Annotated in this window: 45 protein-coding genes (1 of these 45 cut by a window edge); 17 read left to right on the forward strand and 28 right to left on the reverse strand. The window is 61.9% G+C overall.

The annotated features are described in order from the left end of the window. Nucleotides 1–42 precede the first annotated feature (42 nt). The 6 genes from HX821_RS17895 to HX821_RS17920 are packed head-to-tail and all read right to left on the reverse strand — an operon-like array spanning nucleotide 43 to nucleotide 7,303. On the reverse strand, nucleotides 43–1,440 hold the full coding sequence (locus HX821_RS17895) for a sigma-54 dependent transcriptional regulator (RefSeq protein ID WP_177036171.1): 1,398 nt from the start codon (nucleotides 1,438–1,440) through the stop codon (nucleotides 43–45). Then, nucleotides 1,430–3,208, reverse strand: a complete 1,779-nt coding sequence (locus HX821_RS17900; protein WP_177036172.1) for a HAMP domain-containing sensor histidine kinase — start codon at nucleotides 3,206–3,208, stop codon at nucleotides 1,430–1,432. The genes HX821_RS17895 and HX821_RS17900 overlap by 11 nt, the downstream gene beginning before the upstream one ends. Further along, on the reverse strand, nucleotides 3,208–4,332 hold the full coding sequence (locus tag HX821_RS17905) for a GNAT family N-acetyltransferase (RefSeq protein WP_003216477.1): 1,125 nt from the start codon (nucleotides 4,330–4,332) through the stop codon (nucleotides 3,208–3,210). The genes HX821_RS17900 and HX821_RS17905 overlap by 1 nt, the downstream gene beginning before the upstream one ends. 16 nt (nucleotides 4,333–4,348) lie before the next feature. Further along, nucleotides 4,349–5,215, reverse strand: coding sequence for an alpha/beta fold hydrolase (locus tag HX821_RS17910; RefSeq protein ID WP_177036173.1), 867 nt, complete (start codon nucleotides 5,213–5,215; stop codon nucleotides 4,349–4,351). After that, complete coding sequence (locus tag HX821_RS17915) at nucleotides 5,212–6,606, reverse strand: aspartate aminotransferase family protein (protein ID WP_003216473.1); 1,395 nt, start codon at nucleotides 6,604–6,606, stop codon at nucleotides 5,212–5,214. Before HX821_RS17915 ends, HX821_RS17910 begins: the two co-directional genes overlap by 4 nt. Beyond that, complete coding sequence (locus tag HX821_RS17920; RefSeq protein ID WP_008435530.1) at nucleotides 6,599–7,303, reverse strand: MtnX-like HAD-IB family phosphatase; 705 nt, start codon at nucleotides 7,301–7,303, stop codon at nucleotides 6,599–6,601. Before HX821_RS17920 ends, HX821_RS17915 begins: the two co-directional genes overlap by 8 nt. A 229-nt stretch (nucleotides 7,304–7,532) precedes the next feature. Between HX821_RS17920 and HX821_RS17925 the strand changes: the two genes are divergently transcribed. After that, a complete protein-coding gene (locus HX821_RS17925) occupies nucleotides 7,533–8,303 on the forward strand; it encodes a MipA/OmpV family protein (RefSeq protein ID WP_102369842.1) in 771 nt (256 codons plus the stop codon). A gap of 203 nt (nucleotides 8,304–8,506) precedes the next feature. Here HX821_RS17925 and HX821_RS17930 read toward each other — a convergent pair whose 3' ends face one another. After that, nucleotides 8,507–9,160, reverse strand: coding sequence for a DsbA family oxidoreductase (locus HX821_RS17930; RefSeq protein ID WP_177036174.1), 654 nt, complete (start codon nucleotides 9,158–9,160; stop codon nucleotides 8,507–8,509). 62 nt (nucleotides 9,161–9,222) lie between these two features. Further along, nucleotides 9,223–10,242 (reverse strand): alpha/beta fold hydrolase, encoded by a 1,020-nt coding sequence (locus HX821_RS17935; RefSeq protein WP_177020510.1) that lies wholly within the window; start codon nucleotides 10,240–10,242, stop codon nucleotides 9,223–9,225. Nucleotides 10,243–10,445: 203 nt separating this feature from the next. Here HX821_RS17935 and HX821_RS17940 point away from each other — a divergent pair, with 203 nt between their 5' ends. Both HX821_RS17940 and metR read left to right on the forward strand, forming a co-directional pair. Then, nucleotides 10,446–16,022: a dermonecrotic toxin domain-containing protein gene (locus HX821_RS17940; protein WP_177036175.1), complete on the forward strand. Its 5,577-nt coding sequence runs from the start codon at nucleotides 10,446–10,448 to the stop codon at nucleotides 16,020–16,022. Nucleotides 16,023–16,118: 96 nt separating this feature from the next. Continuing rightward, nucleotides 16,119–17,036, forward strand: a complete 918-nt coding sequence (gene metR / locus HX821_RS17945) for a transcriptional regulator MetR (protein WP_003216460.1) — start codon at nucleotides 16,119–16,121, stop codon at nucleotides 17,034–17,036. Nucleotides 17,037–17,149: 113 nt separating this feature from the next. Here metR and HX821_RS17950 read toward each other — a convergent pair whose 3' ends face one another. From HX821_RS17950 to HX821_RS17970, 5 genes are all read right to left on the reverse strand, one after another. After that, entirely contained in the window at nucleotides 17,150–17,560 is a 411-nt protein-coding gene (locus HX821_RS17950) for an NUDIX domain-containing protein (RefSeq protein ID WP_177036176.1), read from the reverse strand. 48 nt (nucleotides 17,561–17,608) lie between these two features. After that, a complete protein-coding gene (locus HX821_RS17955) occupies nucleotides 17,609–18,955 on the reverse strand; it encodes an HD domain-containing phosphohydrolase (RefSeq protein ID WP_023659212.1) in 1,347 nt (448 codons plus the stop codon). A gap of 182 nt (nucleotides 18,956–19,137) precedes the next feature. Further along, a complete protein-coding gene (locus HX821_RS17960; RefSeq protein WP_003216453.1) occupies nucleotides 19,138–19,410 on the reverse strand; it encodes a type B 50S ribosomal protein L31 in 273 nt (90 codons plus the stop codon). A 100-nt stretch (nucleotides 19,411–19,510) separates the two neighbouring features. Beyond that, the gene (locus tag HX821_RS17965; RefSeq protein ID WP_003216451.1) at nucleotides 19,511–20,836 is read right to left on the reverse strand and encodes an APC family permease; all 1,326 of its coding nucleotides are present in this window, start codon (nucleotides 20,834–20,836) and stop codon (nucleotides 19,511–19,513) included. Nucleotides 20,837–21,064: 228 nt separating this feature from the next. Then, the gene (locus HX821_RS17970) at nucleotides 21,065–21,886 is read right to left on the reverse strand and encodes a carbon-nitrogen hydrolase family protein (RefSeq protein WP_177036177.1); all 822 of its coding nucleotides are present in this window, start codon (nucleotides 21,884–21,886) and stop codon (nucleotides 21,065–21,067) included. Between the two features lie 93 nt (nucleotides 21,887–21,979). On the opposite strand from HX821_RS17970, the gene HX821_RS17975 reads away from it, so the two are divergent. The 4 genes from HX821_RS17975 (at nucleotide 21,980) to HX821_RS17990 (ending at nucleotide 26,139) form a co-directional block, all read left to right on the forward strand. Further along, complete coding sequence (locus tag HX821_RS17975) at nucleotides 21,980–22,744, forward strand: LuxR C-terminal-related transcriptional regulator (RefSeq protein ID WP_003216446.1); 765 nt, start codon at nucleotides 21,980–21,982, stop codon at nucleotides 22,742–22,744. A 144-nt stretch (nucleotides 22,745–22,888) separates the two neighbouring features. Beyond that, a complete protein-coding gene (locus tag HX821_RS17980) occupies nucleotides 22,889–24,508 on the forward strand; it encodes an FMN-binding glutamate synthase family protein (RefSeq protein ID WP_003216444.1) in 1,620 nt (539 codons plus the stop codon). A gap of 66 nt (nucleotides 24,509–24,574) precedes the next feature. Next, a complete protein-coding gene (locus HX821_RS17985; RefSeq protein WP_003216439.1) occupies nucleotides 24,575–24,871 on the forward strand; it encodes a cupin domain-containing protein in 297 nt (98 codons plus the stop codon). A 143-nt stretch (nucleotides 24,872–25,014) separates the two neighbouring features. Then, a complete protein-coding gene (locus HX821_RS17990) occupies nucleotides 25,015–26,139 on the forward strand; it encodes an OpgC family protein (protein WP_177008780.1) in 1,125 nt (374 codons plus the stop codon). Between the two features lie 45 nt (nucleotides 26,140–26,184). On the opposite strand, the gene HX821_RS17995 is transcribed toward HX821_RS17990, so the two are convergent. Then, nucleotides 26,185–27,597: an amino acid permease gene (locus tag HX821_RS17995; RefSeq protein WP_003216436.1), complete on the reverse strand. Its 1,413-nt coding sequence runs from the start codon at nucleotides 27,595–27,597 to the stop codon at nucleotides 26,185–26,187. Nucleotides 27,598–28,213: 616 nt separating this feature from the next. Here HX821_RS17995 and HX821_RS18000 point away from each other — a divergent pair. From HX821_RS18000 to HX821_RS18010, 3 genes are all read left to right on the forward strand, one after another. After that, nucleotides 28,214–28,672, forward strand: a complete 459-nt coding sequence (locus HX821_RS18000) for a transposase (protein ID WP_177036178.1) — start codon at nucleotides 28,214–28,216, stop codon at nucleotides 28,670–28,672. Between the two features lie 317 nt (nucleotides 28,673–28,989). Further along, complete coding sequence (locus HX821_RS18005; RefSeq protein ID WP_177036179.1) at nucleotides 28,990–32,082, forward strand: biosynthetic peptidoglycan transglycosylase; 3,093 nt, start codon at nucleotides 28,990–28,992, stop codon at nucleotides 32,080–32,082. Between the two features lie 135 nt (nucleotides 32,083–32,217). Further along, the gene (locus tag HX821_RS18010) at nucleotides 32,218–37,323 is read left to right on the forward strand and encodes an NEL-type E3 ubiquitin ligase domain-containing protein (RefSeq protein ID WP_177036180.1); all 5,106 of its coding nucleotides are present in this window, start codon (nucleotides 32,218–32,220) and stop codon (nucleotides 37,321–37,323) included. 13 nt (nucleotides 37,324–37,336) lie between these two features. Here HX821_RS18010 and HX821_RS18015 read toward each other — a convergent pair whose 3' ends face one another. From HX821_RS18015 to HX821_RS18055, 9 genes are read right to left on the reverse strand one after another with little or no spacing between them, the layout of a single operon-like run. Further along, complete coding sequence (locus HX821_RS18015; protein ID WP_177036181.1) at nucleotides 37,337–38,308, reverse strand: fimbrial protein; 972 nt, start codon at nucleotides 38,306–38,308, stop codon at nucleotides 37,337–37,339. Between the two features lie 36 nt (nucleotides 38,309–38,344). Beyond that, the gene (locus tag HX821_RS18020; RefSeq protein ID WP_087692798.1) at nucleotides 38,345–38,878 is read right to left on the reverse strand and encodes a fimbrial protein; all 534 of its coding nucleotides are present in this window, start codon (nucleotides 38,876–38,878) and stop codon (nucleotides 38,345–38,347) included. 11 nt (nucleotides 38,879–38,889) lie between these two features. Beyond that, entirely contained in the window at nucleotides 38,890–39,369 is a 480-nt protein-coding gene (locus HX821_RS18025; RefSeq protein ID WP_134327276.1) for a fimbrial protein, read from the reverse strand. Nucleotides 39,370–39,383: 14 nt separating this feature from the next. Then, complete coding sequence (locus HX821_RS18030) at nucleotides 39,384–39,881, reverse strand: fimbrial protein (protein WP_177036182.1); 498 nt, start codon at nucleotides 39,879–39,881, stop codon at nucleotides 39,384–39,386. A gap of 10 nt (nucleotides 39,882–39,891) precedes the next feature. Beyond that, a complete protein-coding gene (locus HX821_RS18035) occupies nucleotides 39,892–40,473 on the reverse strand; it encodes a fimbrial protein (RefSeq protein WP_003216422.1) in 582 nt (193 codons plus the stop codon). Nucleotides 40,474–40,494: 21 nt separating this feature from the next. Then, nucleotides 40,495–41,247 carry a fimbria/pilus periplasmic chaperone gene (locus HX821_RS18040; RefSeq protein WP_177036183.1) on the reverse strand — a complete coding sequence of 251 codons (753 nt, stop codon included), beginning with the start codon at nucleotides 41,245–41,247 and terminating at the stop codon, nucleotides 40,495–40,497. Then, entirely contained in the window at nucleotides 41,244–43,856 is a 2,613-nt protein-coding gene (locus HX821_RS18045) for an outer membrane usher protein (RefSeq protein WP_177036184.1), read from the reverse strand. The genes HX821_RS18040 and HX821_RS18045 overlap by 4 nt, the downstream gene beginning before the upstream one ends. A 16-nt stretch (nucleotides 43,857–43,872) precedes the next feature. Then, nucleotides 43,873–44,433, reverse strand: a complete 561-nt coding sequence (locus HX821_RS18050) for a fimbrial protein (RefSeq protein ID WP_023659209.1) — start codon at nucleotides 44,431–44,433, stop codon at nucleotides 43,873–43,875. A gap of 51 nt (nucleotides 44,434–44,484) precedes the next feature. Further along, nucleotides 44,485–45,006 carry a fimbrial protein gene (locus tag HX821_RS18055; protein ID WP_023659208.1) on the reverse strand — a complete coding sequence of 174 codons (522 nt, stop codon included), beginning with the start codon at nucleotides 45,004–45,006 and terminating at the stop codon, nucleotides 44,485–44,487. Between the two features lie 540 nt (nucleotides 45,007–45,546). Between HX821_RS18055 and HX821_RS18060 the strand changes: the two genes are divergently transcribed. Beyond that, on the forward strand, nucleotides 45,547–46,095 hold the full coding sequence (locus HX821_RS18060; protein WP_003216412.1) for a PadR family transcriptional regulator: 549 nt from the start codon (nucleotides 45,547–45,549) through the stop codon (nucleotides 46,093–46,095). Continuing rightward, nucleotides 46,092–46,841: a siderophore-interacting protein gene (locus HX821_RS18065; RefSeq protein ID WP_008435572.1), complete on the forward strand. Its 750-nt coding sequence runs from the start codon at nucleotides 46,092–46,094 to the stop codon at nucleotides 46,839–46,841. The genes HX821_RS18060 and HX821_RS18065 overlap by 4 nt, the downstream gene beginning before the upstream one ends. A 71-nt stretch (nucleotides 46,842–46,912) precedes the next feature. On the opposite strand, the gene HX821_RS18070 is transcribed toward HX821_RS18065, so the two are convergent. Both HX821_RS18070 and HX821_RS18075 read right to left on the reverse strand, forming a co-directional pair. Continuing rightward, complete coding sequence (locus tag HX821_RS18070) at nucleotides 46,913–47,554, reverse strand: Pr6Pr family membrane protein (protein ID WP_177036185.1); 642 nt, start codon at nucleotides 47,552–47,554, stop codon at nucleotides 46,913–46,915. Nucleotide 47,555: 1 nt separating this feature from the next. Next, nucleotides 47,556–47,792 carry a VF530 family DNA-binding protein gene (locus HX821_RS18075; protein WP_003216406.1) on the reverse strand — a complete coding sequence of 79 codons (237 nt, stop codon included), beginning with the start codon at nucleotides 47,790–47,792 and terminating at the stop codon, nucleotides 47,556–47,558. Nucleotides 47,793–48,170: 378 nt separating this feature from the next. On the opposite strand from HX821_RS18075, the gene HX821_RS18080 reads away from it, so the two are divergent. Continuing rightward, entirely contained in the window at nucleotides 48,171–50,189 is a 2,019-nt protein-coding gene (locus HX821_RS18080) for a TonB-dependent receptor (protein ID WP_003216404.1), read from the forward strand. 142 nt (nucleotides 50,190–50,331) lie between these two features. Here the strand turns inward: HX821_RS18080 and HX821_RS18085 are convergent, their stop codons facing one another. Then, nucleotides 50,332–52,356, reverse strand: coding sequence for a c-type cytochrome (locus HX821_RS18085; RefSeq protein ID WP_177036186.1), 2,025 nt, complete (start codon nucleotides 52,354–52,356; stop codon nucleotides 50,332–50,334). 223 nt (nucleotides 52,357–52,579) lie between these two features. Here HX821_RS18085 and HX821_RS18090 point away from each other — a divergent pair, with 223 nt between their 5' ends. From HX821_RS18090 to HX821_RS18105, 4 genes are all read left to right on the forward strand, one after another. Continuing rightward, nucleotides 52,580–53,782, forward strand: coding sequence for a pyridoxal phosphate-dependent aminotransferase (locus HX821_RS18090; RefSeq protein WP_134327281.1), 1,203 nt, complete (start codon nucleotides 52,580–52,582; stop codon nucleotides 53,780–53,782). 147 nt (nucleotides 53,783–53,929) lie between these two features. Beyond that, nucleotides 53,930–54,184, forward strand: a complete 255-nt coding sequence (locus HX821_RS18095) for a type II toxin-antitoxin system prevent-host-death family antitoxin (RefSeq protein WP_177036187.1) — start codon at nucleotides 53,930–53,932, stop codon at nucleotides 54,182–54,184. Next, the gene (locus tag HX821_RS18100) at nucleotides 54,181–54,435 is read left to right on the forward strand and encodes a Txe/YoeB family addiction module toxin (RefSeq protein WP_087692806.1); all 255 of its coding nucleotides are present in this window, start codon (nucleotides 54,181–54,183) and stop codon (nucleotides 54,433–54,435) included. Before HX821_RS18095 ends, HX821_RS18100 begins: the two co-directional genes overlap by 4 nt. Nucleotides 54,436–54,537: 102 nt before the next feature. Continuing rightward, a complete protein-coding gene (locus HX821_RS18105; RefSeq protein WP_003216395.1) occupies nucleotides 54,538–55,242 on the forward strand; it encodes a hypothetical protein in 705 nt (234 codons plus the stop codon). 122 nt (nucleotides 55,243–55,364) lie between these two features. Here HX821_RS18105 and HX821_RS18110 read toward each other — a convergent pair whose 3' ends face one another. Together HX821_RS18110 and HX821_RS18115 are read right to left on the reverse strand one after the other, a co-directional pair. Beyond that, a complete protein-coding gene (locus HX821_RS18110) occupies nucleotides 55,365–56,450 on the reverse strand; it encodes a pyridoxal phosphate-dependent aminotransferase (RefSeq protein WP_177036188.1) in 1,086 nt (361 codons plus the stop codon). 149 nt (nucleotides 56,451–56,599) lie between these two features. Beyond that, on the reverse strand, nucleotides 56,600–57,671 hold the 3' portion of the coding sequence (locus tag HX821_RS18115; RefSeq protein ID WP_177036189.1) for a cytochrome c. The gene runs 371 nt beyond the window's last position; 1,072 of the gene's 1,443 nt are visible here — the last part of the coding sequence; the start codon falls outside the window, past its right edge; it ends in the stop codon at nucleotides 56,600–56,602.

Below are 57,671 nucleotides of genomic sequence, written 5' to 3' on the forward strand. Positions count from 1 at the left end.
ATAACGGATATGTACTCCCCCCCCAAAAACGCTCAGCGCCCCCTAGCGAACAATCTTGTCCACCTGAATCCCCAGCTTCTTCAACCGATACCAAAAACTGCGCTCGGAAATCCCGATCCTCTGCGCCGCCGCAGCCTGCACCCCGTTGCTCTCCTGCAACGCAGCCATGATGTAAGCCTTCTCCACCTCAGCCAGCGCCGCATCCAGATCCTGCGGCACACCCGGCCCGTTGCTGAGTATCGCGCCCATCCCATCCTCAGCAGGCGTCGAAGCAAACAAATACGCCGGCAAATCAATATCCTCGATCACCGGCGTCGCCGCGACAATGGTCGCCCGCTCCACACAGTTCTGCAGCTCACGAATATTGCCCGGCCAGGAATACGCCGCCATGGCCTGCAACGCCTCGGGGCTGAAACCGGTGATGCGTTTGCCCGCCGTGGCACTCAAGGTCTGGGCAAAGTGCCGGGCCAGCGGCGCGATATCTTCCACCCGCTCACGCAAGGCCGGCAGCGGAATCGGAAATACGTTCAAGCGGTAGTAAAGGTCTTCACGAAACTCTTTGTTCGCCACCGCATCCAGCAAGTTCTTGTTGGTGGCAGCGATCACTCGCACATCCACCTTGCGCTCGCGCGGGTCACCCACCGGCTCGATCACCCGCTCCTGCAAGGCCCGCAGGATTTTCGCCTGCAACGCCAACGGCATGTCACCCACCTCATCGAGAAACAACGTGCCCTTGTCGGCCTGCATGAAGCGCCCGACCCGATCCGCCACGGCGCCAGTGAAGGCGCCCTTGCGGTGGCCGAACATCTCGCTTTCCAGCAAGCCTTCGGGGATTGCCGCGCAGTTGACCGCCACAAACGGCTTATCGGCGCGGTTGCCGTGCTTGTGAATGGCGCGGGCGACCATCTCCTTGCCGGTGCCGCTTTCGCCCGTCAGCAGCACCGTAGCGTTGCTGTCGCGCACCGAGTCCACGGCGTGCAGCACGCGGCGGAACGCCGGGCTGTCGCCCACCAGGCTGTCGAACTGCGCATGTTCATCCAACTCGGCACGCATGCGCGCGTTGTCGCGCATGATGTCGCGAAACTGCAGGGCCTTCGCCACCGTGATGTCCAGCTCGTCGATATCGAAGGGCTTGGCGATGTAGTCGTAGGCGCCGTTGCGCATCGACTGCACCGCGTTCTTCACGGTGCTGTAGGCGGTCATCACGATCACCGGCAGTTGCGGGTAGCGCACCTTGATTTCCGCCAGCAGCGCCGGCCCGTCCATGCCGGGCATGCGCCAGTCGCTGATCACCAGGTCGATGTCTTCCTGCTCCAGCACCTTGAGCGCGTGCAGGCCGTTGCCGGCGGTAAACACCTGGATCCCGCTCTGGCTCAAGGCCGACGAAAGCAAGTCACAGAGCTTGGGTTCGTCGTCAACTACCAATACGTTATGCGTCATCACCATCCTCATCATCGCCGTCGTCTGCACCCTGGGCCGGAATGTACAGGCTGAAGGTGGCGCCGGCATCTGTCTCGCTGACACATTCGATGCTGCCGTCATGACTTTCCATGATCGAGAACACTTTGGCCAGCCCCAAGCCCGTACCCGAGGCCTTGGTGGTGACGAATGGTGTGAAGATCCGCTCGATCATGTCCGGCGCAATGCCCTCGCCGGTATCGCCGATGCTGATCACCGTGTTGCCGCCCACGCTGTGGATGCCCAGGGTCAGGCGCCCGCCTCCGGGCATGGCGTCGATGGCGTTGAGAATCAGGTTCAGGCACGCCTGCTTGAGCTGCTTGGCATCGGCATAAATCGTCGCGCCGGGAGCCGCATCATCAATTTGCGCGTCGATGTTATGGGTCGCAAGCTCAGGCCCGCAGAAGCCGAGGATCTCCTCCACCACCGGGCGTGCCGCCTGCACAGTGCGCAGCGGTGCACTGGGTTTGGCGAAGTCGAGGAATTCGGTGATCAGGTCGTTGATCCGGCTGACTTCGCTGATCACGTATTCGAGGTGACGCTTGTCGGTTTCCGGCAAATCGGCGCGGCGATGCAGCAACTGGGTGGCCGTCTTGATAATGCCCAGCGGGTTGCGAATTTCGTGGGCCAGGCCCATGGCCACTTCGCCCAGTGCATGCAGGCGGTCGCGGCGGCGCAGTTGCGCTTCCAGGTGATGCAACTCACCGAGGCGCTCGGTCATGTGGTTGAAGGTGCTGCTCAGTTGCGCCAACTCGTCGCCGCCGCTGACCGCCACACGGTGCTGATAGTTACCCGAGATCACCGCGCTGACGCCTTCGGACAGATCCCGCAATGGCCGGGTCAGGCGCTGGGACACCAGCATGCCCGCACCAAGGGACAATGCCGAACTGAGCAGGAAGATCAACACGAACAGATTGCTCTGGTTCACCAGGCCCACCAGGCTGGTATGGCGCAGCAAGCCACTGAAGATCACCCCTTGCAGCTCGCCGGCATCGTTGAAGATCGGCCAGTACAAACCGCTGTAGTTGTTGGTGAACTGTTCGCTGGGTTGCTTGGTGCTGCGCAGCGCAGATTCGATACTCGAAGGAATCCGCGTGGGGTGATCGACGAAGCGCTGGGTGGAGAAAATCTCCGAAAATCCGCTGGGATTGGCCAGGTACAAGCGCAGGTCGAGGGAATGCACATCGGCCACGCTGGTCAGGAAACTGCTGTCCAGATAAGTGGCCACCAGCAGTTGATAATCGACGCCGTCCTCGCTGGTCTCGAAGGTGGACACCACCACCCCGGTGGTCACGCCACCCACTTCGACCGTCTGCAACACCGCATTACTGGCCAGGTTGATTTGCTTGACGATGTCGTCGGCGGCGGTGGTAAACACGATTTTGTGGTCACTGCTGCGGATCAGCGCGACCACGTCGATGTCGGTGGCGGCGGCAATATCAGCGGTCAGTTTGTCGTGTTTCTCGGCCTGGCGCGACGACGGCGGCTTGGTATAGCGCAGGAACAGTTGGGCGACCCGGGCGTTGTCGTGGAGGATGTCGCCGATCTCGTCCTTGACGATCTTGGTCGACTCCTGCAGCCAGATGCGCACGTTGCTGTCGAAGATCTGCGACAACGTCGTCGCGGCCAGCTCCGCGGCGATCATCGTCGGGATCACCGTCACCAGCCAGAACGCCAACACCAGCTTGCGCTGGACGCTCCAACGCGAAATGGCAAAGGGGCGGGCTTTTTGGCGGGTCTTGTAGATCATCAGGTTTCGCTTATCGCAGCAGCCATGGCAGGGTCGGATCGATCCGGTCGGAGAAACACTTTTGCAACGAACAGCGCACGGTTGACCAGCCAGTTACGGTGGCGGAAAAACATGCTGTTGCCCTGGAACTCGCAGCCCAGCAGCAACTTGCTGGCATAGCCGGCCTGACCACATTCATATAACGCAATATCGTTGCGAATACAGTAGTCGATGTTGGTTAACCAACTGCGCACCGCCAGGCTGTATTCGCGACTGTAGTCACTGTCTTCGCCGAAAAACTTGTCAATCAGGCGATCCCGGTTCAGCAGGATCAGGTTGAACGCCACCAGTTGCTCGTCCACCCAATAAAGCACACAGACCGCACGTTCCTGCAGCTGTTCAAGGATACCGGTGAAATAGCCTGCCGGCAGTCGCTCGAACTGCAGGTCGGAGCGTTCCAGGGTGGCCTCATACAGCGCCATGATGCGCGGCAGTACGTCGTCGATGTTGCGTCGCCACTCGACACGCGGCCCCGGCGCACGCAGTTTGCGACGCAGGTCCTTGCGGGTGGCTTTGTCCAGGGAACCGAGGTAGGCGTCCACTGAACCAAAAGGGATCGGCAACAAGGCCGTTGGCAGGCTGGGCATGCTCTGGAAACCCGCGCCAAGGCAGCTGTTTGACCAGCCTTCGTCCCTGGTCGGTGCATCCTTGACCGCCACCAGCCCGACGCCGAACGTATCGGCATCCTGGCGCGCGGCAGCGAGCAATTGCGCAAGCAGAGCCTCGCGCCCTGATTCGGCAACGTGGCTGGCGATGCCCGCATTGCACTGCTCCGCCACCGGCGAGCCGATGGCATACAGGCCCAACTTCAAAACACCCGGCCACAGTCGCTCCAGGCGCTCGGTAAAGCGCTTGCCTACGCCTGACACGGTGGTGTCCAGGCGATACCGCGTGATGAACGCCGGCGCGACCGCCACCAGCCTTGCATCGTCAAACACCGCGAGGTAGCGCCACTGAAAGTCATCAATAGCGGCGTTTTCCACGGCCACGTAATAGTCCCAATCCTCCAGGGCATCGGGAAAACAGTCGTTCCAGGCACTGCGTTCGATGGCCCGAATGGTCGAAAAGGCTTGGGCGGTGATCACGTCAAATCCTTAGGGTTCAAGCCAGCTGTCGATAATCTTCAGGTGCCTCTGTGGCGTGTGCGTGCTGCCCGACAAACTCGGCACTCAACTCGATCACCCGACGGTATTGCAGGTCGACGGTGATCATGTGGTAGCAGTTGTCCAGCAGGATCTTGGTCACGGGGCCGCCGAGATGGCGCTCCACGTAATCGGCGTTCCAACGGCTGGTGATGTCATCCTCGATGGAATGCAGCACCAGGGCCGGGGTCTTGATCGATGGCATGAGCTTCTTCACCACGGCATTCATCCAGTGCAACTCGCGCACCGTGACGCCCTCCATGGTCAAGAGACCCGCCTCGCTGCTCTCCCCTTCCTTCATCTGCCGCTCGACGATCGCCCGCAGGCGCTCGTTCTTGATGCCGTAGGGCGGCTTTTCAGTAAAGCGGAACAGGCGCACACCGAAGGGAATACGGATCAGCAAGGGCGTGATGAACGCCATCTTGTTGATGCTCCAGCCGTCGTACTTCAACGTCGTGGAGTACATCAGCAAGCCGGCAACCTGGCCGGGGAACTGCGACGCCACGTACATCGACATCACCGCGCCCATCGACAAGCCGCCGACGAATACCTGCTCGTGACGATGTTTCACCGCGACGAAGGTCTTGCGCACGCCTTCGTACCAGTCCTGCCAGCCGGTGGCTTGCAGGTCGCTGTTGTCCCCGCAGTGGCCGGCCAGGGTCGGCACGTACACCGTGCAGTTACCGACCTTGGCCAACCCCTGGGCCACCCGACGGAGTTCCGTCGGGGTGCCCGTCAGGCCGTGGATCAACAGGATCCCAATCGGACCGCTACCGAGAACGAAGCCGGCATCACCTTCACCGAGGTCGATCTCGTGGCTGCTCACCGTTTGGTCGCTCGCACAAGCAGTTGCTCGAGCAGCTTCAGGCCCAGGTCGATTTCCGGGTAGCTGATTTCCAGGGACGGTGCCAGGGTGATCACGTTCTTGTAGTAGCCGCCCACGTCGAGGATCAGGCCGAGTTTCTGACCGTCAACCACCATGTCGCCCTTCATGCCTTCCTCGACCATGTAGTCCAGGGTCGCCTTGTCCGGAGTGAAGCCGTCCGGGCCGCAGATTTCGCAGCGCAGGGCCAGGCCCAGGCCATCGACGTCGCCGATGATCGGGAAGCGCTTTTGCAGCTCTTGCAGGCCGGCCAGGAAGTATTTGCCCTTGGCCATGACCATTGCGCCGTAATCGACTTCGCTGGTCATCTTGAACATTTCCAGGCCTACCGCGGTGCCCAACGGGTTGGACGCGAAGGTGGAGTGAGTGGAGCCTGGCGGGAAGATCTTAGGGTTGATCAACTCTTCCTTGGCCCAGATGCCGCCCAGCGGGTTCAGGCCGTTGGTCAGCGCCTTGCCGAAGACGATCACGTCCGGCTTGACGTCGAAGTGTTCGATCGACCACAGCTTGCCGGTACGCCAGAAGCCCATCTGGATTTCGTCGACGACCATCAGGATGCCGTGCTGGTCGAGGACCTGCTTGAGCTCGCTGTAGAAGTTCATCGGCGGGATCACGTAGCCGCCGGTGCCCTGGATCGGCTCGACGTAGAAGGCGGCGTATTCGCTCTGGCCGACTTTCGGGTCCCACACACCGTTGTATTCGGTTTCGAACAGACGGGCGAACTGCTGCACGCAGTGGCTGCCGTATTCTTCCTTGGTCATGCCTTTAGGGCCGCGGAAGTGGTACGGGAACGGGATGAAGTTGGCGCGCTCGCCGAAGTGGCCGTAGCGGCGACGGTAGCGGTAGCTCGAAGTGATCGACGAAGCGCCGAGGGTACGGCCGTGGTAGCCGCCTTCGAAGGCGAACATCAGGCTCTTGCCGTTGGTGGCGTTACGCACCACCTTCAGGGAGTCTTCGATGGACTGCGAACCGCCCACGTTGAAGTGCACACGACCGTCGAGGCCGAATTTTTTCTTGGCGTCGACTGCGATCATTTCCGACAGCTCGATCTTGCCTTTGTGCAGGTACTGGCTGGCGATTTGCGGGAGGGTGTCGATCTGCTGCTTCAGCGCGTTGTTCAGGCGTGGGTTGGCGTAACCGAAGTTAACGGCCGAGTACCACATTTGCAGGTCGAGGTAAGCCTGGTCTTCGGTGTCCCACACGTAGGAGCCTTCGCAGCGGCTGAAAATGCGCGGCGGGTCGATGTAGTGAACGGTGTCGCCGTAGGAGCAGTACTTGGCTTCTTTATCCAGAAGAACCTGGTCTTCTGCGGTAGCGATGCGGATATCAGACATGGTGGAAGAGTTCCTGATTGTCGGAAGAGGTGCTGAAGGAGGTGGCGTTGGCGGCGATGCCCTGAGGCAGCTTGGCCAGCAATGCCGGCAGTTCGGCGAAGGTGTCGAACCGCGCGTAAGGGATGTTGTTGGTTTCGCAGTAGTCGGCCAGGCTGGCCTTGGCGAAGACGAAGTCGGCGGTGGAGGCCACGCACATGTCGGACTTGCCGTCGCCGATCACCAGCACGCGCTTGTTGCGCGGCGTGGACTTGCACTTGCAGTTGCCGGAGGCGGCACGGCAGGCGTCGCTGGCATACGGGAAGTCGATGCGCCAGCTGTTCTGGTCGACCTGGCGCAGGCGGTTGGCGAGGATCGGCAGCAAGGTCACGTAGTTGCGCGACAGAATCCGCGCGATGCCTTGTTCGATGCCATCGCTGACCACTTCAATGGAAGCGCCCAGGCCCATGACGTGGTCGACGAAGTCCGGGAAGTCCGGATCGATCTCGACGCTGTCGAAATACGCCAGCAACTCGGCCGGGGTCGCCTTGATCAGCGCCAGTTGACGGCTCAGGCATTCGCGCGAACCGATGTGCCCATCCAGCCATTCCTGCTCGATGGTTTCCCACTCGGGGCCGGCGAAGCGTTGGAGGACGTTGTCGATGACGTCGGTAGGAGTGATAGTCCCGTCGAAGTCACACACGATATGCCAGTGGATCATCTGCATTTACCTATGAAGTAGGAACGCGCTGTTGCGCTTGCAGGGGATAGAGCATGGAGTGTGCCAAGTGCCACCAACCCCTGTTTTCAAAGGGTTTGGCGGGTATCGGCGTGTGGTTGTGTCGGAACTTGCTACAATTTTTGTAGCTCGCTACAACCTAGATGAGTGCTTGCCTAAGGCAGGGCGTTTGCGCGTTCATGCGCGCATGTTCACAAAAGGAAATGGCTCCATGTTCAGGGTTACTTTTGCTGTATTCACCGGCTTGCTGGGGCTGTGGGGCGTTTGCGGCGCTGCGCTGGCGGACGGAATTACCGGTGAAGCCGGCGCAGGCGTCAGCTATCAGCCCCACGATCCGACGGGCAGCCGCTACGAAACGCGGCCGATCCCGTATTTCGACCTGGATTGGGGGAGTGTCAGCCTGGGTACCGACGATGGGCTGACCTGGAGTGCCCTGAATACCCATGGCTTTACTGCCGGGCCTTACATCAACTACTTGCCGGGGCGGACGGCCAATGGGTCGCTGCGGGGCTTGCGTGATGTTTCGGATATGGCCGAGATCGGCGGCTTCATCCAATACGCTCCGGCTGAGTTCTGGCGGGTGTATGCGCAGGTGGGTCAGGCCGTGGGCGGGGCGCGTGATCAAAGCGGCGTGGTGGGCAAGCTCGGCGGCGAGTTGGGTTATCCGTTGGGGAGCGGCATTATCGGCAGCACCGGCCTGATGGCGCACTTTGCCGATGCCCGCCAGGCGCAGACGTTTTTCGGGGTGGATGCCAATGAGGCTGCGGCCTCCGGGTTTCGGCCGTATAACGCCAGTGCCGGGTTTCAGAACCTGACGTTGACGCAGAGTTTTGAGTTTCCTTTGGATGCGAAGTGGTCGCTGTTGACCAGTGCCAGTTGGATACACCTGGTGGGGTCAGCGGCCAATAGCAGCATCGTCAAGGAGACCGGGGATGTGAATCAGGGGCAGGTGCAGACTGCCATCAGCTATAAGTTTGATTGAAGCAACAGCAAAATCAAAGGCGGGCACGCTCCAAATGTGGGAGCGGGCTTGCTCGCGAAGGTCGTTAACGATGACTTGGGCCTCCTGATTCAACGCGGCGCCCTCTGGTTCTTCGCGAGCAAGCCCGCTCCCACATAAAGCGGCTCTGCTTTTGCTTCTAACACTCAGGTCGGCTGCTTTTGATTTTTATCTGACAGCCCCATTCAGCCCTTGGCCTCACTGATAATCTGCCGAATCGCCCCGACAAACGCCTCAGCCGGCTGCCCACCACTCACCGCATACTTGTCGTTGAACACGATGGTAGGCACAGAAGTCACCCCGCGAGACACCCACAACTGCTCCTGCTCCCGCACCTCGGCGGCATATTCGTCCGAAGCCAGAATTTCCTCTGCCCGCGCACGGTCCAGCCCAACACCCTCGGCAATCCCCGCCAACGTCCCGTGATCAGACGGATCCTGCTGGTCAGTGAAATACGCCTTGAACAATGCTTCCTTGAGGTTGTACTGCAACCCCTCAAGCCCCGCCCAATGCAACAGACGATGGGCATCAAACGTGTTGTAGATACGACTCTGCCCGTCCGTACGAAACGCAAAACCCAACTCCGCACCCATATCACGAATCCGCGCCCGGTTAGCCTGGGACTGCTCAGCCGTGGAACCGTACTTTTCAGTGATGTGCTCGGTAATGTTCTGCCCTTCGGCAGCCATGTTGGGGTTCAGCTCAAACGGCTGGAAATGAATCTCGGCCTGCACCTCCGGACCCAGTTGGTCCAGGGCCTCGGTCAAGCCACGCAGGCCAATGATGCACCAGGGACACGACACGTCGCTGACGAAATCGATTTTCAGGGGAGTACTCATGACTAGGCAACCTCGCTGGCATTACACGCCGGAAAGGTCCCACGATACACCCCGTCAAGCCCCTACAAAACCTTCGCAGGCGCCACCGGGTCGATTTGCGCCCAATGCGCCGCATCCTGACGATGCGCTTGCAAATAGGGCAAGACCGCCGCCAGCAACGGCGCCTTGAACGCCTCCTGGAAACGATGGGCCAGCCCCGGAATCAGCCGCAACTGGCTGCCCTGGATATGCGCCGCCAGGTGCACCCCATGCATCACCGGCAACAACGGATCGGCCGTGCCATGCACCACCAGCGTTGGCACCCGCAGTTGATTGAGCAACGGCACCCGGCTCGGTTCGGCAAGGATCGCCATGATCTGGCGCTTCACACCGTCAGGGTTGAACGCCCGGTCGTACGACTGCGCCGCCTGCTGCAACAGCACCTTGCGATCATCCTTCACATAAGGACTGCCCAGCGCCGCCAGCAGGTCGGCCTGTTGTTCCAGGGCCACTTCACGATTGGGCGCGCTGCGGCGCGACAACAGTTGCACCAGCGCCGCACTCGGTGCCGGCAGGCCTTCGGCGCCGGAGCTGGTCATGATCAGCGTGAGGCTTTCCACCCGTTGCGGCGCCATGGCCGCCAGGTGCTGGGCGATCATGCCGCCCATGCTCGCGCCCAGCACGTGGAACTGCTGAATGTGCAAGCCGTCCATCAAGCCCAGTGCGTCATCCGCCATGTCGGTCAGGGTGTAGGGCGCCGCCACCGGCAGACCGAGCTTGTAGCGCAGCACTTCAAAGGTCAGGTTGGCGCTGGCCGGTGCCTGGCGCCAGGTGGACAGCCCGACATCACGGTTGTCATAACGAATCACCCGAAAGCCCTGCTCACACAGGGCCACCACCACTTCGTCCGGCCAGTGGATCAACTGCCCGCCCAGGCCCATCACCAGCAGCAAGGCCGGGTCGGAGGCACGACCAATGCTCTGGTAGGCCAGGCTCACCTGTTCCAGATCAACCCGTTCAGTCGGGACATTCACATCACATCGAGAAGCCGCAAAGGACGGCAGGCCGAATAACAGAGCGGCCATGAAAAACAACACGCGCATGAAAAACACCGAAACGCAGAACCCCAGTAGAGCGCGAGTCTGATGAACTTTGTACAAGCGCGCTGCCACAGTTCAGTGACAGTTTGATGAAGGGCGCCCAACGGTCATCCGCGTATCTATCTATCACCTCACGCCCTGGCCCCGCCTTTTTAATGGTGCATTCACCGGCAAGCCCGGTCTCACCAGAGCATGAACACACCATCATGAGTGACCTCACCCTACTTCCCCCGTCTGCCACCCTGAGCGACTTCGCCTCACCGTCGCTTCCAGGCCAGGCCCGCCTCCAGGACCAGAGCCTGTCCCTGCAAGCCTCAGCGCGCTGGCGCGAAAGCCAACAGGAACTGCATCAACTGATTGCCCAGGCACCCGGCGTGCGCGACTCCATCGAACAACTGCTCACAGAGCATTGGCAACTGGGCGCCGCACCGGTCGGCCTGGGTTTTCTCAAGACCGAAGATCACGACGAGCACTTCGTCAGCCTGGTGGATGCCTGGGGATTTATCTGCCAGTTTCCAGACATCTCCCCCACCCTGGATGCCCGCAGCACCGTGGTCGGCCTGGCGTCCCACCGCCTGTCAGCCCTCACGCCCGTGCAATTGCTCAAGCGGCTCCAGGCACTGGGCCTGGGGAAACTGCTCAGCGCCCGCTGGGAAAACTATTGGAGTACCCGGGCGCCGGGTACGCCGTTGTCCCGTCGCGAGCGGGCGGCACAACTGTACTGCCAGCATTTCGAGGCCTGCGGGCAATCGGCCTATGCCCAGGGAAGGCTGGGTGCCCAACAACTGATCTCGTTGCAGACAGTGCTCAACCCGGTCACCACCCCCAATGGCGTACGCCCCGTCGAGACCTGCCAGCTGGCGTTGCTGCTGCCCGACCAGAGCAAGGTCAAATTGGCTGGCGCCTGGGTCATCTCCGTGGGCCAGGAGCCGCTGTTGACACAAACCCTGTACCTGCCCTGCCGGCAACCCGGCGTGATGGTCTTCAGCCAACGCCGCGACATGGAGCAGTGGCTGGTCGCAGCGCATCAGCAACTGATCCCGCCGGACGTCGCGGCTGACGCTGTCACCGTCGAATACAGCTCGCGCACCGAACCCCTGGAGCACGGCATTCTGGACCTGCTGTCGCACCTGCACGCGGCTCAGCTGGAAAGCCTGCGCAACCGTCATCGCAATGGCAGTGACCTGGCCCGTTACGCCAGCCATGCCCTGGATGATGCCGACCGCCTGGACAGCCAGCGCCGGGAAATCCCGATGCTTATCGCACCGCATCAACCGGCAGATACGCCCGGCCCGGACGCTGACGACCTGCCTCCTGCCCTGCCCTTCGGCCACCTCAGCGCCGACATTGCCCTGGGCCAACGCTGGGCCGCGATCAGGCTGCAACGCAGCGCACTGGAGCGCTTCCTGGGCGATGGCCCTGAGCAAACCGCCCGGCTGGCGCAGTTGAAGGGTTTGATGCAGGCGCTGAAAGACGCAGAGCAGGCCGGCAATGATGCCGCCAGCGGCCTGCTGGCAAAAAAAGCCGCCTTCGATCAACTTGAGCTGCGGCAAAAACCCAATCCGGACTATGACGCGCTCTACCGGGCGCGGCTCGCCGCCCTGCGCGCCGAGGGCGCCATCCAGCATGCGCTCCAGCAGATCAGCGATGAAGAACACGGCCTGCTCCTGGCCGTCACGGAACACCCCGCGGCCCCGGAACGCCGCCCGGCTGTCGCGGTGACCCGCCTGATCCTCTCCAGCCGTGACCCAAGGGAAGGTTCCGAGGAGCTGACAGGCCTGTTGCTCATCACCCAGACCAGCGCGCTGACCTCTTCGGTGCCCCACAGCCTGTTGCTGTACTGGCCCGGCAATGCAGGGGGCCTGCAGCGTTTCGAATCCCGCCAAGCCCTGGAACACTCGCTGTTCAAGCTGTCGAGCGAAGCGCAGGACGTCACCCTGCAATTGTCGCTGCTGACCGGCGACCCGATTGAATACTCGTTGCAACAGCAGCTGTACGCCAGCGAACAACAGGCGTATGCGCTGATCTCCCTCTTCCCGGTGCCTCCGTTCGGCCAGGAGCGAACCGAAGGCCTGGACAGACTCAAAGAGCAAACCCTGTTTACCCTGCAAACCCCGGTGTGCCCGGCGCGGGAACTGGCGTATGGACAACTGCTCGAGCAACAACGCAGCAGCACCCTGGCCGGGGCACTGCCTGGGGAGTTGAGCCAGTTGCCGGCAGATGAACGCCTGGCGCTCAAGCACCTGATACACGCGCAGCTCAGCGCCCTGCATCGCTCGCAGCAACTGCTCGAGCGCGAGCTGGAACCCTTCGACGACTTCGGCCAGCGCCGCCTGGACCAACGCCTGCGCGAAGACTTCCAGCTTGAACACACCTGGTCGGTGCAACTGGACCTGCCCGACACGGTCAGCCAGGAGCGCGAATACCTGTCCGAATACGCGGGCCCGGGTACACCGTTCAAGTATGTGACGGTGCCCAGTACCCGCCGCAGCACCCTGTCATTGTTGCAACTGGCCCAGCAAAACATCGACCCGACGCTGGCCCAGCGCCTGACCTACATGAAGCTCGATGTCTCCGGCCCCAATGCCCCTGAAACCACCCGGCTGACCACCGGCCTGTCCCTGGAATACCTGAAGACCCTGGTCAAGGAGCTGGACCTCGCCGGGGCCTACGAAAGCTTGATCACCCGCACCTTCCTCGGTGATCCCGCGGCGGCGCCTTTCACCACGCAGCACCGTCGCGAATGCCTGACCGAGCCCCTGCGCCTGATGCTCATACTGCAAGGCAAACGCGCGCGGGCCCTGGGGCGATTCGACGACAACGATCTGCGGCTGCTGAACATCGCCATCGACGCCGACAACGCGGATGCCTGGCAGGTGGAAGACAAGAAAATCGTGCTGCTGCCGGCCACCCTGAGTGCGGGCGGTGAAGATACCGACTTCGGTCCGACCACCCTGTCAGGGGTCACCTTCATCCAGGAACAAATCTCCGGCACAACCCTGCTGTACCTGCCAAACAGCCCGGACAACCAGGACCTGCGGCGCTACGCGAGCCTGGAACTGGCCTGCAAGGCGCTCTACGACCTCAGCCTGGCCAGCGGCATGAGCGCCTACCTGGCCGGCCTGGCCATCAAGGGCGACACCGCCGCCCACCTCGCCCGGATCGCCCAGGCCCAGCAACGGAATTTTGATCCGGTCTTTGCCGTCGGAACCCCGTGGCCGGCCACCACCTCGCTGGCCGCCCATTTGCTGAACGCCCATATGGGCCGCGTCATAGAAGCGCACCGCGCGACCTCGCGCTCCAACGCGGCCTTGTTGCTGGAGCAGAATGCGCTGCGCGCCGGGCTGATCTTCAACTACCTGAAAATCGCCCTGGGGCTGGTGCCTTTCGTGGGTTCGGTCGTCGCGTTGTATGACGCCTGGTCCAGTGCCAACCTGGCCACTGCTGCGTTCCTGCGCGGGAACGTCGGCCATGGCCTGGCCGAGGTCGAGGCGGTGCTGTTGTCGCTGATCGACTGCGCCATGGACATTCTGCCGGGCAGCCTCGTCCTGCCGGTCAACGCCCGCGCCGCCACGCGCCAGCGTCAATTGCGCCATCTGGCCAGCAGCGCCGCCAGCCTGCACCTGCCCTCGGTCACCCAGGCTCGGCGGGCGGCACAGCGTTTCGCCGGTTATGAATATGAAGGAGTGATCTCGCTGGCCGGGCTGCAACCGCAGACCCACGGTTTTTATCGCAATGTGTACCGGCATACCGAAGGCGACTTCATCATGCGGCGCGGGCGCATCTATCAGGTTGAGCTGGCCGGCGATCCCCTGGACTGGCGCCTGAGCCCGACCCGCAGCAAAACCTACAAGCAGCCGATTGCCCTGGATGAAAACGGCGAATGGGACACTCACTACGGCGTCTACGGCAGCGCATTCAAGGGCGGCCTGGCGGGTGGCGGCAGCGTGCTCGGGCATATGGCCGAAGTGCTTGATCCGATCTGGCCCCAGTCGATCCGTGATTACTTGCCACGCTGGTGGACCGACCGCGCCCTGCGCCGCCAACAGGCGCTGGCCAACAGTATCAACAGCCGCGAAGACCTGATTGCGCTCTCCATTAACCGAACCGAAGAACTGATGGCCCGCACCGACAGCGCAGGCCCGGCGATCCGCAGATCCTTCGAGCAGGACATCGAACTGTACAGCCGCCAGTATCAGGAACTGACGGAGTTCGTGCCCTTTACCAGCGGCAACCGCCAGCGCGCGATCAGAGAGGACATGAGCCGCAATGCGGCGCGCCTGACCCTGACCACCCTGAACCGGGCGCGCTATCACTTCAAGCAGATCGAGGCACGGATCCTGGAGCTTGGAACCCATAACATGACCGCCATCAACCCCGAGATTTTCGGCACACCGGCGCTTGTTCCTGCCGTGCTGGACATTCTGCGGCACCGTAAAAGGATCAGTGTCGAGATTCTGCGCGACCTGGACATAATCGATGCCGACTTTCCCCAATTCAATCGCTGGTTCGAACAGGTGACTGACACCGCCCACCGTGCCCGGCTAAGCCCGATGCTGGCACGGTTCCGACACGTGCTTAATGACAACTACCGCATGCACCTGAGGCTGGCGCACCGCTTCGACACCCTTGAGGTATACCCCGAAGTGACCGAACTGTCCTGGTGGTACCTGAGAGCCCAGGCCCGTGACAGCTATGCCAAGGTCAACCGGGCCCAGGCTTCGCATTTTGAATTGCCTAACGCCACTGCCAACATCACACAGCGGCGCAAGGTGCTGGAAGACTGCATACAGGCCTATGAACAATTCCGGCTGACCATCCGCACCTGGAACCTCGGTTACCCGCAGCATTTCGACCAGGCGCAACTCAGTGCGTTTTTCGTCGACATTGACCAGATGATCGAACTCGCCCGCCGGGCCATCAAGGAGTCGCCGGCAAGCCGCCCACCGGCCGGGCAACCCGTGCGGCGGGTATTCGACACCGAGGACAATATTTCCCTGGTGGGCACCGAGAGCATCGACCCACAAACCCAAGCCACCACTTACCAGGTTGAGAGCGCCAGCGGGCGCGTCGAGACCTGGGTGAAGGGCCCCGGCGGCAAGTCCCGGCTCAAGGACATTGCCGCCTCGGAACCCGCGCCGCCGGAGTCCAACGTCAAGCCGTTCGTGGTGAGCGAAGCCAGGGCTCGCCTGGACAACGTCGCGCTGTACGAAAGCCGCGCCACCGCCTACACCGAGCAAAAAATGCTGCCGGTGGACCTGGAGCACCTGCTGGTCAGTGAGGCGGCCGAGTTGAACCTGCGGGCCAATCGCCTGGAACGCCTGGACCCTACCGAGGACCTCGTGCGCCAACTGCGGGCCAAGGCCATGGAGCTGACCATCAAGGGCCGCAACCTGCGAATCCGCCAGACCCTCGCCAGCAAAACCCCCACCGAAGGCTATCTGGACTACCTTCGCGAACAACGGGTGGTGGAGATTCGCAAGGGCGAACCGGCCCGCAACCTCAATGAAGGCAAGAAAGGACGGGCGGATTATCTTCAGGAATACGTGGTTCAGGACCTGACACAAACGCCGCCCGCCACCCTGTGGTACGCGCACTTTCATTACGACAAGGCCGGGGCGCAGTTCGACGAGTTCATCAAGGCCCACTTGAAGATTCCCGAGCAGCGCAACCTGGGCCTGCAATGGCAAGTCGCCCAGGCGCAAGCCGGGGCCGCGGTGGACCCTATCTGGCGCGGCAATATCGGGCGAGCGCTGGCCACCCGGCACTTTGCCGGGGTGTGAGGCGGCGGGACTTGAGCACGACGGTCGACAGGCCTATCAACATGAGACAAACTCAACCGATCCGAATTTGTCACAAGTTATATTCATGGAGACCCCGTGCTCGAAATCCGCCATCTCAAGACCCTGCACGCCTTGCGCGAAGCCGACAGCCTGGTGGAGGCCGCTGAGCGCCTGCACCTGACGCAATCAGCACTCTCCCACCAGTTCAAGGAACTGGAAGAGCGCATGGGCATGCAGTTATTCGTGCGCAAGACCAAGCCGCTGCGCTTCACCAGCGCCGGCCTGCGCCTGCTGCAACTGGCGGACGCCACCCTGCCCTTGCTGCGCGGTGCCGAACGCGACATCGCGCGCCTGGCCGGCGGCACGGCTGGGCGTTTGCACATGGCCATCGAGTGCCACAGTTGCTTCCAGTGGTTGATGCCGACCATCGACCAGTTCCGCGATGCCTGGCCGGAAGTCGAGCTGGACCTGGCCTCCGGCTTCGCCTTCGCGCCGCTGCCGGCCCTGGCCCGTGGCGACCTGGACCTGGTGGTGACCTCGGATCCGCTGGAGCTGCCGGGCATCACCTATGTACCGCTGTTCACCTACGAAGCCATGCTCGCCGTGGCCAACCAGCACCCGCTGGCGAACAAGCCGTACATCGTGCCCGAAGACCTGATCAGCGAAACCCTGATCACCTACCCGGTGGAGCGGGATCGCCTGGACATCTTCACCCGCTTCCTGGAACCGGCGGATGTAGAACCGGCCCAGGTGCGCACCTCGGAACTGACGGTGATGATGATGCAGTTGGTGGCCAGCGGTCGCGGCGTGTGCGGCATGCCCCATTGGGCGCTGCATGAATACAGCTCCCGGGGGTATGTGAAGGCCAAGCGGCTGGGGGAGAAAGGTTTGTTTGCCACGCTGTACGCCGGGATTCGCGCCGACATGCTGGACGCGCCGTACATGCGTGATTTTCTGCTGACGGCCAAGGACACCTCGTTTTCGACCCTGGACGGCGTCAGCGCCGTTCGCTGACCTGTAGCGGATACCTGTGGCGAGGGAGCTTGCTCCCGCCGGGCTGCGCAGCAGACCCAAAAATCCTGGGGCCGCTTCGCCCCCCAGCGGGAGCAAGCTCCCTCGCCACAAGATCAGGCAGGGATCAGAGAGGCGCGGTAGAACGGCAGAATCAAATCCCGGGTCAGCGGCGCAAGCTGCAAACCACCGTCGCCCGCCGGGTCGATCCAGCACACCTCTTCAATCTCGGCAGCCGGCATCACCGCCACGTCGATGTGCACCTGGAACAAATCGGCCTGCACCACAAACCCCGGCTCATTCGCCGCCGGCGCCGAGAACTGCCCAAGGTACACAGCCGCCGCCGGATCAACTCGCAGGCCCAGTTCTTCGTGCAGCTCACGGGCCAAAGCCTCTGCGGGTTGCTCGCCGGCATCGATCTTGCCGCCCGGCTGCATGAAGGCCTGGGTGCCGCGCTTGCGTACCAGCAGGGTCTGGCCGTCGCTGCCGATCAGCAGGGCGGCGGCGATGCGAATGGTGGAGGTCATGAAAAGGTCGCCTTGAATACAAAGGCGCAAGGATCCCATGAACCGGTCTCACCCCGAAAGCAGTGCCTCATCCGGCTCCTTGATGAACACGCTGTACTTCGCCCCTTCCATGGCCTCGAACGCAATCAGCTTGTCCACCAGCGGCAGGTTCAACACCTTGCCGGCGTTGAGCAGCAGCATGCCGTTGTCGGCGTTGAGGTTGCGCGCCAGCACCATGCCTTCGGCCAGTTCGCGGGTGGTCAGGACCTTCACCGACGGGTCGCCCAGGGTCACGTCACTGAGGAACGCGGCGCAGGCCTGGATGAAGTCCTCGACCATGTCCGGGTCGTAAAGGCGCCCGGCGTATTTGCGGATGTAGAGCAGCGCTTCGTCGCTGTTCATCTGCCGTTCGAGGATCAAGCCGCGTTGCAGTTCGATGAAGTCCACCGCCAGTTTCAACAGGCGCGAACCTACAGGTATTGCTTCGCCCTTGAGGTGGTCGGGAAAGCCGCTGCCGTCCCAGCGTTCCTGGTGATGGCGGATCAAGCGTGCCGCGTCTTTCATCGGTTCCAGGGTCATCAGCAACGATTCGCTCTGGGCCGGATACGCCCGGTACCGCTCACGGTAGGTGCTGTGCAGCAGGTCGCTGGGAGAGACCATCATGTTGTCGCTCCAACTCAACTTGCCGATGTTGTAGAGCGCGGCGGCCATGGTCAGGTCGCGATTGCTGGCCTCATCCAGGCCGCGGCCGTGGCACCAGGTGCGCACCAGCTCGATGATCTGCCGGTTGGTTTGCTTGGCTCGGGGCAAGCGCAGGTTGGCCAGCAGCGAGAACACTTCGGTGCCGGTGGCGTAGCTGTGTTTGAGTTCTTCGTAGGCCAGGTCGAGCATGTCAGCGGTTTGCTGCAGCTCGCTGGTGCGTGAGGCCACGCGTTTTTCCAGGCTGGCGTTGAGTTGCTTGAGTTCGTCGTTCTGCTGGCGGGTCAATTGCTCCAGGCGCAGGCGCTCACGCTCGGAGTGTTGATGGGCCAGGGATTGCCGCAACGCCAGCAGCAGTTCTTCGTCTTTCCAGGGTTTGCTCAGGTAGCGGTAGATCTGCCCTTCGTTGATGGCCTTGATGATCAGCGTCAGGTCGGTTTCACCGGTCAGCAGGATGCGCACGGTGTGCGGGTAATCATGGTGGATCTGCGCAAGCAGGGTGGCGCCGTCCATGTCCGGCAGGCGCGCGGCACTCATCACCAGGTCGACGGGTTGCTGCGCCAGAATCGCCAGCGCGTGAGCGGCGTCGGTGGCGCTGCATAATTCAAAGGGTTCCAGGCGCAGCAACTGCGTCAGGCGGTCCAGCACGTCCGGGTGTGCGTCAATCAACAGCACCACCGGGCGGTCGGGATTTGCGAAGGTCACTGACTCTCCCATGGGGCACCTCGTATAGCGTCGATGTGCGTGTCCTACGGTCAAGGTAACAGCCTCCTGGCCATTACCCAGCAGTTTAGTCGGTTTTTCTTTGCGGTGATGGCCTTGAGACATCACTTCGTCAGATGGGCATAAAAAAGGGCCACTTCATTGAATGAAGCGGCCCTGAGGTAACGCGCGGTGCATCACGCCTCGGCGGTTTTACCGGCCGAACCAAACGATGCAAATCGCTTGTTGAAGCCGGCGATGCGGCCTTCGGACTGGGTCTTGCGCTGTTGGCCGGTGTACACCGGGTGCGAGGCACTGGACACGTCCAGGAGCACGTAGGGATAGGTGTTGCCGTCGCTGTGTTGTTGCGTACGGTCGGTTTCCACGGTGGAACCGATCAGGAAGAAAACGTCGGCGGCGGTGTCATGGAACAACACTGTGCGGTAGTCGGGGTGGATACCAGGTTTCATAAGGCCTCCGGGGCGTCTGGGTGAACATCAAGTGTTATACAGTAACACAAATGATGCACCCGAACGAGAACCGATTGCAATAAGAATAGACCCCAAGCTTCTATGCGGCTTCCTGAAAGTCCATTTCCGGGGGCTGCCGGGAGAAGCCCCGCGTCAGGAAACCCAGGTACACCAGGCCAATCGCCAACCAGCTCAGGCCCAGGTAAATCGCCAGGTGATCGAGGCTGACCATCAACCACAAATCCGCCACCAGGCCGATGGTCGGGAACACCAGGAACAGCACCAACTCCCGCAAACCGCGCTGCTTGGCACCGATCCAGTAGTGGAAGATCACCGACAGGTTCACCAGGCTGAAAGCCAGGAACGCACCGAAGTTGATGAACGAGGTGGAGGTGGTGACGTCCAGTCTCAACGCCAGTAACGCAACCACCGCGCACAGCAGGATGCTGTTGACCGGCGTACCGAAGCGCGCGTGCAAGGTACCGAAGAACGACTTGGGCAACACCCCGTCGCGCCCCATCGCAAACAGCAACCGCGAACCACTGGCCTGCGCCGACAGCCCCGAGGCGAACTGGCCGACGATCAGGCCGATCAGGAAGATCGACACAAACAGGTCGCCGCCAATGTTGCGGGCAATCTCGTAGGCGGCAGAATCCACGTCGGTGAACTCGAACGATGGGTGGGCGATCTGCACGAAGTACGACACACCGACGAAGATCAGCCCGCCGATCAGGGTGATCAGCATGATCGCCCGGGGAATCGTGCGGCGCGGGTCGCGGGTTTCTTCGGTCAGGGTGCTGACCGCGTCAAAGCCCAGGAACGAATAGCAGGCGATCGCCGCACCGCTCATGATCAACGGCATTTGCATCTGGCCGTTGAAGAACGGGGTGATGGTCCACAGCGGCTTGCTCGCATCACCGCCGATGTAGTGGATGCACAGCGCGACGAAGGCGACCAGCACCAGGAACTGCACCAGCATCAGCAAGGCGTTGATGCCGTTGGCGAGTTTCAGGCCGATGATGTTGATCACACTGGTGACCCCGATAAACGCCAGTACCCAGACCCATTGCGGCACGGCCGGGAAAGCCGAATGCAGGTAGGCCGCGCCGATCAGCCAGATGGCCATGGGCAGGAACAGGTAGTCGAGCAACACCGCCCAACCGGCGATAAACCCGAGCTTGGGGCTGATGGCCTTGCGCACATAGCTGTAGGCGGACCCGGCCACCGGGAACGCCGAGGCCATGCGGCCGTAGCTCATGGCGGTGAAGAACATCGCCACCAGGGCGGCCAGGTAAGCGGCCGGGACCATGCCGGCGGTGGATTGCGCCAGGATACCGAAGGTGCCCAGGACAATGATCGGTGTCATATAGGCGATGCCAAACAGCACCACCGACCCTAACGACAGGGTGCGTTGCAAACGAGCCATGAGCGATTCTCCGCGCAATTATTAGATTTATGGCAGAACTGAAGTCGGTGCAGCGAACGCAATATTTTTTATGGTTGAAGCAGCTTTTTGGTGAAATGCAGCTTCTGTGGCGAGGGGGCTTGTCCCCCGTTGGGCTGCGAAGCGGCCCCAGAAAAAGCGGGAGCGCTTCGCACTCCAACGGGGGACAAGCCCCCTCGCCACAACAGCATCCTTGCCACGAGACCCGTGTCAGGGTTTGGGGATCAACAATTCCCGCGTCCCGTCCTCGCGCTCAATCACCTCCCCCGGCAATTTCAAGCGCTGGTCATCCAGGTAGCGATAGTCCTGTCGCGCCGCCGCCAGTTGTCCCAGGTCCAGTTCAACGCTGAACTGCCCTTCCTCGCGCCCGGCTTCAAACAGCAAGCTGCCGAACGGGTCGACCAGCGCACTGCCACCGGCGAACATCAGGCCGTCGTCGCCCTCTTCCACCCGGTTGACCATCAGCGCGAACGCCTGGTTTTCCTGGGCGCGGGCCATGATCGCGGTGCGGTGAGTGGGGCCGTACGGGTCCATGTTGCCGTTGGTGACGATCAACACTTCAGCGCCCAACTGCGCCAGGGCCCGGGCGGTTTCCGGGAATTCGATGTCGTAACAGATCAACAGGCCAACTCGCACGCCGTTCCACACGCAGGTGGCGTAGCGGTCACCCGGGGTGAAGACGCCGCGGTCCGAGGCCCACAGGTGGGTCTTGCGATAGCGCAGGGCGATGCCGTCCGGGGTGATCATCAAGGTGGTGTTATAGAATTGGCCCGCGTCGCTCTCGGCCATGCCGATCACCACGGCGATATTGCGCGCACGGGCGGCCTGGATAATCGCCTGCACGGTCGGGCCGTCCACCGGCTCGGCCACCTCGGCCACGGTGCCGGCGGTCGGGAAGCCCATCAGGTGGGTTTCCGGGAATACGACCAATTGGGTATCCGCCGCACACGCAGCAATTGCCGCCAACGCGCGCTCAAGGTTGTAAGCTGTGCCGTTATCGCGGCCTGCCAGCTGGGCAAATTCGACCTTCATGGTTATTCCTTGTTCTTTATCTGTGGCGCAGTATGCGCAGCCGCGAACACTCGGGAAATCACGCAGCCGGGTTAACCCTATGGGGGTAGATGCATGACATTGTCGCTGGAAGACATCGCCTGGCACCGTTCGGTGGGGCAGATGATAGACGCCCTGGACCAGCCGAATTTCTGGACGCAGCTTGTCCGGTTGCTGGACCAATATGTGCCGTTCGACAGTTGGGTGGTGTTGCTGTTCAGCAGCGAGCACAAACCCCTGGTGTTCGCCGAATGCCCCGGCCAGGACGGCGAACCCGACCATCTGTTCCAGGATTACCTCAACGGTTTATACCTGCTCGACCCCTTCTACATCGCCAGCCGCGAACACTCGCGCACCGGGCTGTTTCGCCTGGCCGAAGTGGCCCCGGAGCATTTCGAGCTGACCGAGTATTACCAGCGCTACTTCCGGCTGAACGTGGTGGCCGATGAAATCCAGTTCAATTGCCAGCAACCGGACGGGCGAACCCTGTGCCTTTCCCTGGGCTCCAAACAGCGCTTTGACCCACAGCAGATTGCCCTGCTGTCGCTGATTCAACCGTGGGTACTGGGCTTGCTGCGCCAGCGCCTGCCCCATGAACTCAACCAGGTGAGCGCTCCGGAGCAGCCGATCCACAACGATGGCTGGGGCGCGCAACTCACCGCGCGGGAGCTGGATGTGGGCCGTTTGATGCTCAGTGGTTGCTCCAGCAAGGAAATCGCTCGTAAGCTGGAAATCTCTGTTGAAACCGTGAAAGTCCATAAGAAACACATGTACAGCAAGCTGGGGATCAAATCCCAGTCGGAGCTGTTCTCGATTTTTCTACAGGCGCAAAACGCCTGATCGAGCCCTGTAGGAGCGAGCTTGCTCGCGAAAAACGTCAATGCACCGCGGTCATCCAGACAACCGCGCTATCGTTAACGACCTTCGCGAGCAAGAACTAGGCGTCCCCCTCGCTCCTACAGGATAAAAACTAAGGAACCCTGTATGAGCCTGTCCTTGTTAAGCCGTTACGCGTTCTTTGCCGTCTGCGTCATTTTCACCCTCGCCAGCATGCCGTTTATCGAACACGAATGGCTGTGGCCGATCGCCGTGGTCACCGGCATCCTTAGCCTGATCGGCATTTTCGACCTGCTGCAAAGCCCCCACGCGGTGCGCCGCAATTACCCAATCCTGGGCAATATCCGTTACCTGGTGGAAGGCATCCGTCCGGAAATCCGCCAGTACCTGCTGGAATCCGACAGCGACGCCCTGCCCTTCTCCCGGGCCCAGCGCTCGCTGGTCTACTCCCGCGCCAAGAATGAAAGTGCCGACAAACCCTTCGGCACGCTGATCGACGTGTACCAGTCGGGCTTTGAGTTTATCGGCCACTCCATGCGCCCCGCGCCGCTGAGCGACCCCAGCGCGTTTCGCGTGATCGTCGGCGGCCCGCAATGCAAGCAGCCCTACTCGGCCTCGGTGTTCAACATCTCGGCCATGAGCTTCGGTTCGCTGAGCGCCAACGCGATTCGCGCGCTCAACCAGGGGGCCAAGCTCGGCAACTTCGCCCACGACACCGGCGAAGGCAGCATCAGCCCCTATCACCGGGAAAACGGCGGCGACCTGACCTGGGAGCTCGGCAGCGGCTACTTCGGCTGCCGCACCAGCGCCGGCCTTTTCGACCCGGAACGCTTCGCCGTGCAGGCGCAGAACCCGCAAGTGCGGATGATCGAAATCAAGATGAGCCAGGGCGCCAAACCGGGCCACGGCGGGATCCTGCCCAAGCACAAGGTGACCCAGGAAATCGCCGACACCCGCGGCATCATGATGGGCGAGGACTGCATCTCGCCGTCGCGCCACAGCGCGTTTTCCACTCCCATCGAAATGATGCACTTCATCGCCCAGCTGCGTGAACTGTCGGGCGGCAAACCGGTGGGCTTCAAGTTCTGCCTGGGCCACCCGTGGGAATTCATGGGCATCGCCAAGGCCATGCTCGAAACCGGCATCCTCCCGGACTTTATCGTGGTGGACGGCAAGGAAGGCGGCACCGGCGCCGCGCCGGTGGAGTTCACCGACCACATCGGCGTGCCGCTGCGTGAAGGCTTGCTGTTCGTGCACAACACCCTGGTGGGCTTGAACCTGCGGGACAAGATCAAGCTCGGCGCCAGCGGCAAGATCGTCAGCGCGTTCGACATCGCCAGCGTCCTGGCCATCGGTGCCGACTGGGCCAACTCGGCGCGGGGCTTCATGTTCGCCATCGGCTGTATCCAGTCGCAAAGCTGCCACACCAACAAATGCCCCACCGGGGTGGCCACCCAGGACCCGTTGCGCCAGCGCGCACTGGTGGTGCCGGACAAGGCCCAGCGCGTGTTCAACTTCCACCGCAACACGTTGAAGGCCCTGGCCGAAATGCTCGCTGCCGCCGGTCTCGACCACCCTTCGCAACTGTCGGCCAAGCACCTGGTGCGGCGCATGTCGGCCACCGAGATCAAGCTGTTCTCGCAGTTGCATGTGTTCCTGAAACCTGGCGAATTGCTCACCGGCGAAGTGAACGGCGAGTTTTATTCGCGCATGTGGCAGATGGCGCGGGCGGACAGTTTTGAGCCGAATGAAATCGCCGCGGCCTGAGCCCGCACTGAACAACCCCGCTGAACCGGACCACCGAACGGCATCGTTGAAACAAGGAGCTTCACCATGCCGTTACTCGACTTCACCGCCCTTGCCGCCCAACTGCCGGACACCTGGAAATCCACCCGCGTGGGCCAGGTCGGCCCGGCGCGGATCAAGGTGCTGCGCATGGATGCACAGGCTTATGAAGAAGAAACCCACGACTACAACGAAGGGCTGTTGGTGATCGACGGCCTTTTGCGCCTGTCTATTGGCGAGGAGGCCATCGACGTCGGCGCCGGTCAGATGTACCTGGTTGAAGCCGGCATCGCCCACGCGGTACTCGCCGGCAGCCAAGGCACGCTGGTGATCATCGACGTTTAAACAAAGCGATGAGACATTCAGCAAAAAACTCAGCTTTGCAATTGCTTACAAATACCGCCAACCTGCGCCCGCCCGACGTACGGCTCGACTGAAGCCGTCGTCCACTTGTCATTACTAAACCCCTTGTTCAAGAGCCCGCTGCCATGTTGAACGGACGCGACCCGCGCATCGATTTTTTTCGGGGCCTGGCGTTGATCTTTATTTTCTGGGATCACGTGCCCCACAACCCTCTGGGCCAGATCACCTTGCGCAACTTCGGTTTCAGCGACGCGGCGGAAGTCTTCGTGTTCCTGGCCGGTTATGCGGCCGTGCTGGCCTACGGCAAGATCCTGCAGCGCGACGGTTATCTGATCGCCTGCGTGAAGATCTGGCGGCGCACCTGGGTGCTGTACGTGGTGCACATCTTCCTGCTGGCGATGCTGATGGGCATCGTGTTCTTCGCCAACAGCCATGTGGAAACCCGCGACCTCGTTGAAGAGATGGGCCTGACGCACTTCGTCACCCATCCCCAGCAAGCCCTGGTGGATGAACTGTTGCTGCGCTTCAAACCCAACCTGATGGACCCGTTGCCGCTGTACATCGTGCTGCTGGGTTGCCTGCCGCTGGTGTTGCCGTTGCTGTTGCGCAAGACCTGGGCGGTGGTGGCTGTTTCGCTGGCGGTGTACTTGCTGGCCCCGCACCTGGGCTGGAACCTGGCGGCGATTGCCGACGGCGTGTGGTATTTCAATCCGGTGACCTGGCAGTTGCTGTTTGTGCTGGGCGGCGCGGCGGCGATTCATGCCGGGCAACCCCGCCCTGTCGAGACTCGGCGCCTGTTGCGTCAGCCATTGTTCGTCGCTGCGGCGGTGTATGCGCTGTTGGCGGGGGTTCTCACGCTCTCGTGGCGCTGGCCGGAAATCCACGACGCGCTGATGCCGTCGGCGCTCAGTGACCTGCTGTACCCCATCAGCAAGACCGACCTGTCGCCGGTGCGCCTGCTGCATTTTCTGGCCCTGGCCTATGTCACCGCCAAGCTGCTGCCTGGCCGCGAATGGACGCAGAACTGGCTGGCCCGACAAACCTGCCGTATGGGGCGCTACTCCCTGGAAGTGTTCTGCCTGGGGGTGCTGCTGGCGCCACTGGCAGACATGATCAATGCGATCACCGGCGATGCCTTCGCCATGCAGATTTTCACCGCACTGGTAGGCGCCGGGTTGATGGCGTTGCTGGGGGCCTGGCTGGACTTGAACAAGCGGCTCACGCAACCGGCGCGCGTTGCCACCGCCTGAAAAACAAAAAGCCCCGTAAGGGGCTTTTTGTTGAGCGCAGGAAACTCAGCTCGCGGTGCGTGCCGCCGCTTGAGTCGGCTGCAACTTGAACACGTAGAACAACACCGTCAGCAGCACCAGGAACACCGGCCCCACGTAGAGCGCCACACGGGTGTCCGGGAAGTAAGCCATCAGGCCCACCACCAGCACCAGGAACGCCAAGGCCAGGTAGGAGCTGACCGGGTACAGCCACATGCGGTATTTAAGGCCGTCACGTTCGGCCTGGGTCAGGCTCTTGCGGAACTTGAGCTGGGCCAGGAGGATCATCAGCCAGGTCCAGATCGCGCCGAAGGTAGCGATGGAAGTGACCCAGACGAAGACTTTTTCCGGGACCATGTAGTTGAGCAGCACGCCCAGCAACAGCACGAAGATCGACAGCAGCAGCGCCTTGCGCGGCACGCCGTTGCTCGAGGTGGTACCGAACGTGGCCGGGGCCTGGCCGTTCTGCGCCAGGCTGTAGAGCATGCGCCCGGTGCTGAAGATACCGCCGTTGCACGACGACAACGCCGCGGTGATCACCACGAAGTTGATGATGCCGGCGGCGGTCTTGATACCCAGGCGCTCGAAGGTCATCACGAACGGGCTGCCCTGGGTGCCGATTTCGTTCCACGGGTAGATCGACAGAATCACGAACAACGCACCGACGTAGAACAGCAGGATGCGCCAGAACACCGAGCCGATGGCACTCGGGATGGTCTTCTGCGGGTTCTTCGCTTCACCGGCGGTGAGGCCGATCATCTCCACGCCCAGGTAGGCGAACATCACCATCTGCAGGGACATCAACACACCCTGCACGCCATTGGGCATAAAGCCGCCGTGGGTCCACAGGTTGGAAATGCCCAGGGCCACGCCATCGTTGCCAAAGCCGAACGCGATGATGCCGACGCCGCCGATCACCATGGCGATGATGGTGACGATCTTGATCAGTGCGAACCAGAACTCGAACTCACCGAAAGCCTTGACCGCGATCAGGTTGATGGTGCCCATGCTGATCAGTGCTGCCAGGGCCCAGATCCAGCGGGGTGTATCGGGGAACCACACGCCCATGTACACGGCGACGGCCGTGATTTCTGCCACGCAGGTCACCAGCCACAGGAACCAATAGTTCCAGCCGGTGAGAAAGCCCGCCAGCGGGCCGAGGTAATCCTGGGCGTAGCGGCTGAACGAACCGGCCACCGGGTTGTGCACGGCCATCTCGCCGAGGGCGCGCATGATCACCAGGATCGCCAGACCGCCGATAATGTACGACAGCATGATCGCCGGGCCGGCCATTTCAATGGCCTTGGCCGAGCCTAGGAACAGGCCGACGCCGATGCATGCACCGAGGGCCATCAGGCGAATATGCCGTTCGCCGAGTTCGCGTTTCAGCGGACCGCCCTGAGCGGTCTCGCCGTGGGGCAGATGATTGCCAGCTGGCATAGGGATACAACCTCGTCTTGTTATTGGATATGAGCCACCGAGTCCGGGGCGTCATGGCGGGTCTGCCATGGCGTACCGTTGCCGGATCACCTTTTGGGTAAAACGGTCTGGCCGGGCCAGATCAGCGGGGGTGCAGTATAAAAAGCTAAACCCAGGGGTTTTCACTCTATAAACGGCAAGATTCAGCGGGAACTCTCGGTAAAGGCGCCTTTTGCGGAGGAGCATCACCTGGTTAGCGTAGGAATCATCGCCACCAAACGGCGGCGAGTATTGCACGGTAATGGTGCAGCGTCATGCCCCTACCTTTGGCGGGTTTACCGGTGGGGGAGGCTCTAGAGCGGCACTTCCTGACAACCAAGGGCCATTGTGGGGAAAGAGCTTGCTGTGGCGAGGGAGCTTGCTCCCGCTGGGCTGCGCAGCAGACCCAAAATCTGGGCATGCGGTTTATCAATCAGACCGGGGCGGGTTCTTTGGGAGTGCTTCGCACTCCAGCGGGAGCAAGCTCCCTCGCCACAGAGAATTTCCAGGCACGGAAATACGTACTCAACAATTCTGGGATCGAAGCCTCTATCAGGCTGCTAGCGTCAATTCATCTGGAGCAAAGGAATGCAATGGAATGCCAACTCGCCCTCAATCCCATCGCCTGCGGACCGGGAGATTCAGCGAGCCCGGCAGGGCTTATCTGGTGACTGCGGTGGTACACAATCGTCAGCCCCTGTTTGCCGACTTTCGTCTGGGTCGCCTGTTGGTAGCAGAGTTCAAGCGCGCACAAGAGCAAAAATGGGGGAGCTCCATCGCCTGGGTCATCATGCCTGACCACTTTCATTGGCTGGTCCAGCTTGAGCAACGCAGCCTGCCCCAACTGATGCAGGCGGTTAAATCCCGCAGCACCTGCACCATCAACCGGGCGAGGAACCGTACAGGCGCTTTTTGGCAGAACGGCTATCACGACAGGGGAATCCGGGATGGTGAAGACTTGCGCCACTTGGCTCGATACATCATCGCCAATCCCATCAGAGCGGGACTGGTGAAACGCGCCGGCGATTACCCTTTATGGGATGCATGCTGGCTATGAGCCGGAATAGCAATCACTGTGGCGAGGGAGCTTGCTCCCGCTGGGCTGCGCAGCAGACCCAAAACCTGGGCATGCGGTTTATCAGTTAGACCGGGGTGGGTTCTTGGGGAGTGCTTCGCACTCCAGCGGGAGCAAGCTCCCTCGCCACAGCAAGCTCCCTCACCACAGCACCCCCCCCTTACCACAACAAACTCTCTCACCACAGCAAACTCCCTCACCACAAAAACAGCATCACACTCACAAATCCCCCCCACTCGCCCACCACCGTCTAAGCTTCAACCAAGTCCGATCAATCTACGTAAATGGATCAATCGACTATGGGCGCTTTATGGCAAAACGCTTCGACCAAGGCTGCGGTATCCACCGATAGCCCGGATGAACAGCCGTTGCCACAAAGCCCTCCTCCCCGCCGACGGTTGTGGTGGCGGCTGTTCTGGCTGGTGCTGCTGATTGCGCTGATCGCCCTGGGCTTTGCCGCCCTGCGGGAAATGCGCACTTCAAGGTTGCAGGCCAAGACCTTCTCCGACATTGCCTCAACCCTCACCTACCAAATGCATTCGGGCCCCAGCGATGCGCGGGTTTACCCTGGCGCCGGGCCCTTTGACAAGCGCCTGGGCTACAGCGCCCTCGGCGAGTTCCTGCCGCGCTTGATCAAGCGTGACTACCTGATCCAGGCTCAAGCGCGCTTCTCCCCCGACCTGATGGCCTACGCCCAGCGCGGCCTGTTCGTGCCCTACCCGGAAAAGATCCAGGCCGGCCTTACCATCACCGATTGCCGCGCCGCGCCGCTGTATCAGTTCACGTATCCACAACAGTTCTACCCAAGCTTTGCGGCGATCCCGCCGGTGGTGGTCAGCAGCCTGCTGTTTATCGAAGACCGCGACCTGCTGGACCCGAAAAACCCGCAACTCAACCCGGCCGTGGATTGGCCGCGTTTCGCCAAGGCCGCCTGGTCCCAGGTGGCGAAGCTTTTGCACCTGCCCGGCCAGACGGCAGGCGGCAGTACCCTGGCCACGCAGCTGGAAAAATACCGCCACTCGCCCGACGGCCTGACCCTGTCCGGCGGCGAGAAAATCCGCCAGATGATTTCTGCCAGCGTGCGCGCGTATCAGGACGGCCCGCAAACCCTTGCCGCTCGCCAGGACATCGTGCGCGACTACCTCAACAGCGTGCCCCTGTCGGCGGTACCCGGCCATGGCGAAGTGCACGGCATGGCCGAAGGCTTGCGCGTGTGGTACGGCGCCGACTTCAACCAGACAAACGCGCTGCTCATCGGCACCGACCCCAAACAGCTGCCGCAAAAGGGTCTGGCGTTGCGCGAGGTGCTGTCGCTGATGATCGCCCAGCGTCGCCCGTCTCACTATCTGTCCAAGGGCCACAAGGAACTGGCGGACCTCACCGACAGCCACATCCGCCTGCTCGCACAAAACAACGTGATCGACCCGGCGCTGGCCAGCGCAGCCCTCGCCAGCAAAGTCACCTACCGTGACTGGCAGCAACAACCGACGATCCAGCCAATCGAAACCAACAAGGGCATCAGCGTCGCCCGCACTCGCCTGGCCGCCCTGCTCAACCAGCCGCTGTACGACCTCGACCGACTCGATCTCTCTGCCACGAGCACCTTGCAAGCCGACCTGCAAAGCCAGGCCAGCACGTACCTCAAGCAACTCGCCGACCCCGCCTTCGCCGCGCAGATCGGCCTGCTCGGGCCCACGCTGCTGACGCCCGCCAGCACCGCTCAGGTTCGCTACAGTTTCAACCTCTACGAGATGACACCCGACGGTGCCCGCGTGCGCGTGCAAACCGACAGCACCGACCAGCCATTCGACATCAACGAAGGCAGCAAGCTGGAACTGGGTTCAACCGCCAAGCTGCGGGTGATGACCACCTATCTGCAAATCGTCAGCGAACTGCATGATAAATACGCTACGACACCTGCCGCCGAGCTGCGCAAAGTCCCGGTCGAGGACACGGACCGCATTACCCGCTGGGCCCTCGACTACCTGGCCCAGAACAGCGACCGCAACCTGCCGGCCATGCTCGACGCCGCCCTCAATCGCCAATACTCGGCCAACACCGGCGAAGGTTTTTTCACCGGCGGCGGCATGCACCACTTCCATAACTTCCGCAGCCAGGACAACGGTCGCAATCCCACGTTGATCGAAGCCCTGCGCGAGTCGATCAACTTGCCGTTCATTCGCCTGATGCGTGACCTGGTGCGCTACAGCACCTATCACGGTGCGAACAACAGTGCCGAGTTGCTCAAGGACGACAGTGACCCGAGGCGCCAGGAATACCTGGCCAAATTCGCCGACCGCGAAGGCACCACCTTCCTGCTCAAGTTCTGGAAGAAATACCGCAACAAGAACACCCAGGCGCGCCTCGACACCTTCCTCGACAGCATGCACCCCACCGCCATTCGCCTGGCCGCCGTACACCGCTACCTGCTGCCCAACGCCAGCCAGGCGAGTTTCAACAGCTTCGTCCGCTCGCACTTGAGCAGCGTCAAAAGCCCTGAAAAACTCACCGACGAGCGCCTCGAAAAGCTCTACCAGAATTACGGCCCCGGCGCCTACGACCTGCCTGACCAAGGCTATATCGCCAAGGTTCACCCGCTGGACCTGTGGCTGATGGGCTACCTGCTGAACAACCCCGACGCCACCTTCACCCAGGCCACCGCCGCCAGTGAACACGAGCGCCAGGAGGTTTACAGCTGGCTGTTCAAGAGCCGCCACAAGAGTGCCCGCGACAGCCGCATCCGCACCATGCTGGAGATCGAAGCCTTCCTCGATATTCACCAGCGCTGGCAAAAAGTCGGCTACCCCTTCGACCATCTGGTGCCGTCGCTTGCCACGGCCATCGGCAGCTCCGGCGACCGCCCGGCGGCCCTGGCGGAACTGGTGGGGATCATCCTCAATGATGGCGTGCGCCAGCCCACCCTGCGTATCGACAGCCTGCGCTTTGCCGCCGACACCCCGTACGAAACCCGCTTGGTCAACGACCCCAATCGCGGCAAGCGCGTGATGCCTTCCGAGGTGGCCACGGCACTCAAGGGGGCGCTGTCCCAGGTGGTGGACGCGGGCACTGCACGGCGCGTGTCCGGCAGTTTCAAACTGGCGGACGGTACGCCTTTGGCCATGGGTGGCAAGACCGGTACCGGCGACAACAGGATCGAAGCCATCGGCGCCGGCGGGCGGATTCTCAGCTCCAAGGCGATCAACCGCACGGCGACCTTCGTGTTCTACATCGGCGAACATCATTTCGGCACGCTGACCGCCTTCGTCCCCGGCGCTTCGGCCCAGGGTTTCAAGTTCACTTCGGCGTTGCCGGTACAGGTACTCAAGGGCATGGCGCCGATTCTTACGCCCTATCTGCAACCGGGCAACAACAGCTTATGCAGCGTGCGCTGATGGGCCTATCCCTGCGCTTTTCACTTGCGGATTACTGAGGGATCCGCCGCGGTTTCCACCCACTATTCAAACTTATCCGCAGCCGTGCCGGTGCATAGACTCAAGCCTTCTTTTTGAGCTCTACAGGTTGCCCCCATGGCCGACATACCCGACCAGTCCCTGCACCACGCGTTTATCGAAAACGCCCTGCCGCACTGGCTGAAAACCACCTCGCCACTCCGCCTGCGCGCACTCAACGACGTCGCCCACCAAGGCATCCGCCACTATCCCCATGCCAGCGCCAGCCAGCATCAAGCGCTCAAGCCCGCGATCGCCGCACACTGGCAGCAGCAGGCTGCGATGGACCAGCGATTCCAGGCATTGACCGACGTGTATGCCTTCGCCGAACCGCTGCTGAAAAATGCCTTGAAGGCCTATGGCGAGATCGACGTCAGAACCACCTGCCTGCGGCTGTATGCCAGCGCCAAAGTTGCCTGGTGGGTGCACGATTTCAATCGTGGGGAGCAAAGCAAAACCCTGTCGCTGCTGGACGTCGCGCTGGCCAACTTTGCCGCCTCGGACACCTTCGTCGACTACGCCTTCCTGTCCGCCGAAGACCCACGCGGGCAGCGGGATACACTGACCTTGCGCCACTCCATCACCGGCGCCGTATTGACCGCTGAACAGTTCAAGCACATCTGCCGCACCCTGGACCTGGGCGCCCGCTACCAGAAAAGCCTGCGCCAGGCCCTGGGGTTCTATGACCCGGCGGTGACCCGGGCCGTGCGCCTGCAGATGATTGCCACTCAGAAGACTGCGCTGGGTACGGCGGCGCACCTGGCCTTGATCAACCGGGACATCGACGCCGATGCCCACGGCGCCGTGCTCGACCTGATCGCCGGCCGCGTCGCGCTGCTGGACGGTCAGGCGCTTGAATGCCATACCCTGAGCCTGATGAACACGGCATTGACCGGCATCCTGTTGCTGTTTGTCCCGCAGCCCACCCGGCCCGTCGGCAAGGTGCTGGTGTACATCCCCGCAGACCCCGAACACCCTCTGAAGCAATACCCTTCGCCTGCGGCCTTCCTCAGCCACCTCACGGAAAAACTGCGGGACAGCCAGCGCTACCAGACCTTCTTCAGCCAGTTCATCGACCACGCCAGGCGCGGTGAATTCTTTGCCGGGCTCAATACACGCTTGAGCCGTGTGCGCTGGCATCAAACCGCCCACACCGACCCGCGTCCCAGCTGGCGCGACACCCCGACCACCCAGCCAAACCTGCAATTCAGCGTGCAGGCTATCGGTGACGATCACGTCAATCGCTCAACGCTCGCCGCCGAAAATGACCTGTGGAATTACCAGTACCGCCTCAAGTTGAACAAGATCGTCAACGATGCCCTGGACATCGCCGTGCCCACCGCCACCGCCGACCGCCACGCGCGCTGGGCCTGGTGGGACAACCTGGAAAAAATCCTCGGGGATATCTTCAATGCGGCGCTGCTGGTGCTGACGCCCTTCGTGCCGCTGCTGGGGGAAGCGATGCTCGCCTACAGCCTGTACCAGATCACCGACGAGGTGTTCGAGGGGATTGTCGATTGGGCCCAGGGGCGTGGTGCCGAGGCGGCGGAGCAAGTGGTCGCGGTGGCCGACAGCGTGATCCAGTTTGCCTTGTTCGGTGCTGCCAGCCAGTTGGGCCATGTCGCACGGCTCAAGCTCAGCCCCTTCGTCGAAGGCTTGCGCCCGGTGGTGCGGCCCGACGGCAGCACGCGCCTGTGGCACCCGGATATTGCGCCCTATGCTGTGAAAAACCTCGACCAGCCGCCCATTGTCGACGGCCTGCACACCCATCGGGGCAAGCAGATCCTCGCGCTGCAAGGTGCTCACTTCGAAGTGCAGGCAGACCCTGAAACCGGCGACACGCGTATCGCTCACCCGGAGCGCGCCAACGCCTATCAACCCCTGGTGCGGTTCAACGGCGACGGCGCCTTCGTACATGAAGCCGAGCAACCGCGCACCTGGGACAGCGCCACGCTGATGCGCCGCCTGGGGCCGCGCACGGCGCCCTTCAGCAACCAGCAACTGCAGCAGATGCAACGCATCAGCGGTGCCGACGACGGTGTGCTGCGCAACCTTTACGTGCAAAACCGGCCGACCCCGCCGCTGCTGGAAGCGACCCTCAATCGCTATGAAGCCCAGCGCGCTGCCACACAGACCGTGCACACCATTCGCGCCGGCGCACCGCTGCCGCTGGATGCGACGTCCGCCTGGTTCGAGCAGACCATCACCGAGCTGCCGGGCTGGCCCCAAACCAAGGCATTGGAAGTGTTCGTGCGCTCGGACAAGAGCGGTGACTCCCACAAGTACGCCAACCCGCAGGCATCGCCGGCCGACACGCTGCAATTGAGCCTGGCCGAGGTGATGTCCGGCGAGTTGCCGGCGCGGGTGCTGGAGTTTCTCGATGAGCCGTCGATCAGGCACCTGCTGGGCGGCGACGTGCCGCAAGCACTGCGCGTGCAAACCTTGCGCGATCAACTGGCGGACTCGGTGGCGCGCCAGACCGGTGACATCGCCGACTACATCCATCAGGCCCGCCAGGTCAGCGCCGATCCCCATGAACGCCGTTTGCGCGAACAGGTCAGCCCGCTGGACCGGCCGCTGGCCGACACCCTGCTGGCCGGCACAACCCCGGCCGAACGGCAAACCCTGGACCACCACGTACCGCTGCGCCTGCTCAATCAGGCCAGGGAACTGAGCTTCGCCCAGCACAGTGTCCAGGCCTACGCGGGGTTCTTCCCGCCCTGGGCGATCACCGAAGGTACCGAGCGCCTGGTGCTCAATACCCTCAAGCGCTACAGCGATGGCTTTGGCGACCTGCACCTGCAAATCCGCGATCGCCTGGTCAGCGGTACGCTGCGTTGTGAAGCCGGGCCGGCCGATGCTCGCCGGCGCCGGGTGCTGGTGCGCCAGAACGACATGGGCTACGAACTGTTCGATCAGCAGGGCCAGCGCCTGCATGGGCCGGATACCCTGTATGAATGCCTGTTGCGCGCGCTGTCCGAAGCGCAGCAACGTGAACTGGGCTACCGGCCCGGCCAGGGCGCCGGGCTCAAGCATTGGCTGATGGAAACCCTCGAACCCCTGGCCGAACGGCGCCGGGTGCTGGCCGAGCCACCGCTGCGCAGTACGGCAGATGTGCAGACCACCACCCTGCTCGGCGGCGCGGCCCTCGGCGGGTTGCGCCGCGCCCAGGAGCACCTGGGCCAGGCCCGCGCCCGGGAGGTGCTGGCCAGTCTGTTCCCGACCCTGGAGGAGGAACGCCTGCAGCGGTTCCTCAATGAGATCGGCCCGGGGCTGAACAACGATGTCCTCAATCGCCTGGTCCTGCAGCGGCACAACCTGTACCGGGAGCTGGAGCAATGGAAGCGCCTGCCCGGCCCCCATCCCAAAAACAGCCGCATGGCCCGGGAGGAAACACTGCGTAAAAATATCATTGCGCACAAACTCTATCGCTGCTGGGAAGACCGCCTCGCCGAGCACCGCGACGACTTGGGCCAGGTGCAGAGCGGCGCGAGCCTGGACCTCAGCGCCCTCGACCTGCCCGGCAGCCTGCCGCTGCTGGGCAATGGTTTCGAGCACGTCACCCAACTGAAGCTGGCCAACTGCATGTTCAACGACAGCCAGTGGCCCTTTCTGCAGGCATTCCCGTCCCTGCGGGAGCTGGACGTCAGTGCGAACGAACTGACGCGGCTGCCCGAGCCCATCGCCAACATGCGCTACCTGCGCGACCTCAACCTGGGGGAAAACCAGATCACGCTGCTCAACGGCGACGTTGCGCGCCTGAAAAACCTCAAGCACCTGCGCAACCTGAACCTGTACCGCAACCCGCTGACGCAGCCACCGAACATCTCGAAAATGCCGCACCTGCGCCGCCTGTTCCTGAGCCGCACCCCCATCACCCAATGGCCCACCGGGCTGTTTGCCCACCCACGGGAGGAGGGTTTCCTGCTGGACCTGAGCCAAACCCGGATTGATCATGTGCCAGCGCTCATGGCCGATAGCGCCGAGGCCCGGACCGTCGCCCATACCCGCCTGGACCGCAACACCCTGCTCAACGACCAGCGCCTGCTGTACGAGCAGTACCGCGAAGCCGCCGGACTGGACCCCAACCGCAGCTATGAACCCCGTGGAGAGAGCGGCCCGTGGCTGGAACGGGTCAGGCCGCCGTTACTGGGCAGGCGCCAGGAGCTGTGGCAAGCGGTGGAGCGCGAGCACGGCTCCCAGGGTTTGTTCGAGGTGATCAAGGCCCTTGAAGCGCCCGACTTCTTCCAGCGGCCCCAGGACATGGACACCTATTGGGACAATCTTGAAACGTTGCGCGAGCGCGTCTGGCGTTTGCTGGAGGCGGCCCACAACGATACGGCGCTGCGTGAAAAGCTGTTCAAGATGGCCAGTTTTCCCGGCCTGTGCGCCGACGGCAGTGCACAGATTTTCAATGACCTGGGCATCGAAGTGCTGGTCAGCGAAGCCCAGCGTTACTCCGCCTCGGCCAGCGAGCGCGAGGGCAAACTGGTGACGCTGGCAAAGGGCAATGCACGGCTCAAGCAATTGAACCGCATCGCCAGCGAGGACATTGCCCATCGGCTCAAACCCGAAGCCGAAGGCGGCCTCGGCCAATGGCTGCGTTCGCAACGACGGGAGGGCGTGATGGGTAACGTGGACGACGTGGAGGTCTACCTGAGCTACCAGACCTCCCTGGCCAAGCGCCTCGACCTGCCCTGGCTGTCGGAACACATGCTGTACCGCGACACCGGCGACGTAAAACCCACGCAGATCGAACAGGCCTACAGCACGGTGCTGGAGCTGGGCGAAGGCGATGGCCTGGTCAACCAGATGTTGCTGGAGCCCTATTGGGAAGAGTACCTGCACGACCACCACCCGAACACCCTTGAGGCCAATGCCCGGCATTTCGACGAACAATGCGCACGCCTTGATGAACTGCAGGAAGCCCAGGCCAGGCTGGCCCAGGCCAACGGCTTACCCGCCGAGCAGAAGGAAGCGTTGAGGCTCACGCTGATCGGCCTCGCCGACGCCCTGGGTGTACCGCACCCGCAGGTGCTGACCGGGCAACCCATGACGGACGACAGCTACAACCTGCTGCTCAACGAACTGGGCTACCGCGAAAAACAATGGATGCGCGAGTTGACCCACCAGGCTTTGGAACGCCACAGCCAACAACGTAACCGCGTCACGCGCCAGGTCTGACCGTATGGGTGTGTCATGGCACCCCCATTACCAGTACGCCGCTGCCGTTCAACGGCCCCTCGACAGGCAGGGACCCCGCCTGCTTGACCAGGGCGAACGTTACAACGTCGCTCCCGGAACTGTTGGTGATACGGGTCAGGAACGAGCCATTGACTCGAACCGCAGCCCCCTGACGGACAAGGGCCGTGCCCACGTTCGGATTGCTCATCACCAGCGCATTGGCGTTGAACGAGGACGGCGTGCCTTTGTAGGTAATGGTGATCGGCGTGGTAATCCCCGGGTCCGGGCACCGGTAGGTGAGCGTGCGATCGGTACGAACGGTGGTTGATACGGGGTCGGTGCCTATCGCCCTCTGGTGCACGTTGCCGAAGTTGATTTCGATCGGTTGGTTATTGTTGATCGTGCACGACGACGGGGAGATGGTGAAGTCGTTGTTGGCGATGTACGTAAGCTGCAGGCTCGTGGAAAAGGAATCGTAGTTGTTGGTCTGGTCGAGACGTAACACGCCCAGAGTGTCACCTATTCGAATGTCGATCGGGTTGGTCGGGTTGTTGCGGATCAATATATAAGGGATGACATCGATCGGGATCGGAGACGTATTGTTAGGCATGGTCGCAATCCTGATACCCGCCTGGATAGGCGTGTTCCAATAACTGCCATTGATACGCAAGCCGGTCGTCTGGCTGACGAACTTCGGACCAGGCGACCAGGCCGGGCCGATCCTCGTCCCGGTGGCCCAGTAGTCCTGCCGTCCATCCGGGGTATAGCTGTCCGGTTCAAACCGGCATTCGATCCTCACCCCGGACAGGAGAATGCGCGGCTCATTCACCTCCAGCCGCACATTCACCGGAACCTGCAGGTTCAACGTCCCGCCAATGCTCACCCGTTGCCAATTGCCGCCATTGACCCGGCAATCAGCCGCTTTCACGGTCGTCGTGACGCCAGCCAGGGCAAGCAGCACAACGGCTCCAAATAGTCGTTTCATGTTGTTCTCTTTCATCCCATGCATAACGGTTTACCGTTACGGATAATCCAGCGTAAACGTCGAAGTCACACGGTAGCTGCCGTGCCCGATGGTCTTGTCCCGCAGGGCATCCGGCTCACCCTGCACATAGGCCTTGAGCAGGATGACGTTGTTGCCGGGGCTCAATTTCTGCTCGTCGCCGACCTTGTTCACCGGCACCGGCTTGTCGCTCAGTGTCTCCAAACCCAGCCCGATGCCAGAGGCACCGCTGCCACCATCCAGCGCAAACAAACCGGGCAGCGCGCGGTTTTCCGCACCGTTGAACAGGATGGTCACCGAGTCGCTGATGGTGGTATTGCAGTCATCCAGGTGCAGGGTGAAACGTTTGCCCACTGAGCGTGTGTTGATGTAGAGGTGCTTGCTGGTCAGGTCCCACAGCTCCAGGGTGATGGCTTCATCGCCCGGGCGGATGGTGCAGGCCTGTTCCACCAGGTTGCCCTTGAACCTCAGGTTGTCCACCGCCTGCGCCGTGGCCGCCAGGCCGAAGGTCAGCAGCAGGACCAGCCCCTTATGAATCATTGCGTGTCGCATACACTCGACTCCTACTGGTATTCAGCCAACAGCGTGGCCACCGCCGTGAACCCTTGGGCCTTCAGGACCGAACCCGGCCGTTTGACCGGCACCACTTCCAAGGTCGGCGGTGCCGCCAGGCTGATGTCCAGCGGCGTGTTGAGGCGAAACGGCGCGTTGTTCTGGTACAGCCGAATGCCCAGGTCAGGCGCAGTGGTCTGCAGGGCCGCGTTATCAAAGGTTGTCTCTGCGCCCTTGACGCTCAACTTCAACAGCCACGGCAGCGTGGAGGCGCCGCAGCGGATGGTGTAGCCGACGGCCCTGCGATATTTCACGCCATCGACACGCTTGGTGCCGACATCCCCGAAATCGACTTCAATCGTGCTGCCCGAATCAATCGTGCAGGGCGGCGGCTCGTTCAGCGTTCCGTTGAACGTCAGGTTGGCCGACGCAGCACTGAAAAAGCCGAAGCAACACAAGCCGAGCAACGTTCGCTGTGGCCAACATTTCATTGATCGTTTCCTCATTATTGGTACTCGATCACGAGGGTGGCGGCGGTCGCAAATGCCCCGCCCGTCAGCGTGCTGCCTGCGCGCTTGACCGGCACCGCCTGCACGGCCGGAAAGGTCGGATGGGTAAACCTGAGCGGCGTGTTCAGCGGCCAGTCCGCCCCATTGGCGAAGAGTTTTATCCCCAGGTCGGTCTTGGGGGTCGAGAGCACTTTGTTATCAAACCCGGCTGCCGCGCCCTTGAGTTCCAGGGTCATCGCGTTGCTGTAAACGGGAGGACTGCAGGTGACGGTATACGGCACGTCCCGTCGATAATTCACGCCATCAATCCGTGACGTCAGCAGGTCATTGCCGAACGGCACATTCAGTGTGCCGCCGCTGTTAATCACGCACGGTGGAGGTGCAATGATGGTCGCGCGGATCGTCAGGTTGGTATCGGCCTGCACGCCCTGGCTGACCGCCCACAGCAGTCCCGCACCGATAAAAATGGCCCACGGGCCGGTTAACCTGGTCATTGTTCTGCCCTTACTCATAATTGAGCCTGAAATCCACCACGGCCCGGAATGCACCGCTGGTCAGGGGTGCCGGGGTGCGCGTGGGCTGGACGTTCCAGGTCTGCGTGTTGCGGCCCAAGGGCAAGAACAATGGCTCCCCCCTTGAACCCAGCTGTACATCGCGCCCCTGGGAATCGGTCAGGCGCAGGCCCATCCCGGTGATGCCTTGCACCTTGACCAGCCGTGAATCGTCGGCATCGGCTGGTGCGATGAACGCCACCGAGAGCACCGGTTGATAAGCACTCCATGTCAGGTTCCCCGTGCGCTCACTGGCGATGCGGCCGGCGGTGCGCCGGCAATCCTCGAACAGCAGTTGAAAGGCCACGGAGGTCGCCTGGTCACCCGGCCGTTGCAACTGGCTGGCCGACACCGGGCCCAGGTCGATCGTCTGGTGCAGGGATGCCATCTCCAGGCTGCAGGGGGTTTCGTGCATGGACCCGAGAATGTTGAGCATCCCGACCATGCCCTCCACATCCTCGTCATCCGCGGCGTGCGCCGGCCCCATCAGGGCCAGCAACAGACCGCCCAAGACCTTCACTGTGTGCAACTTCATGACGTTCTCCGGCAGCAGGCACTACTGATTGGCCACAGACAGTTGCGTGTTCACCTTGCATGTCTCGCCACTGCAGGTGAACGCCAGCAGCGGACGGCCACCGTAATCATTCACGTAGGACAAATAGGGGGTGGTGCCGAGCTCCTTGGCAATCGGCCCCAGGGCCTGCGTGCCTTTGGGCGGGACCATCACCGGCTCGAAGCCCGGTATGGTCTTGCCGTCCTTGCTGCTGCGCGCATCCACCAGGGTCACGTAGTAAGGCGTGGGGTTATTCACCTGGTAGTGATCGCCTTGCCGGGTAAGGGTCAGCTTTTCCTGCCATGGGTTGGACAGGTCCTGCTGGGTGGGGGTAATTGCCTGCGGCCGGTAAAACAATTTGATCCGGGTTTGCAGGGCGATTTGCAGGGTGTTGGGCTTGTCGCTGCGCGGCGGAATTTCCCGCAGGTTGAAGTAGTAGACCGTCTCTCGATCCTGGGGCAGCGATTTGGCGGCCGGCAACGCCTGGACTTTTACCTGGCTCTGCTTGCCGGGCTCCAGGCGTTGGACCGGTGGCAGCACGATCAACGGCGAGGTGATCTTGTTGCCCTCTTCATCCTCGATCCAGCCCTGGGCCAGGTACGGCAACTGGGGGTTGTTGTTGGTGATGTTGACGCTGGTTGCGTCTTTGCCACCGTCGAAAATCACGCGGGTACGGTCCAGGCCGACAGCGGCGTTGGCGCTCTGGCTCAAGACCGCCAGCAGCAGTGCATAGGTAAAACGTGTGCTGTGTTTCATGAGGATGGGTTCTCCATAGTGTTTCGCTGGCCGGTCAGGGTGGCTGGCTCGGGTGAGGCTTGATCGACGGCTACCCTCTGGCAGCGCAGTTGCAGGGCATCGGTGAACGCATCCGTTGGCAACTCGACGGGCAGCGTCAGGACGCAACGCTCGGTGCCGCCCCAGCTGACGATCATCTGCTCGCCGGCCTGAATGCCGCTCAGGTAGACATCCCCGCCGTCATTCACCACCCCGGTGTCCTGCTGCTTGCGGTTTTTCACCGTGGCGCCGAAGGGCGGTGCGCTGCCATCCGGCAGGCGAAGAACCGCCATGGCCTTCTGGCCGGAAATCACTTCCAGGGATCGGTAGCCAATGGCCCCCTCGGTGAGGGTCAGTTGCGTCACGGATTGAGTGGCCTCGACATCGCTGGGCAATTTCTCCAAGTCAACACTGGCCGCCGTACGCTGGTAGCTGGTGATGTCGGAGATGACCGCCTTGCCGAACGCGTTGCTGCGGGTCGGCGTGCCGTAGCCCCGCACGGGCACATCGGGCACACCGGCGGTATCGACCAGCAGCCGGGTTCCGCCGGTACTGGTGGTTCGATGCAGCGCCCCGCCGTAAGGCGTGAGCGTGCCGCCGCCACGCACGGATGCGCTGAGGGTGCGGTTATTGCCTTGTTGCGTCGTGGCGCTGAGGTCGATGTCGGCCTGGTCACCAATATGGCTCAGGTAGCCGCTGGCCGAGGTGTCGCTGGCACTGACCTGGTAGCTGTTACGTTCATCCAGGCGATCGGCGTAGCGTGTGGTAAAGCTGTTTTTGCCGCCGGCCCTGTTGGCATCCATCGACAGGGTGCCGGTGGGTCCCAATGGCAGGCTGACCGTCAGCGCTGCTCCGTTGTCCTTATATTGGTATTCATGGGTGCGATATAAATTCAGCGACAGGCTCATGTTCCTGACAGAGCCCACGTTGAAGTAACGAGACGCCGAGAGGTTCCAGCGCTGGGTGTCTGGCCGGTTCCAATAGGTTTGTTTGTTGTAGCTGGCATACACCGTGGTGTTCAGATCGCGGAACTGTTTGTTCACCGTGACCGTATACAGCGCCTTGTTACCGCCAATGGGTTTCCAGTGTTCAATGAAGTTACCGTCTTCATCGAATACGCCGCGTCCGCCCAGCTCACCATTCAACCCGTAGTGCCGAGCGTCCAGGTATTGGCTCATGCTCAAGTAGTTCTTCTCGGAGAACCGGTAACCGGCGAAGGTGACCTGGCTGTCGTACTCTTCAAAGTTCTTGGAATATTGAAGGCGGTAGGATTTGCCCGAAAGTGTCTGGTTCCACAGGCTGGCACGGGACTGGGTGACATCCAGGGAAATGGCACCGAACGCCAGCAAATCCCGGCCCGCGCCCACCGACAGCGCACGGTAGTTGTTATCCGTTATCGCACCGCCCAGCAGTGACCAACCATTGCTGATCCCCCAGGAAAACTCGCCGGTGCCGAAAAAGTCACCGTGGGAGTGGTACTGCAGGTTGGACGGTCGCCCGGCAGACAGCTTGTAACGAACCTGCCCGGGACGCGTCAGGTAGGGAACGCCTGCCGTATCGAGCTGGAATTTCTGTACCGAACCGTCCTGCTCCTCGACCCGCACATCCAGCGTGCCGGACACGGCGTCGTTAAGGTCCTGGATCCGAAAAGGGCCTGCCGCCACCAGCGTTTCATAGAGCACACGCCCCTGCTGGCTGATGACAACCTTTGCATTGGTCTTGGCCACCCCGACCACTTCCGGTGCATAGCCCCGCAGGTTGGGCGGCAGCTGGCTTTCGTCTGACTTGAGCCCGGCACCGGTAAAGCGGAAGCTGTCGAACAGGTCCGAATACAGGTAGTCCTCGCCCAACACCAGGCGTGCCTTCAGCGCAGGAATGGCGCGATATGCGTAATAGCGACTCCACTCCAGTTTTTGCCGGCTGGCCTGCGCCTCGCGGTCTTTCTCGACACGCCCTTGCCAATCCGCCCGCAGGCGCCAGGCCCCGGCATTGGCCCCGAGTGTGCCGTTACCGCTGAGGTCATTGCGCGTACCGTCACCTTTGCGGTAGCTGGACTGCGCCGTCATGTTGTAGTCGACCAGCAGCCCCGGCACCCCCTCGTCCCAACGTGACGGCGGGTCCCAGTTGATGGCGCTGTATTCCAGGTAGGCCTGGGGAAGGTTGATGTCCAGGGTGGACGTGCCCAGGTCGGCACTGACCTCCATGCCGGGCAAGCCCGTGACATCCAGGCACTGCCCGCCCTTCCACCACTTCAGCTGGTCAGCACCGGACGCCTTGAGGCCCAGTTGCTCGACAAGCTCGCGCGATAAACAGGGCACACTGCCTTTGGGATCATCATCGGGGGCAAAGAACGCCACCGATTGTTCAGATATAGGTTGGGTATTGAGCTGGACCACCATCGAGTAGGTGCCAGGCAAGATAAACCCACTGCGTGCAAACTGAGACAGGTCAATATTGGAGCGATCAATCAGATCAAGAACGTCGGTATTAAACTCAATATCCCCGGCGCCCATTGCAGTTCCAGCCAGTGATATCAACCCGCCAAAGAGGCTGGGGCGCAGCGTATTCATGACTTTCGACGTATTCAACATACACGCAACTCAATCTTCAAAAGTATTCCAACTTGAACCGCACTGCCGCGCGGTGAGCCCCTGCCAACAGCGGCACTCCGTTGCCCACCAGGCGGAGCCTGTAATGAAGTGTCATGTCGCCATCAACCACCGGCAGCAGCGCCATCGGCACTCCCGGCACACTCACCTGGCCAGCGGCGTCCTCAATATGGAAGGCAACCCCCTGCGAGGCCCCAAAGGCCGCAAAGGTGCGCCCGCCCATATCGCTGGGCCCGTCGAACGTCACGCGAAGATGCTCCCAGTCCGGCAGCGTTTCGCCGGGGCGCAGCGGGTCGGGACGCGTCACGGTGCAGTTGACCAGCCGTAGCTGGAACGGCTGCATTTGCCCCGCGCCCTCTCGCAACAGGCGGCCGATGGGTTCGGGAGGCATGTCGATGGTCTGATCGGCAGTGACCGCTTCCAGCCCGCAGGCCGAGTCGATGATCTCGCCTCCCAGCGTGACGAGCCCATCGCCTTGCACACGCGTCTGCGCGGCATCACAAGGGCTGATGAACAACGTCAATGAAGAGGCAATAGCGAGACTTATGAATGTTTTCACCTTGATCTCCCGCCAGTTTTCCCCCGCCACCAGTGGTGGCGGGGGAAACACTTACTGATAAGCCAAGGTGAAGTTGGTGACCGCGCTGAAATCACCAGGAACGATGTCGCCTGTCGCCTGGCCTTGTACGTAGGCACCGAACTGCAGGGTGTTATTACCGGCAACAATGGCCTGCGGAGTGGTTGGCACGCCCAGCTCAATCGCTTTGCCGCCGTGGGTCATCATGATGCCGATGCCGCCCGCGCTGCCGACCGTGCCGATGCCGCCAGGCACAACGCTGGACGGTGCACCGGTGAAGGTAGTGGTCACGGTGTTATCGGTGAGGCCAGACAGGTCGCACCCTTCAAGCTCGATCGCCACGGGGCGGGCGGTGGACTTGCCGCCGGATTGCAACTGATGCTTTGCAATAGCGCCAAGTGCAACTGACTGATCCACAGACTCAGGCTTGATAGAGCAAGCACCCGAATGGACCGAACCGGTAAATGTAATCGTCCCGTCCGCCGCATTAGCAACAGAGATCGAACCCGCCAACAGGCCGACAGTCAACAGCGCAGCTTTTACTTTAGTCTTCATTTGCAGAGGCTCACATGTATTAAAAATCAAAACAAAATCCTGGCTAAGTTGCGCACAGGACTTAATTAACCCAGCGCCAGAACAATTTCCTGAAGCAATGGAAATCGGATGCTTTCCAATTACTTGTATTGCAATTCAGGAGTTCGTTCGAGGCCGGGCAATTATCCATTTCGATTTTGAATATGAAAGCCGGTCGATTCGCTTATTCACGTAGCCTTGTCACACCAAGACACATAGGAAAATTATGGCACTTTGCCAAAACTTTTGAATCAACCGTAAGAAACGGACTACATCAACTTAACGAGAATGATTTAGTGCAGAACAAGTCCGTAAGAATAGGATTACATATTATAAAAAACAACAGTAATTACTGGGGCACGCCAACTAACAAGTTGGCGAATATGTCGAAAGGGTCAGTGCGCTGATCGGCCCGTTTCGAGTCCCGTCTCACAAGACGCGAGATGACCGTTCGTCTGCCGGGGTTGCGGCGGCAATAAGATATATCTTACGTTGTATCTAAACCAAACGAGAGCACCCGAAATGAGAGACCATCATTCACACCGCGACCCCGGTGACAGCCGCGACGGCTTCGACAAACGTCCAGGCCGCGAGCGCGGCGGCCGTGGCCCACGGGTCTTCGCGCCCGGCGACCTGAAACTGCTGCTGCCGGCGCTGATCGCCGAACAGCCGTGCCATGGCTACGACCTGATTCGCCGGATCGAGACCCTGTTCGACGGCGCCTACAGCCCCAGCCCCGGCGTGATCTACCCCACGCTGACCTTTCTCGAAGAAAGCGAATTGATTACCGGCGACGCCGAAGACGGAAAAAAACGCTACACAATCACCGACGCCGGTCGTCTCTTCTTAAGCGAACAGGCGGTTGCCCTCGAAGGCATTCGCATGCGCATGGATGTGAGCAAACGTTCGCTGCGGGGCCAGGACCGTCCGCCGGAAATCCACGAGGCGGTGCATAACCTGCGCCACGCCTTGCATTCGCACCACGGGCGCTGGAGCCCGGAAGAAATCGTTCGTGTCGCGGCGCTGCTCAACAGCACCGCCCAAGCCATTGCCGACGGGAAAGCTCAATGAATACCCAAGCCATCCACCGCGTGACCCACGAAATCAAACGCCGCCGCCTCGAAGTCCTGCGGGTGGTCGACATCACCCCGCGCATGCGCCGCATCACCCTGGGCGGGCCGGAACTGGCGGGCTTTATCAGCCTGGGCAGTGACGATCACATCAAGCTGCTGTTCCCACAGAACGCCGCCGAACAAGCGGCGCTGGACAGCCCCGACTTCAACCTGCGCGGCGACGGCCCGCAACCCGCCATGCGCGATTACACCCCACGCCGGTACGACCTGGACATCGGCGAGCTGGACATCGACTTCGTGCTGCATGGCGATGGCCCTGCCTCCACCTGGGCCGAGCAGGCCAAGGTCGGTCAGCACCTGCACATCGGCGGGCCGCGTGGCTCGATGATCGTGCCGGATATCTTCGACAGCTACCTGTTGATCGGCGATGAAACCGCGATCCCGGCGATTGCCCGGCGCCTGGACGAATTGCCGGCGGGGCGCAAGGTATTGGCGGTGATCGAGATCGCCAATGCGGCGGAACAGCAGCCGCTGGCCAGCGCTGCCGAAGTGGAAGTGATCTGGGTGGTGCGCGGCCAGGATGACCTGCTCGAGACGGTGCAGAACCTGACGCTGCCGGGCGGTTCGCTGTACAGCTTTGTCGCCACCGAGAGCAAGCTCTCGCGCCAGGTACGGCGGGTGCTGCTGGACACGCACAACGTCAATGAGGCATTCCTCAAGGCCGTGGGTTACTGGCAACAGTGATCCCTGTAGGAGCGAGCTTGCTCGCGAAGAACCTGAGAGCGCCGCGTTAAACCAGACACACTGCGTTATCGTTAACGTTCTTCGCGAGCAAGCTCGCTCCTACAGATTTTATCCAGCCCCACCACCCCCAGAGCAATCAGCACAAACCCCACCAGAATCCCCCCGGCATTGATGAACACCTGTGGATAACCCAGGGTGTCCACGTTAATGAACGGGTACTGATACAGCCCCCACACATACCCGCGCAACAACGCATAGGCGAAGTACACCACCGGGTAAATCACCCACAGCCCGATGTGTTTGAGGCGCAGGCTGCCCTTGGGCACGCACCACCACCAATACGCGACAAATACCAACGGCATCACGTCGTGCAGCAGCTCGTCCGCCAAAAACTGCACCCCCGCAGGCTGCCACATGTGCCGCAGCAACAGGCTGTAGGCGAGGCTGACCACGACAATGCTCACGGCGATCCCGCTGCTGACCACGGGCCCAAGAAAGAACCGGCTCGCCGCAGTTGGCCGTTGCACCCACGCATGGGTCAACACCACCGCCACCAGGGTGTTGGTGAGCACGGTGAAGAAGCTGAAGAAATTCACCAGGCCCGGCAACAGGCTGGCGCCATCGACCCAGCGGTAGTAGAAAATGATGTACTGCTGCAGCGCCAGGCCGGCCCAACCGCCGAGGGCTGCGAGGCCGATAAGGTGACGTTTCACCTCAGTCCTCGACCGGTCGCTTGGTGCGCATCAACTTCACGTACAAACCTTCGACCTTCTCCCGCGCCCACGGGGTCTTGCGCAGGAACGACAGGCTCGACTTGATGCTCGGGTCACTGGAAAAACAGCGGATGTTGATGCGCTCGGCCAGGCCTTCCCATTGGTAATGCGCCACCAGCGCGGTGAGAACCTGTTCCAGGGTGACGCCGTGCAGTGGGTCTTTGTTTGTCGCGGTCATGCCGGGCCTTTTGTGCAGAAAAGAAGAAAACGAAGCCGCGCACCTTAGCGGACGGGCCGTGCGGGTGGAAGCGTTGCCTTCACTATAGGCCACTGTTCGATCGTTCCCACGCCCTGCATGGGAATGCCGAATTGGACGCTCTGAGTCCCTCGGTCGACGCAAGTTTTAACCCTGCGCAATGGTGACGCAGAGCGTCACGGCATGCATTTCCACGCAGAGCGTGGGAACGATCAGCGTGGGAGTGATCGAGCGGGGTTTGGGAAAGTTCCCCTTGGCAGGGAAAAAAGTGATGTTATATTGTAACGATAACTATCAAAGGGTATCGAATCCCTTACCGTTTTCAGCCTTCTCTTTTTGCCGTTTGCCAAGGAACGACCGATGTCCCTCTCTTCTCTCTGGCGCCTCACCCCGCTGGCCGCCGCTCTGTTGATCACCTCCCAGGCCAACGCCCTGGAACTGCAACCCCAAGTCATCACCGGCAACCCGCTGGGCAGCGAAACCCTCGCCTCGCCCACCACCGTGCTCGAAGGCGATGACCTGACCCTGCAACAAAAAGGCAGCCTGGGTGAAACCCTGAACAAGCAGCCCGGTGTGTCGTCGTCGTACTTCGGCCCGGGGGCCAGCCGGCCGATCATTCGTGGCCAGGATGGTGACCGCATTCGCCTCCTGCGCAACGGCGTGGGCGCGCTGGATGCCTCGTCGTTGTCCTATGACCACGCCGTGCCGCTGGACCCGGTCAACGTCGACCGCATCGAAATCGTGCGTGGCCCGGCCGCCCTGCTCTATGGCGGCAGCGCCATCGGCGGCGTGGTCAATACCTTCGACAACCGCATCCCCACCGAAGCCATCGAAGGCATTCACGGTGCCGGTGAATTGCGCTACGGCGGCGCCGACACCACCCGCAGCAGCGCCGGCAAACTGGAAGCCGGCAACGGCACCTTCGCCTTGCACCTGGACGCCAGCGCGCGGGAATTCAACGACCTGAAAATCCCCGGCTTTGCCCGCAGCCGCCATGCACCGCCAAGCGACGACGGTGAAGGCAAGAACGGTCGCCTCGGCAACAGCGACGGACGCCAGGACGGTGGTGCAGTCGGCGGTTCCTACACTTGGGACGACGGTTACGCCGGGCTGTCCTACAGCAACTACGACAGCAACTACGGCTCCCCGGCCGAGCAGGACGTGCGCATCCGCATGAAGCAGGATCACTACGCCTTTGCGTCCGAAATCCGCAACCTGCAAGGCCCGTTCACCTCGGTCAAACTCGACGCTGGCTATACCGACTACAAACACATGGAAATCGAAGGCGGCGAGACCGGCACCACCTTCAAGAACAAGGGCTACGAAGCCCGGGTGGAAGCGCGACACTTGCCGATCGGGCCGTTCAACGGCGTGGTGGGTGCCCAAGTCAGTCGCAATGAATTCTCGGCCCTGGGTGAAGAAGCCTTCGTGCCGCAGACCGATACCAACGCCGGCGCGCTGTTTATCCTCGAAGAAATGCAGGCCACCGAGCGCCTCAAGCTGAGCCTCGGCGGGCGCCTGGAACACACCAACGTCGACCCGGACGGCAAGGGCAACGCACGCTTCGCCAATGCCGACAAATCCGCCGACTTCACCGCCGGCAGCCTATCGTCCGGCGCGGTGTACACCCTCACGCCGATCTGGTCCCTGGCCGCCACCCTCGGCTACACCGAACGTGCCCCGACCTTCTACGAGCTGTATGCCAACGGCGCTCACGTCGCCACCGGCACCTATGAACTGGGCGACGCCAACCTGTCGAAAGAAAAAGCCGTGTCCAGCGACCTGGCGCTGCGCTTCGACAACGGCACCCACAAGGGCAGCTTCGGCGTGTTCTACAGCCACTTCTCCAATTACATCGGCCTGCTGGGCAGCGGTCGCACCTTGAATGACGAAGGCGAGGAAGACGCCGGCGGCATCCCTGAGTACAAATATTCCGGTGTGCGTGCGCGTTTCGCAGGCTTTGAAGCCCAGGATCACATCAAGCTGGGGGAAGGTGCCTACGGCAAGTTTGCGCTGGAACTGTCGGGCGACTACACCCGTGCAACCAACCTGGACACGGGTGAAGCGTTGCCCCGCATTGCGCCGTTGCGTTTGAATAGCGGCCTCTTGTGGGAACTGGATCGCTGGCAGGCGCGGATTGACGTTGAACACGCGGCGGGCCAGGGGCGGGTGCCGGATAACGAAAGCGGTACCGACGGCTACACCACCTTGGGCGCCAGCGCCGGCTACCGCTTCAATGTCGGCGGCAGCCAGTGGCTGGCGTTCGTCAACGGCGAGAACCTGACAAACCAGACCGTGCGCTATGCCAGCTCGATCCTGCGGGACATCGCCCCGGCGCCGGGGCGAAGCGTGCAGGTTGGGTTGCGCACCACCTTCTAACTGACTGCACTCGGTTAAAACTGTGGGAGCGGGCTTGCTCGCGAAAGCGGAGTGTCAGTCAATACATGGGTGACTGACTCACCGTCTTCGCGAGCAAGCCCGCTCCCACATTGACTGTGCCCACTTCGAACAGGTGGTGGGGTTAGTACCGCGCATCCACGGGCTTACCCCCCTTCGGCCAGTCCTTCACCTTGTCCGGGAAATCCGGACGAGGTTGTTGGGAGAAGTACGCTGCCACATCCACCGCCTCCTGATCCGACAACCCGCCCTGCCCCAACGGGAATTTCTCGTGGAAACCGATTGGCATGTTGCGTTTGACGAACGCCGCCGCCGTGTACAGCCGCGCCATCCCCGCCCCGATATTGAACGACTGCTCGCCCCACAACGGCGGGTACACCAACTCGCCATCCGCCCGCGTCAACCCTTGGCCATTGTCGCCATGGCACACCGCGCATTGCTTGGCGTAGACCTGCCTGCCATTCTGCATATCCGGCTTGATCGCCGGGTCGACCTTGCCCACCCCGCGCCCGGCGACTTTGTCTTCGGGCCTGGTGTTGTTTTTCATCCAGTCGAAGTACGCCACCATCGCCTGCATATCCGCCGATTCCGCTGGCAACGGCTTGCCATTCATCGAGCGACGGAAGCAGCCGTTGATCCGCTCTTCCAGGCTCACCACCTTGCCCGCACGCGGCGCATAGCTCGGGAAAAATGCCGAGACGCCCACAAACGGCGAACCATCCGCCACGGTGCCGGCGTTGAGATGGCAGCTGGTGCAGTTCAGCGAGTTGCCCACGTTATTGGGCAGCAGTTCCTTGGTCTGCAGGTGCAGGCGCATGCCGCGTACCACCTGATCGGCATTCGGCGCCGCCAACAATTCGGCCAGGCGTGGGGTTTCAAACGCTGAAGAGTCGGTGGTGACCGGGTTGAGCTGGCCGCGCATTTTCTTCACTTGGGCAGCCGTGACAGGCGTACCTTCGTTGCCCCAACTGCTGCGCACGAAACTGAGGATTTCAGCGATTTCCTGATCCGCCAACCGCGCAAACCCAGGCATGGTGTAGATCCGTGGATGGGCTGCGGTCTCGGCGGTTTCCCAACCGGTGAGGGTGATGTGTAGCAGTGACGTCGGGTTGTTCGAGGCAACGCTCGGGTTGCCGGCCAACGGCGGGAACAGCCCTTTCATCCCGCCGCCATCGCTGCGGTGGCAGTCACTGCAAAACTGCATATAGCCCAGGCCACCACGGCTGGTGAACAAGTCCTTGGGCGGTGCGGCGGGTTCGTGGGCCACGGCGGGCATCGGCAGGTCGTCCTTGCCCGGCGGCAGGGATTTGAGATACGTCGCGATGGCGGTCAAATCGGCATCGGTGAAGTGTTGGGTACTGTGATGAATCACATCCGCCATGTTGCCCGCGACCGTGGCAAAGCGGTTCTGCCCGGTCTTGAGCAATTGCACGGTGTCGTCCACCGTCCACAGGTTGCGCAGGCTCAAGGCGCGCCAGTGCTCGACAGTCTCCCCGGCCAGGTAATGCCGGCCACTGCGGCCCGCGTCGCTCAGGGCTTTTTCCTGGAAGGCGATGCCGCGCGGGGTGTGGCACGAGCCGCAGTGGCCCAGGCCCTGGACGAGGTAGGCGCCACGGTTAAGCACGTCATCCTTCGCCGGGTCCGGCACGAATGGTTGCTTGTCGAGAAACGCCAAATTCCACAGCGCCAGGCCCCAGCGCTGGTTGAACGGGAAGCCCATCTCGGCGTCCAGGTTGGGTTTGTTCACCGCCTCCACGCCCTGCATCAGGTAGGCGAACAAGGCGCGCATGTCGCCTTCGCTCATCTTCGCGTAGGACGGGTAAGGCATCGCCGGGTACAGGTTCTGCCCGGCCGGCGTCACGCCTTCACGCATCACCCGGTCGAACTGCTCGAAGGTGTACTGGCCGATGCCGGTGTCACGGTCCGGGGTGATGTTGCTCGAATAGATCGTGCCCATCGGCGTGCCCAGTTCCAGCCCGCCGGCCATCTGCGCGCCTTGCCTGGCGGTGTGGCAGGCGATGCAGTCGCCCAGTTGGGCAACGTATTTGCCCTGTTCGATCAGCGTGGGGTCGGCTTCGTTGGCGTGCAGGGGAAGGGACAGGCACAGCACCACCCCCACAAGGCCCAGACGTGACAGGGGAAAAATCATCGCACTATTCCTTTAATAACCCGGCCTGGGGCGGTCCCCTCGGCGCAGGTCTGCAATCGTTTTTATTGGGTCATCAGGCAGATAACCGGGGCATGGCCAGCCCCAGCTTCGTTGTAGCGGATTTTTTGCGCGCGGCCCTTGATGTGGATCAGGCGGCATGTTCTACAGTGGAACTGAAATTGACTAATTGACGCGGGCATCGATGTCGGCGAGGAGAGCAAGGATGCGTTATTCACCCTTTGTGGGGCGCATTGGCGGCGAATCCGTCAGTGCCTGGGATATTCACTACGCCGCCGCCGAAGCCCAACTGCGTGGCGAAGACGTGATTGTGCTCAGTGTCGGCGACCCGGATTTCGCCACACACAGCGCGATCTGTGAAACCGCCGTGGACGCCCTGCGCGCCGGCGACACCCACTACACCCCTGTGCTCGGCCGCCCGAAACTGCGGGAATCCATCGCGGCCCGCCAGAGCCTGCTGCAAGGGATTGCGGTGCACGCCGACAATATCGCCCTGGTCGCCGGCGCGCAGAATGGCCTGTTCGCGGCCTGCTTGTGCCTGTTCAGCCACGGCGATGAAGTGCTGGTGCCAGAGCCGATGTACCTGACCTACGAGGCCTGTGTCCAAGCCTCGGGGGCACGCATTAGAACCGTCGAACAACCGGCCGCCAACGGCTTTCGCCTGACCCGTACCGCGCTGCAAGCCGCGATTACCGACAAGACCCGGGGCATCGCCCTCGCTACACCGTGCAACCCCACCGGCAATGTCTACTGCCGCGAAGAGCTGGAAGCCGTCGCCGAAGTGGCACGCGCCCACGACCTGTGGGTGATTTGCGATGAAGTGTATGGGCAGCTCATCTATGACGATCAACACCTGAGCATCAGCGCGTTACCCGGCATGGCCGAGCGCACGGTGGTGCTCAACAGCCTGTCGAAAAGCCACGCCATGACCGGCTGGCGGGTTGGCTGGGTGGCCGGCCCGCCCACATTGATCAACCATCTGGAAAACTTGCTGCTGTGCATGATTTACGGCCTGCCAGGGTTTATCCAGGCGGCGGCGCTCAAGGCACTGGAACTGGATGAGGCCTTGGTCAGCGATGCCCGTGCGGTGTATCGGCGCCGGCGTGACCTGGTGGTGAACGCGTTGAGTGCGATCAGCGAGCTGGACTGCCGAGTCCCCCAGGCGGGCATGTTCATGCTGGTGGACGTACGCCGCACCGGGCTCAGCGGCCGGGAATTCGCCTGGCAACTGTATCGCCAGACCGGCGTATCGGTGCTTGACGCCCAAGCGTTTGGCCCCAGCGCCGAAGGGTTTGTGCGGGTTTCGTTTACCGTCGCCGATGACACCCTCAGGGAGGCTTGCCAGCGCATTGCCGGCTTCGTCGAAGGGCTTGGGGCCGACGCCGCGCCTTTACGTGATCGCCGATAACAGGTAGCGGCTGTACCAGGAATTGGGCTACGAAAAACGCGCCTTCGAAATGGGCAAGCGCCTTGGTTAAATCAACCGTTGGTAAGATGCCCCTTGATGACCTGTACGTATTTCTGTACGTTTCAGCCATTAAGCGAGGACTCAATTATGGAAACTATCAACTACACCCATGCACGGGCCCATCTCTCGGACACGATGGATCGGGTAAACGAAGATCGTGCCCCTCTGTTGGTGACCCGGCAAAAAGGTGAACCGGTGGTCATGATCTCTCTCTCAGAGTTCAACGCTCTTGAAGAGACGGCCTATCTGCTGCGCTCTCCCAACAACGCGGAACGCTTGATCAAATCGATCAACAGCCTGCGAGCCGGAAAGGCCAAGCCGAGGCAGTTGGTTGAAGAATGAAAATACTCTTTACGCCTGAAGGCTGGGACGACTACCTCTGGTTTCAACAAAACGACAAAGCTGGGCTCAAACGCATCAACTTACTGATCAAATCGATCCAGCGTGATCCTTTTGACGGCGTTGGCAAACCAGAACCACTCAAACATAACCTCAGTGGTTTCTGGTCCAGGCGAATCACAGCGGAACATCGTCTGGTGTACGGGATTGAGGAGGGTGAAATACAGATCCTCATGTGTCGCTATCACTATTGACGCCATTTACCGTCAGGATCCTGCCTTGACCTGATCCCCCTCCCCGCTGAAAATGCGCGACGCTTTTCCCGTCTCCCCGTTTACTGAAGTAGTGAAATTTCAATGTCTGATTCCCGCACCGAAGAATCCGTAGTCGCCTTGCAATCCAAAGCTGAATACGAAAACGCCATCAATCTTTCACAGCACGTGCCGGCGGCCAAGACCATCAGTGAAATGGTGCTGGACGCGTTCCACACCTCCAAGGAAAGCGACCAGATCCGCGAGCTGCGCGTGGCCATCCGCCAGGCCCACGACGCTTTCGACGACGACAAGGCCTACGACCTGATGGGCGAGCTCAAGCAGCTCAAGGACGCCGAAGCCGCCGACAACGCCGCCCTCGAAGACCTGAACAGCAAGTTCTCCATCAGCCGCATCCTGTCCAGCTTCAAGGACGACCCGGAGTTCCAGGAGCTGGTCTACGGCCTGGCCCTCAAGGTGCTGAACCAGACCCACCAGGCCATCAGCAACCCGAGCGCCGGCAAAGGCAAGGCTTCCCGCCCGAAGAAGGAAGTGGAAGTGTTCGCCATCAGCAAGGACGGCATCAGCGTCACCCTGCCGCTGCGTTCGCCGCGATCCAAGCCGAACGTGGACCGTGAGGCGTTTGAATTCCTCGGCTTTACCTTTGTCGGTGAAGGTGACGAGGCGGAACTGGAAGTTGAAACCTTTGTGGATAACTCGGGCGCCGAGCAGCCACTGACGCGTAAAAGCATCATCACCGCGCTGCAGCAGCAGACGGCGTTTGAGGGCTACAGCATCGCCCAGCAGTAACTCGATCTAAATGTGGGAGCGGGCTTGCTCGCGAAGACGGTGGGTCAGTCACGTATGCATTGACTGACACTCCGCTTTCGCGAGCAAGCCCGCTCCCACATTTGACCTGCGTCGCAGCGAATTCAGCCTACGACTTGAGCCGCAAACACCTCGCGAAACCGCTGCATCTCATCAGCGTTGCCCACGGTGACCCGCACCCACTGCGGCCAGTTTTGCCACACGCGCCCTATCTTCACGCCCTGCTCGCCCAACCGCTCGATGACCTGTTCCGCCGGACGGCGCACATCAATCATGAAGCAGTTGCTGTGAGACGCCGTGCAGGTGAATCCGCGGTTTTTTAGCCAGGCCACCGTCTCATCCCGCAACCGGGTATTGAGCGCCTTGCGCGCCGGCACCAGTTGCGTATCCGCAAGGCTGGCGCGGGCGGCCAGCAGGCTGGCGGCCGCCGGCACGTTGTCCCCGCCAAACACCGCCAGTTGTTCCAGCAGCTGCGGATGACCGATCGCAAGCCCCAGGCGTGCGCCGGCCAGGCCATAGATTTTCGAGAACGTGCGCAGCACCAGCAAGTCATCATGGTCCTTGACCCACGCCACACAACTGGGTGCGTCACTGAAGTCGATGTAGGCCTCGTCCACCAGCAAAATGCTGCCCTGGGGTTTGCGCGCCAGTGCCTGTTCGATGGCCTTGGCGGGTGTGAGGGTGCCGGTGGGATTGTTCGGGTTGCAGAGGTAGATCAGGCCGGGCTGGCGGTCCACGGTGAGCATGGCGGGAAGGTCATGGGCGTGATCGGCGGTGAGGTCCACTTCATGCACCCTGGCCTTGCACGACTCGGCTGCCTGGCGCGGAACTTCGTAGGAAGGCGTGGCCATCACCAGGCTGCGGGTTTCGCTGGTAAACGCCAGCACCGCGTAGCGCAACGCAGCCATGGAGCCGGCGAACACCGCCACCTGTTCCTCCAGAATGCCCTGCTGTTTGGCAAACTGTTCGACCAGCGCGTACATGTCCGGGTACGGGTAGCGCCCCGAGGTGGCGATGCCGCGCTGCATGGCCTGCCGCGCAGCCGGCGACGGCCCGTAGGGGCTTTCGTTGTAGTTGAGCAGCACCTCGGGCGCCGCCACGGCGGGGCTTGCCTCAGCCCAGTCCAGGCGACCCAGCAACGGCAAGGCCGCGCCCAGTGCGATCAGGGAACGACGACTCACGTTGACCATGAAGACCTCTCCTTGTCGGCTCGCAGCTTCAGGTGCGGGATTCGCCCCCGTTCCTGCAATTGGGTATGACGAGGAAAACAGCCGGTGATTTACCCAACCAACAAAAAGCCCCGCACTTCATACCGAAGGCGGGGCTTTTGCGTTTCCGGCTAGTTGGAATGAAAACGCCGGTTCAACGCGATCCGCTTGGCCTCCACTGCCCGCAGGTGTTGGTGGTGACGGCGCCACAGCAACAGCACGATGATCAGCAACAGCACCACCAGGCCACCGCCCCACAGCAGGTACGGCATGGCCGTGATCAACAACGGCGCATCCCCACCGCGACGCAGGCTGGTGACTTCTTCGGAACTGACGCTCAGCGCCGGGTTGCCGAAGGTGTGCAGGCTGTAGTTGGCGATGGCGGCGATTTGCGCGTCGTTCAGGTCACCGCCCAGGGCCGGCATGCTCACGGCGCCGTCGGCACCTTTGCGGTCGATGCCCGCGATGATCGCCATCACCAGGTTGTTGGCCTGGTTGCCGTTGAGCGCGGTGTTGAGGCTCAGGGACGGGTAGAACTTGTCAGCCGAGCCCTGGCCATCGCGGCCGTGGCAGCTGGAGCAGGCCGAGTTGTAGAGGCGTGCGCCATCCAGGCCAGTGGCATCGGCCAGTGAGGCTTGATCGCCCTGGCCGGTTTCCAGGGTGCTCATGTCCACCGGCTTGACGTCACGCACCACCCGCTCGGTTTGCCCGGGATCGCGGATCGGCGGCACGCTGTGCAGGTAGGCGGCCATGGCATGCAGGTCGCTGTCGCTGAGGTAGCGGAAGCTGTTTTCCACGGCTTCGGCCATGCCGCCCGCGGCTTGGGCCTTGTCGGCGAGGTGACCGTTTTTCAGGAAGTTGACCAGGTCATCTTCGCTCCAGTCCCCCAGCCCGCTGACCTTGTCGGAGGTGAGGTTGGGCGCGACCCAGCCACCCAGTTTCGCACCGGCCAGGTACTGGCTGTTGTCCTCGGCCATCAAGGCATTACGTGGGGTGTGGCAGGCGCCGCAGTGGGCGAGGTTGTCCACCAGGTACTGGCCACGGCTGGTCTGTTCGGTGGCGCCGGGCTTGGGCACAAAACCCTGGCTGTCGAGGAACACCAGGTTCCAGCCGAACATCAGTTGGCGGATGTTGAACGGGAACGCCAGGTGCGTTTCCGGCACCGGCTGGTCCACGGCTTTGACGCCCTGTTGCAGGTACACA

Source organism: Pseudomonas sp. B6001 (assembly GCF_013386015.1).
Lineage (GTDB): Bacteria > Pseudomonadota > Gammaproteobacteria > Pseudomonadales > Pseudomonadaceae > Aquipseudomonas.

Bases quoted from the DNA above. Each gene is read 5' to 3' on its own strand.
- HX821_RS18030 (WP_177036182.1), bottom strand. From the start codon at position 39,881: ATGACCAGGTTAACCGGCCCGTGGGCCATTTTTATCGGTGCGGGACTG.
- HX821_RS17965 (WP_003216451.1), bottom strand. From the start codon at position 20,836: ATGGCTCGTTTGCAACGCACCCTGTCGTTAGGGTCGGTGGTGCTGTTT.
- HX821_RS18105 (WP_003216395.1), top strand. From the start codon at position 54,538: ATGTCTGATTCCCGCACCGAAGAATCCGTAGTCGCCTTGCAATCCAAA.
- HX821_RS18075 (WP_003216406.1), bottom strand. From the start codon at position 47,792: ATGACCGCGACAAACAAAGACCCACTGCACGGCGTCACCCTGGAACAG.
- HX821_RS18095 (WP_177036187.1), top strand. From the start codon at position 53,930: ATGGAAACTATCAACTACACCCATGCACGGGCCCATCTCTCGGACACG.
- HX821_RS17915 (WP_003216473.1), bottom strand. From the start codon at position 6,606: ATGTCTGATATCCGCATCGCTACCGCAGAAGACCAGGTTCTTCTGGAT.
- HX821_RS17975 (WP_003216446.1), top strand. From the start codon at position 21,980: ATGACATTGTCGCTGGAAGACATCGCCTGGCACCGTTCGGTGGGGCAG.
- HX821_RS17970 (WP_177036177.1), bottom strand. From the start codon at position 21,886: ATGAAGGTCGAATTTGCCCAGCTGGCAGGCCGCGATAACGGCACAGCT.
- HX821_RS17955 (WP_023659212.1), bottom strand. From the start codon at position 18,955: ATGGGAGAGTCAGTGACCTTCGCAAATCCCGACCGCCCGGTGGTGCTG.
- HX821_RS18100 (WP_087692806.1), top strand. From the start codon at position 54,181: ATGAAAATACTCTTTACGCCTGAAGGCTGGGACGACTACCTCTGGTTT.
- HX821_RS17935 (WP_177020510.1), bottom strand. From the start codon at position 10,242: ATGCGCGTGTTGTTTTTCATGGCCGCTCTGTTATTCGGCCTGCCGTCC.
- HX821_RS17925 (WP_102369842.1), top strand. From the start codon at position 7,533: ATGTTCAGGGTTACTTTTGCTGTATTCACCGGCTTGCTGGGGCTGTGG.
- HX821_RS18065 (WP_008435572.1), top strand. From the start codon at position 46,092: ATGAATACCCAAGCCATCCACCGCGTGACCCACGAAATCAAACGCCGC.
- HX821_RS17950 (WP_177036176.1), bottom strand. From the start codon at position 17,560: ATGACCTCCACCATTCGCATCGCCGCCGCCCTGCTGATCGGCAGCGAC.
- HX821_RS17930 (WP_177036174.1), bottom strand. From the start codon at position 9,160: ATGAGTACTCCCCTGAAAATCGATTTCGTCAGCGACGTGTCGTGTCCC.
- HX821_RS18020 (WP_087692798.1), bottom strand. From the start codon at position 38,878: ATGCGACACGCAATGATTCATAAGGGGCTGGTCCTGCTGCTGACCTTC.
- HX821_RS18110 (WP_177036188.1), bottom strand. From the start codon at position 56,450: ATGGTCAACGTGAGTCGTCGTTCCCTGATCGCACTGGGCGCGGCCTTG.
- HX821_RS18005 (WP_177036179.1), top strand. From the start codon at position 28,990: ATGGGCGCTTTATGGCAAAACGCTTCGACCAAGGCTGCGGTATCCACC.
- HX821_RS17960 (WP_003216453.1), bottom strand. From the start codon at position 19,410: ATGAAACCTGGTATCCACCCCGACTACCGCACAGTGTTGTTCCATGAC.
- HX821_RS17995 (WP_003216436.1), bottom strand. From the start codon at position 27,597: ATGCCAGCTGGCAATCATCTGCCCCACGGCGAGACCGCTCAGGGCGGT.
- HX821_RS18000 (WP_177036178.1), top strand. From the start codon at position 28,214: ATGCCAACTCGCCCTCAATCCCATCGCCTGCGGACCGGGAGATTCAGC.
- HX821_RS18060 (WP_003216412.1), top strand. From the start codon at position 45,547: ATGAGAGACCATCATTCACACCGCGACCCCGGTGACAGCCGCGACGGC.
- HX821_RS18040 (WP_177036183.1), bottom strand. From the start codon at position 41,247: ATGAAACACAGCACACGTTTTACCTATGCACTGCTGCTGGCGGTCTTG.
- HX821_RS17990 (WP_177008780.1), top strand. From the start codon at position 25,015: ATGTTGAACGGACGCGACCCGCGCATCGATTTTTTTCGGGGCCTGGCG.
- HX821_RS18055 (WP_023659208.1), bottom strand. From the start codon at position 45,006: ATGAAGACTAAAGTAAAAGCTGCGCTGTTGACTGTCGGCCTGTTGGCG.
- HX821_RS17895 (WP_177036171.1), bottom strand. From the start codon at position 1,440: ATGACGCATAACGTATTGGTAGTTGACGACGAACCCAAGCTCTGTGAC.
- HX821_RS18035 (WP_003216422.1), bottom strand. From the start codon at position 40,473: ATGAAGTTGCACACAGTGAAGGTCTTGGGCGGTCTGTTGCTGGCCCTG.
- HX821_RS17920 (WP_008435530.1), bottom strand. From the start codon at position 7,303: ATGATCCACTGGCATATCGTGTGTGACTTCGACGGGACTATCACTCCT.
- HX821_RS18085 (WP_177036186.1), bottom strand. From the start codon at position 52,356: ATGATTTTTCCCCTGTCACGTCTGGGCCTTGTGGGGGTGGTGCTGTGC.
- HX821_RS18045 (WP_177036184.1), bottom strand. From the start codon at position 43,856: ATGTTGAATACGTCGAAAGTCATGAATACGCTGCGCCCCAGCCTCTTT.
- HX821_RS17900 (WP_177036172.1), bottom strand. From the start codon at position 3,208: ATGATCTACAAGACCCGCCAAAAAGCCCGCCCCTTTGCCATTTCGCGT.
- HX821_RS18015 (WP_177036181.1), bottom strand. From the start codon at position 38,308: ATGAAACGACTATTTGGAGCCGTTGTGCTGCTTGCCCTGGCTGGCGTC.
- HX821_RS18010 (WP_177036180.1), top strand. From the start codon at position 32,218: ATGGCCGACATACCCGACCAGTCCCTGCACCACGCGTTTATCGAAAAC.
- HX821_RS17985 (WP_003216439.1), top strand. From the start codon at position 24,575: ATGCCGTTACTCGACTTCACCGCCCTTGCCGCCCAACTGCCGGACACC.
- HX821_RS18080 (WP_003216404.1), top strand. From the start codon at position 48,171: ATGTCCCTCTCTTCTCTCTGGCGCCTCACCCCGCTGGCCGCCGCTCTG.
- HX821_RS18090 (WP_134327281.1), top strand. From the start codon at position 52,580: ATGCGTTATTCACCCTTTGTGGGGCGCATTGGCGGCGAATCCGTCAGT.
- HX821_RS17940 (WP_177036175.1), top strand. From the start codon at position 10,446: ATGAGTGACCTCACCCTACTTCCCCCGTCTGCCACCCTGAGCGACTTC.
- HX821_RS18025 (WP_134327276.1), bottom strand. From the start codon at position 39,369: ATGAAATGTTGGCCACAGCGAACGTTGCTCGGCTTGTGTTGCTTCGGC.
- HX821_RS17980 (WP_003216444.1), top strand. From the start codon at position 22,889: ATGAGCCTGTCCTTGTTAAGCCGTTACGCGTTCTTTGCCGTCTGCGTC.